The organism is Actinomycetospora aeridis, from assembly GCF_037400275.1.
Lineage (GTDB): Bacteria > Actinomycetota > Actinomycetes > Mycobacteriales > Pseudonocardiaceae > Actinomycetospora > Actinomycetospora aeridis.
Map to the genome: position 1 here is coordinate 169,491 of NZ_JBBEGL010000006.1, position 55,498 is coordinate 224,988.

At 75.2% G+C, this 55,498-nt stretch carries 60 protein-coding genes and 1 pseudogene (2 of these 61 only partly in view); 28 read left to right on the top strand and 33 right to left on the bottom strand.

Translation table 11 applies throughout. The features are described 5' to 3' along the window. Positions 1–691 carry the 5' portion of a ferritin-like domain-containing protein gene (locus WCD41_RS22035; RefSeq protein WP_337716433.1) on the bottom strand. 278 nt of this gene lie to the left of the window's left edge, so the window shows 691 of its 969 coding nt (coding positions 1–691); its start codon is at positions 689–691; the stop codon falls past the left edge of the window. A 215-nt stretch (positions 692–906) separates the two neighbouring features. Here WCD41_RS22035 and WCD41_RS22040 point away from each other — a divergent pair, with 215 nt between their 5' ends. Beyond that, entirely contained in the window at positions 907–1,605 is a 699-nt protein-coding gene (locus WCD41_RS22040) for a DUF4383 domain-containing protein (RefSeq protein WP_337716435.1), read from the top strand. Between the two features lie 4 nt (positions 1,606–1,609). Here the strand turns inward: WCD41_RS22040 and WCD41_RS22045 are convergent, their stop codons facing one another. Both WCD41_RS22045 and WCD41_RS22050 read right to left on the bottom strand, forming a co-directional pair. Continuing rightward, the gene (locus WCD41_RS22045) at positions 1,610–2,539 is read right to left on the bottom strand and encodes a DUF389 domain-containing protein (protein WP_337716437.1); all 930 of its coding nucleotides are present in this window, start codon (positions 2,537–2,539) and stop codon (positions 1,610–1,612) included. An 11-nt stretch (positions 2,540–2,550) separates the two neighbouring features. Beyond that, entirely contained in the window at positions 2,551–3,300 is a 750-nt protein-coding gene (locus tag WCD41_RS22050; RefSeq protein WP_337716439.1) for a HemK2/MTQ2 family protein methyltransferase, read from the bottom strand. Between the two features lie 219 nt (positions 3,301–3,519). On the opposite strand from WCD41_RS22050, the gene WCD41_RS22055 reads away from it, so the two are divergent. Further along, positions 3,520–4,506, top strand: coding sequence for an iron-containing redox enzyme family protein (locus tag WCD41_RS22055; protein WP_337716441.1), 987 nt, complete (start codon positions 3,520–3,522; stop codon positions 4,504–4,506). Here the strand turns inward: WCD41_RS22055 and WCD41_RS22060 are convergent. Genes WCD41_RS22060 through WCD41_RS22080 form a run of 5 tightly spaced genes read right to left on the bottom strand, consistent with a single transcriptional unit; the run spans position 4,446 to position 8,031 of the window. Then, positions 4,446–4,697 carry a CDGSH iron-sulfur domain-containing protein gene (locus tag WCD41_RS22060; RefSeq protein ID WP_337716444.1) on the bottom strand — a complete coding sequence of 84 codons (252 nt, stop codon included), beginning with the start codon at positions 4,695–4,697 and terminating at the stop codon, positions 4,446–4,448. The two genes, WCD41_RS22055 and WCD41_RS22060, sit on opposite strands and share 61 nt — an antisense overlap. Before the next feature lie 17 nt (positions 4,698–4,714). Next, entirely contained in the window at positions 4,715–5,713 is a 999-nt protein-coding gene (locus WCD41_RS22065; protein WP_337716447.1) for a LacI family DNA-binding transcriptional regulator, read from the bottom strand. A gap of 10 nt (positions 5,714–5,723) precedes the next feature. Beyond that, a complete protein-coding gene (gene galK / locus WCD41_RS22070; RefSeq protein ID WP_337716449.1) occupies positions 5,724–6,929 on the bottom strand; it encodes a galactokinase in 1,206 nt (401 codons plus the stop codon). After that, entirely contained in the window at positions 6,926–7,912 is a 987-nt protein-coding gene (gene galT, locus WCD41_RS22075) for a galactose-1-phosphate uridylyltransferase (protein WP_337716451.1), read from the bottom strand. Before galT ends, galK begins: the two co-directional genes overlap by 4 nt. Continuing rightward, a complete protein-coding gene (locus WCD41_RS22080; RefSeq protein ID WP_337716453.1) occupies positions 7,909–8,031 on the bottom strand; it encodes a hypothetical protein in 123 nt (40 codons plus the stop codon). The genes galT and WCD41_RS22080 overlap by 4 nt, the downstream gene beginning before the upstream one ends. A gap of 93 nt (positions 8,032–8,124) precedes the next feature. On the opposite strand from WCD41_RS22080, the gene WCD41_RS22085 reads away from it, so the two are divergent. Next, on the top strand, positions 8,125–9,786 hold the full coding sequence (locus WCD41_RS22085) for a sodium:solute symporter family protein (RefSeq protein ID WP_337716455.1): 1,662 nt from the start codon (positions 8,125–8,127) through the stop codon (positions 9,784–9,786). A 12-nt stretch (positions 9,787–9,798) separates the two neighbouring features. Further along, positions 9,799–10,077 (top strand): hypothetical protein, encoded by a 279-nt coding sequence (locus tag WCD41_RS22090; protein ID WP_337716457.1) that lies wholly within the window; start codon positions 9,799–9,801, stop codon positions 10,075–10,077. 177 nt (positions 10,078–10,254) lie between these two features. Here the strand turns inward: WCD41_RS22090 and WCD41_RS22095 are convergent, their stop codons facing one another. Continuing rightward, complete coding sequence (locus WCD41_RS22095) at positions 10,255–10,638, bottom strand: winged helix DNA-binding protein (RefSeq protein ID WP_337716459.1); 384 nt, start codon at positions 10,636–10,638, stop codon at positions 10,255–10,257. An 85-nt stretch (positions 10,639–10,723) separates the two neighbouring features. Here WCD41_RS22095 and WCD41_RS22100 point away from each other — a divergent pair, with 85 nt between their 5' ends. Then, entirely contained in the window at positions 10,724–11,029 is a 306-nt protein-coding gene (locus tag WCD41_RS22100; protein ID WP_337716461.1) for an NIPSNAP family protein, read from the top strand. A gap of 18 nt (positions 11,030–11,047) precedes the next feature. After that, positions 11,048–11,599: a YbaK/EbsC family protein gene (locus tag WCD41_RS22105; RefSeq protein WP_337716463.1), complete on the top strand. Its 552-nt coding sequence runs from the start codon at positions 11,048–11,050 to the stop codon at positions 11,597–11,599. Here the strand turns inward: WCD41_RS22105 and WCD41_RS22110 are convergent. Together WCD41_RS22110 and WCD41_RS22115 are read right to left on the bottom strand one after the other, a co-directional pair. Further along, on the bottom strand, positions 11,586–11,852 hold the full coding sequence (locus WCD41_RS22110) for a carboxypeptidase-like regulatory domain-containing protein (protein WP_373695180.1): 267 nt from the start codon (positions 11,850–11,852) through the stop codon (positions 11,586–11,588). The two genes, WCD41_RS22105 and WCD41_RS22110, sit on opposite strands and share 14 nt — an antisense overlap. A gap of 12 nt (positions 11,853–11,864) precedes the next feature. Then, positions 11,865–13,370, bottom strand: a pseudogene (locus WCD41_RS22115) (MDR family MFS transporter); the annotation flags it as partial. Between the two features lie 150 nt (positions 13,371–13,520). Between WCD41_RS22115 and WCD41_RS22120 the strand changes: the two are divergent. The 4 genes from WCD41_RS22120 to WCD41_RS22135 all read left to right on the top strand — a co-directional run bounded on the left by WCD41_RS22120 (position 13,521) and on the right by WCD41_RS22135 (position 16,124). After that, positions 13,521–14,276 carry an SDR family oxidoreductase gene (locus WCD41_RS22120; protein WP_337716464.1) on the top strand — a complete coding sequence of 252 codons (756 nt, stop codon included), beginning with the start codon at positions 13,521–13,523 and terminating at the stop codon, positions 14,274–14,276. A 13-nt stretch (positions 14,277–14,289) separates the two neighbouring features. Then, entirely contained in the window at positions 14,290–15,180 is an 891-nt protein-coding gene (locus tag WCD41_RS22125; protein WP_337716466.1) for an SDR family oxidoreductase, read from the top strand. Between the two features lie 5 nt (positions 15,181–15,185). Beyond that, entirely contained in the window at positions 15,186–15,788 is a 603-nt protein-coding gene (locus WCD41_RS22130) for a TetR-like C-terminal domain-containing protein (RefSeq protein ID WP_337716468.1), read from the top strand. Positions 15,789–15,941: 153 nt separating this feature from the next. After that, positions 15,942–16,124, top strand: coding sequence for a hypothetical protein (locus tag WCD41_RS22135; RefSeq protein ID WP_337716470.1), 183 nt, complete (start codon positions 15,942–15,944; stop codon positions 16,122–16,124). Between the two features lie 71 nt (positions 16,125–16,195). Here WCD41_RS22135 and WCD41_RS22140 read toward each other — a convergent pair whose 3' ends face one another. Beyond that, complete coding sequence (locus WCD41_RS22140) at positions 16,196–17,971, bottom strand: ABC transporter ATP-binding protein (RefSeq protein ID WP_337716472.1); 1,776 nt, start codon at positions 17,969–17,971, stop codon at positions 16,196–16,198. 82 nt (positions 17,972–18,053) lie between these two features. On the opposite strand from WCD41_RS22140, the gene WCD41_RS22145 reads away from it, so the two are divergent. Continuing rightward, a complete protein-coding gene (locus WCD41_RS22145) occupies positions 18,054–18,467 on the top strand; it encodes a MarR family winged helix-turn-helix transcriptional regulator (protein WP_337716474.1) in 414 nt (137 codons plus the stop codon). Between the two features lie 14 nt (positions 18,468–18,481). Here WCD41_RS22145 and WCD41_RS22150 read toward each other — a convergent pair whose 3' ends face one another. Further along, positions 18,482–19,351 carry an alpha/beta fold hydrolase gene (locus WCD41_RS22150; protein ID WP_373695176.1) on the bottom strand — a complete coding sequence of 290 codons (870 nt, stop codon included), beginning with the start codon at positions 19,349–19,351 and terminating at the stop codon, positions 18,482–18,484. Between the two features lie 67 nt (positions 19,352–19,418). After that, the gene (locus WCD41_RS22155) at positions 19,419–20,939 is read right to left on the bottom strand and encodes an MFS transporter (RefSeq protein WP_337716477.1); all 1,521 of its coding nucleotides are present in this window, start codon (positions 20,937–20,939) and stop codon (positions 19,419–19,421) included. A 138-nt stretch (positions 20,940–21,077) separates the two neighbouring features. Here WCD41_RS22155 and WCD41_RS22160 point away from each other — a divergent pair, with 138 nt between their 5' ends. From WCD41_RS22160 to WCD41_RS22170, 3 genes are all read left to right on the top strand, one after another. Then, positions 21,078–21,542: a DUF7144 family membrane protein gene (locus tag WCD41_RS22160; protein ID WP_337716479.1), complete on the top strand. Its 465-nt coding sequence runs from the start codon at positions 21,078–21,080 to the stop codon at positions 21,540–21,542. 92 nt (positions 21,543–21,634) lie between these two features. Next, positions 21,635–22,159 carry a potassium channel family protein gene (locus WCD41_RS22165; protein WP_337716481.1) on the top strand — a complete coding sequence of 175 codons (525 nt, stop codon included), beginning with the start codon at positions 21,635–21,637 and terminating at the stop codon, positions 22,157–22,159. A gap of 18 nt (positions 22,160–22,177) precedes the next feature. Next, positions 22,178–22,414: a hypothetical protein gene (locus WCD41_RS22170; protein ID WP_337716483.1), complete on the top strand. Its 237-nt coding sequence runs from the start codon at positions 22,178–22,180 to the stop codon at positions 22,412–22,414. Between the two features lie 18 nt (positions 22,415–22,432). Here WCD41_RS22170 and WCD41_RS22175 read toward each other — a convergent pair whose 3' ends face one another. Beyond that, positions 22,433–22,663: a DUF8691 family protein gene (locus tag WCD41_RS22175; protein WP_337716486.1), complete on the bottom strand. Its 231-nt coding sequence runs from the start codon at positions 22,661–22,663 to the stop codon at positions 22,433–22,435. Between the two features lie 144 nt (positions 22,664–22,807). On the opposite strand from WCD41_RS22175, the gene WCD41_RS22180 reads away from it, so the two are divergent. From WCD41_RS22180 to WCD41_RS22205, 6 genes are all read left to right on the top strand, one after another. Further along, positions 22,808–25,654, top strand: coding sequence for a sulfatase-like hydrolase/transferase (locus WCD41_RS22180; protein ID WP_337716489.1), 2,847 nt, complete (start codon positions 22,808–22,810; stop codon positions 25,652–25,654). A gap of 266 nt (positions 25,655–25,920) precedes the next feature. Beyond that, on the top strand, positions 25,921–27,987 hold the full coding sequence (locus WCD41_RS22185; RefSeq protein WP_507237361.1) for a winged helix-turn-helix domain-containing protein: 2,067 nt from the start codon (positions 25,921–25,923) through the stop codon (positions 27,985–27,987). Continuing rightward, on the top strand, positions 27,984–29,228 hold the full coding sequence (locus WCD41_RS22190) for an MFS transporter (RefSeq protein WP_337716491.1): 1,245 nt from the start codon (positions 27,984–27,986) through the stop codon (positions 29,226–29,228). Before WCD41_RS22185 ends, WCD41_RS22190 begins: the two co-directional genes overlap by 4 nt. Positions 29,229–29,232: 4 nt before the next feature. Next, a complete protein-coding gene (locus WCD41_RS22195; RefSeq protein WP_337716493.1) occupies positions 29,233–32,019 on the top strand; it encodes a winged helix-turn-helix domain-containing protein in 2,787 nt (928 codons plus the stop codon). Between the two features lie 90 nt (positions 32,020–32,109). Beyond that, the gene (locus WCD41_RS22200; RefSeq protein WP_337716494.1) at positions 32,110–34,725 is read left to right on the top strand and encodes a winged helix-turn-helix domain-containing protein; all 2,616 of its coding nucleotides are present in this window, start codon (positions 32,110–32,112) and stop codon (positions 34,723–34,725) included. A 34-nt stretch (positions 34,726–34,759) separates the two neighbouring features. Beyond that, positions 34,760–35,044: a DUF8691 family protein gene (locus WCD41_RS22205; RefSeq protein WP_337716496.1), complete on the top strand. Its 285-nt coding sequence runs from the start codon at positions 34,760–34,762 to the stop codon at positions 35,042–35,044. Between the two features lie 33 nt (positions 35,045–35,077). Here the strand turns inward: WCD41_RS22205 and WCD41_RS22210 are convergent, their stop codons facing one another. From WCD41_RS22210 to WCD41_RS22220, 3 genes are read right to left on the bottom strand one after another with little or no spacing between them, the layout of a single operon-like run. Beyond that, positions 35,078–35,590, bottom strand: coding sequence for a DUF1269 domain-containing protein (locus WCD41_RS22210; protein WP_337716498.1), 513 nt, complete (start codon positions 35,588–35,590; stop codon positions 35,078–35,080). 3 nt (positions 35,591–35,593) lie between these two features. Further along, on the bottom strand, positions 35,594–36,532 hold the full coding sequence (locus WCD41_RS22215; protein WP_337716500.1) for a YhjD/YihY/BrkB family envelope integrity protein: 939 nt from the start codon (positions 36,530–36,532) through the stop codon (positions 35,594–35,596). A 10-nt stretch (positions 36,533–36,542) separates the two neighbouring features. Continuing rightward, positions 36,543–37,064 (bottom strand): hypothetical protein, encoded by a 522-nt coding sequence (locus WCD41_RS22220; protein WP_337716502.1) that lies wholly within the window; start codon positions 37,062–37,064, stop codon positions 36,543–36,545. Positions 37,065–37,153: 89 nt separating this feature from the next. On the opposite strand from WCD41_RS22220, the gene WCD41_RS22225 reads away from it, so the two are divergent. After that, positions 37,154–38,374: an AI-2E family transporter gene (locus tag WCD41_RS22225; RefSeq protein WP_337716504.1), complete on the top strand. Its 1,221-nt coding sequence runs from the start codon at positions 37,154–37,156 to the stop codon at positions 38,372–38,374. Positions 38,375–38,412: 38 nt separating this feature from the next. Continuing rightward, a complete protein-coding gene (locus tag WCD41_RS22230; protein WP_337716507.1) occupies positions 38,413–38,862 on the top strand; it encodes a DUF5709 domain-containing protein in 450 nt (149 codons plus the stop codon). A 19-nt stretch (positions 38,863–38,881) separates the two neighbouring features. On the opposite strand, the gene WCD41_RS22235 is transcribed toward WCD41_RS22230, so the two are convergent. Together WCD41_RS22235 and WCD41_RS22240 are read right to left on the bottom strand one after the other, a co-directional pair. Beyond that, positions 38,882–39,796 (bottom strand): FAD-dependent oxidoreductase, encoded by a 915-nt coding sequence (locus WCD41_RS22235; RefSeq protein WP_337716509.1) that lies wholly within the window; start codon positions 39,794–39,796, stop codon positions 38,882–38,884. A gap of 4 nt (positions 39,797–39,800) precedes the next feature. Further along, positions 39,801–40,478 carry a polysaccharide deacetylase family protein gene (locus tag WCD41_RS22240; protein WP_337716512.1) on the bottom strand — a complete coding sequence of 226 codons (678 nt, stop codon included), beginning with the start codon at positions 40,476–40,478 and terminating at the stop codon, positions 39,801–39,803. Positions 40,479–40,522: 44 nt separating this feature from the next. Between WCD41_RS22240 and WCD41_RS22245 the strand changes: the two genes are divergently transcribed. Next, positions 40,523–40,864: an MmcQ/YjbR family DNA-binding protein gene (locus WCD41_RS22245; protein ID WP_337716514.1), complete on the top strand. Its 342-nt coding sequence runs from the start codon at positions 40,523–40,525 to the stop codon at positions 40,862–40,864. A gap of 7 nt (positions 40,865–40,871) precedes the next feature. On the opposite strand, the gene WCD41_RS22250 is transcribed toward WCD41_RS22245, so the two are convergent. Then, positions 40,872–41,684: an enoyl-CoA hydratase/isomerase family protein gene (locus tag WCD41_RS22250; protein ID WP_337716515.1), complete on the bottom strand. Its 813-nt coding sequence runs from the start codon at positions 41,682–41,684 to the stop codon at positions 40,872–40,874. Next, entirely contained in the window at positions 41,681–42,349 is a 669-nt protein-coding gene (locus WCD41_RS22255) for a TIGR03086 family metal-binding protein (protein WP_337716517.1), read from the bottom strand. The genes WCD41_RS22250 and WCD41_RS22255 overlap by 4 nt, the downstream gene beginning before the upstream one ends. A gap of 164 nt (positions 42,350–42,513) precedes the next feature. Between WCD41_RS22255 and WCD41_RS22260 the strand changes: the two genes are divergently transcribed. Together WCD41_RS22260 and WCD41_RS22265 are read left to right on the top strand one after the other, a co-directional pair. Next, a complete protein-coding gene (locus tag WCD41_RS22260; protein WP_337716520.1) occupies positions 42,514–43,245 on the top strand; it encodes an ABC transporter substrate-binding protein in 732 nt (243 codons plus the stop codon). Beyond that, positions 43,242–43,559 (top strand): cupin domain-containing protein, encoded by a 318-nt coding sequence (locus tag WCD41_RS22265; RefSeq protein WP_337716522.1) that lies wholly within the window; start codon positions 43,242–43,244, stop codon positions 43,557–43,559. The genes WCD41_RS22260 and WCD41_RS22265 overlap by 4 nt, the downstream gene beginning before the upstream one ends. A 10-nt stretch (positions 43,560–43,569) precedes the next feature. Here WCD41_RS22265 and WCD41_RS22270 read toward each other — a convergent pair whose 3' ends face one another. The 11 genes from WCD41_RS22270 to WCD41_RS22320 all read right to left on the bottom strand — a co-directional run bounded on the left by WCD41_RS22270 (position 43,570) and on the right by WCD41_RS22320 (position 52,554). After that, positions 43,570–43,773: a DUF4236 domain-containing protein gene (locus WCD41_RS22270; protein WP_337716523.1), complete on the bottom strand. Its 204-nt coding sequence runs from the start codon at positions 43,771–43,773 to the stop codon at positions 43,570–43,572. Positions 43,774–43,855: 82 nt separating this feature from the next. After that, entirely contained in the window at positions 43,856–45,049 is a 1,194-nt protein-coding gene (locus tag WCD41_RS22275) for an MFS transporter (protein ID WP_337716526.1), read from the bottom strand. Between the two features lie 81 nt (positions 45,050–45,130). Continuing rightward, on the bottom strand, positions 45,131–45,334 hold the full coding sequence (locus WCD41_RS22280; protein ID WP_337716528.1) for a cold-shock protein: 204 nt from the start codon (positions 45,332–45,334) through the stop codon (positions 45,131–45,133). 179 nt (positions 45,335–45,513) lie between these two features. Then, a complete protein-coding gene (locus WCD41_RS22285) occupies positions 45,514–46,104 on the bottom strand; it encodes a nitrile hydratase subunit alpha (RefSeq protein ID WP_337716531.1) in 591 nt (196 codons plus the stop codon). Next, complete coding sequence (locus WCD41_RS22290) at positions 46,104–46,382, bottom strand: SH3-like domain-containing protein (protein WP_337716533.1); 279 nt, start codon at positions 46,380–46,382, stop codon at positions 46,104–46,106. The genes WCD41_RS22285 and WCD41_RS22290 overlap by 1 nt, the downstream gene beginning before the upstream one ends. Next, positions 46,375–46,659, bottom strand: coding sequence for a hypothetical protein (locus WCD41_RS22295; protein ID WP_337716536.1), 285 nt, complete (start codon positions 46,657–46,659; stop codon positions 46,375–46,377). Before WCD41_RS22295 ends, WCD41_RS22290 begins: the two co-directional genes overlap by 8 nt. Before the next feature lie 46 nt (positions 46,660–46,705). Further along, positions 46,706–48,244, bottom strand: coding sequence for a T6SS phospholipase effector Tle1-like catalytic domain-containing protein (locus tag WCD41_RS22300; RefSeq protein WP_337716538.1), 1,539 nt, complete (start codon positions 48,242–48,244; stop codon positions 46,706–46,708). After that, a complete protein-coding gene (locus tag WCD41_RS22305; protein WP_337716540.1) occupies positions 48,244–49,503 on the bottom strand; it encodes a catalase family protein in 1,260 nt (419 codons plus the stop codon). The genes WCD41_RS22300 and WCD41_RS22305 overlap by 1 nt, the downstream gene beginning before the upstream one ends. Beyond that, positions 49,500–50,882: a Dyp-type peroxidase gene (locus tag WCD41_RS22310; protein ID WP_337716542.1), complete on the bottom strand. Its 1,383-nt coding sequence runs from the start codon at positions 50,880–50,882 to the stop codon at positions 49,500–49,502. Before WCD41_RS22310 ends, WCD41_RS22305 begins: the two co-directional genes overlap by 4 nt. After that, positions 50,879–52,141 (bottom strand): hypothetical protein, encoded by a 1,263-nt coding sequence (locus WCD41_RS22315; RefSeq protein ID WP_337716544.1) that lies wholly within the window; start codon positions 52,139–52,141, stop codon positions 50,879–50,881. The genes WCD41_RS22310 and WCD41_RS22315 overlap by 4 nt, the downstream gene beginning before the upstream one ends. Continuing rightward, complete coding sequence (locus tag WCD41_RS22320) at positions 52,138–52,554, bottom strand: hypothetical protein (RefSeq protein WP_337716547.1); 417 nt, start codon at positions 52,552–52,554, stop codon at positions 52,138–52,140. Before WCD41_RS22320 ends, WCD41_RS22315 begins: the two co-directional genes overlap by 4 nt. 285 nt (positions 52,555–52,839) lie before the next feature. Between WCD41_RS22320 and WCD41_RS22325 the strand changes: the two genes are divergently transcribed. The 3 genes from WCD41_RS22325 to WCD41_RS22335 form a co-directional block, all read left to right on the top strand. Further along, the gene (locus WCD41_RS22325) at positions 52,840–53,295 is read left to right on the top strand and encodes a hypothetical protein (RefSeq protein ID WP_337716549.1); all 456 of its coding nucleotides are present in this window, start codon (positions 52,840–52,842) and stop codon (positions 53,293–53,295) included. Continuing rightward, positions 53,292–55,100 (top strand): peroxidase family protein, encoded by a 1,809-nt coding sequence (locus WCD41_RS22330; protein WP_337716551.1) that lies wholly within the window; start codon positions 53,292–53,294, stop codon positions 55,098–55,100. The genes WCD41_RS22325 and WCD41_RS22330 overlap by 4 nt, the downstream gene beginning before the upstream one ends. A gap of 74 nt (positions 55,101–55,174) precedes the next feature. After that, positions 55,175–55,498 carry the start of a S8 family serine peptidase gene (locus WCD41_RS22335; RefSeq protein WP_337716553.1) on the top strand. Its footprint extends 1,158 nt past the window's final position, so the window shows 324 of its 1,482 coding nt (coding positions 1–324); it begins with the start codon at positions 55,175–55,177; the stop codon falls past the right edge of the window.

Genomic DNA, 55,498 nt, shown 5'->3' on the forward strand with positions numbered 1-55,498 from the left:
CGGCGCGGTCGAGCGCGGCGTTGCGCCCGGTCAGCACCACGTCGCGGGCATCCTCGCCCAACCGGGCGGCGCGCCCGGCGGTGTCGGTGACGACCTCGCGCACCTGGTCACCACGCTGCTGCAGGCGGGCCGCGAACCGGCTGACCTGCTCGCGGGCGAAGTTCACGGGCAGCCGCACGGCGCGGGTGGCGCCGCCGACGACCATCTGCACCGGGGTCGGCTGCAGCGCGGGCGGGCCGCCGAGGGCGTGCTCCGCCAGCACGGTGGTCAGCCACTCGATGGTGGCGCTGTGGGCCTGCTCGAGGCGGTCGGCGAGCTTGCGCACGCCGTTGTCCTTGGCCGCCTCGGCGAGGCCACGCAGGTAGACGGCGCGGTCACGCAGCTGGTGCTCGAGCGTCAGGTCGCCGAGCAGCGCCTCGTCCACGGGGCCCGCCTGCTCGACGGTGCCCTTCACGACGGCGCCGACGCGCCCCACCAGCGGCGAGACGATGTCGGCGACACCGCCGAGGCGCTGCAGCTCGCGGGTGATCTCCTGCGTGCGGCGCTCGGCGTTCTGCGCGTTCTCGGTCAGCTCCTTGCGGACCGCCTCGGTCCGCGCCTGGGCGATCCGGATGCGCGCGACCTGCGCCTCGGTCTGGGTCAGCTGCAGCATCGAACGCAGCTGGGCGATCATGTGGGCCTGGGTGCTCACACTTCTCCTCGTCATCGAGTCGGAGACGTCTTGCGGCATTCGCGGCGTGCCGGGGCTCGACACGCCCACCGTCGGAGTGCGGCCTCTCGGCCGGTCACGCAATGGCTACCCATGGGTAGGCGCCGACTATTCGTGTCGCGTCCGGATCGATCCGTGCGCTGCGACGTCGCCGTCGGCGGTTCCCCGACCGCCCCGGATCGGGCATCCCCGTCGCCATGACGCAGCCGACCCACCGCCACGGGGAGCCACCCAACCCCGACACCGAGGGCACACCTCGACAGCACGACCAGGAGGGCCACGGTGCGGGTCCGTACGCCCCGCCCGGCCGCGACGAGCAGGGCAACCCGGTCCCGTCGGTCCCGCACGAGGGACTGCTCGGCCGGATCGCCACGGCGATCGTCGCCGGTGAGGCGGTGGTGCTCGCCGTGGTCGGGGTGGCCGGGCTGATCATGACCTGGGGCAGCGGGTTCACCGAGCAGACGCAGGACACCGTCCTGGCCCTGCGCCTGAACCCCGCGCACAGCGTGCTGCTGCTGGCCACCGCCGTGGTCGCCGCCGTGTGCCTGCGCAAGCGCACCTGGCTGCGGTTCTTCGCGGGCGGCCAGGCCATCGTCTACCTGCTGGTGTTCGTGTTCGGCGCGGCCTACAGCCTGAACACCGGGTCCGCCACGTTCCTGGCCCTGAACACCCCCGATCTCGTCCTGCACGGGGTGCTGGCGATCCTCGGCTTCATCACGGTGATGATCTCCAGCGCGCGCATCATCGAGCCGCCGCCCGGGTCGCTGCCCTACCCCGGCGTCCTGTCGACCGGGGAGGACCCGCCGCAGGGGCCCACGCCGGGGCAGCCCGAGCCGAGCCGCGACTCGGGCGTCAACGAGGGTCGTACCGACCCGCACCCCGCGGATCGCGGGTAGGGCCTCACGCGAGCGGACGGCGGCGTCCGTGGTGCCATCGGTCCTTGACCAGCACCACGGCACCGCCGAGCACCACGACGAGGCCCATGTCGGCGGCGGTGCGCTGGAGACCTTCGAGGGCGAGTGTCCAGTCCCCGCCGACGACGCCGATGCCGACGAGCGCCGCCGCAGGCACCAGCGCCAGGGCGATGAGGGCGCCCGCGAGGACGGCCTCGCGGAACGAGGTGATGATGACCAGCCCGGCGAGCGCCCCGCCGGCCCCGACCAGCCAGTCGGCGGCCGTCGGGTCGACGACCATGTGCACGCCCTCGCTCTTCGCGAGCATCTCCGGCCTGCCCATCCCCAGCGCGCGCAGGACGAGGAACGCGACACCCCCGGCGGCCGCCAGCACCAGGTAGCCGACGACCACCGACACCAGGGCGCGCCGGATGCGGTGGAGGTCGCGGCGCAGCGCGGCGACGGCCAGCTTGGCGACCGGCTCGAACGCCGGTGCGACGATCGCCGACGCGGCCAGCGCGAGCGCCTGCGGCACGGGGGGCGACACGAGGCCGGCAACCGCGATCGCGCCGCCCAGGGCCATGAGGGCGAGGTAGTTCGTGCTCAGGCGGCCGTGGTGGCGCAGGGTGCGCTCGAACTCCTCCCACGGCGACTCGTCGGCGTCGTCCTCGATCGCGTCCTGCACCCCGGAGGCCACGACGCTCTCGGTGCGCACGGTGGCGACGGTGATCGGCCCGTACTGCCGGGCGTGCTCGACGCTCGCGAGGACGTCGTCGATGGAGCGGTTGAGCACGTGCAGGCTCAGCACGTCGCCGGGTGGCTTCACCGAGCCGTCCCGCTGATGGGTCAGCGCGAGGACACCGTCGTGGGCGGCGAGCCTGCCCACCAGGTCGTCGGCCGCGGCGGACGGGACGGTGACGTCGATCTGGTGGTGCACGGCGCCCCCCCTCAGCGGCCGGGCCGCACGGCCCGCACGACGACCAGTTCCTCGGTGTCCTGGCCCGGTGCCGCCAGACCGCGCTGGCAGAGCAGCTCGCGGCGGGCGGTGAGCACCGGTCCGTAGGGGTGCTCGTGACGCGCCACGACCTCGGCGGCCAGGCCGCGCGCCTCGAGGCGCCGCACGGTGCGGGCCGGGTCGTTGAACGCGGAGTGCACGACGAGCAGGCGACCGCCGTCGGCGAGGACGTCGGGGGCCTCGTCGCACACCCGGTCGAGGACGGCGCGCCCGTCGCGGCCGCCGTCGAAGGCGCGGGCGATCCCGTGGACGGGCAGGTCGTCGGTCGCGGCCGGGACGTAGGGCGGGTTGGACACGACGACGTCGAACCGCTCCCCCGCCACCGGCGCGGTGAGGTCGCCGCGGCGCGTGCGGACCCGGCGACCGTGGCGCGCGGCGTTGATCCGGGTCGAGAGCAGCGCCCGCCGGGACAGGTCGACCGCGGTGACCTCGGTGCACGGCACCCCGGCGGCGACCACCGACAGCGCGCCGGCGCCGGCGCCCAGCTCGAGGACGCGGCACGGCCTCTCGGCGCCGCACCCGTGGTCGGTCAGCTCGTCGCGCAGCACGTCGGCGAGCAGCCAGGTGTCCCGCTGCACGGGATAGACGCCGGGGACCCGGAACACGCGGTGGTGCGGGCGGATGTCGGGGCTCGTGCCCGGGGTGGTGCTCTGGTCCTGTGGCTCCGGCGCGACGGTCGTCATGCGGCTCCTCGGCTCGGCTCGGTGGTGACGAGACGGGTCGCGGGCGCTGTGCTCGACCTCGGCGTCGACCCAGCAGCAGGCGTTACCCGCCCGCCGCCGTCCACGAGCCCGCCGGGAGGGGTCACGGATCTCACGTGCGGGACCGGCCGGATCGGGCGACCCGATCGGGTACCACGACGGCTTGCCCCGTCCCCGCCCCCATCCAGCGAGGAGCGATCCGTGCCCGTCCTGCCCCACGCCCGCGGCCCGATCTCGACCGCCGTGCTCGACGTCCTCGCCGGGCGCCGCGCCGCGGCCGACATGCCGCACCGGCCCGACGGGGATCCGCTGGGCGACGACCTCCAGCTCGCGCTCTACTGCTGCTACGAGCTGCACTACCGCTCGTTCGACGGCGTCGCCGACGACCTGGAGTGGGACCCGGACCTGCTGCGCCTGCGCGGGCACCTCGAGGAGCTCTTCCTCGGCGCGGTGCGCGCCCGGGTCGAGGGCGGCGACGACGTCGAGGCCGCCGTCGACGCGCTGCTCGTCGAGCCGACCGAGGGCACGGGGCCGTCGTGGCTCCTCGCCCGCGACGGCGAGCGCTGGCAGCTCGACGAGTACGTCGCGCACCGCTCGATCTACCACCTCAAGGAGGCCGACCCGCAGGCCTGGGTGATCCCGCGCCTCGACGGTGTCCAGGGGCGCGCCAAGGCGTCGCTCATGACCGTCGAGCACGACGAGTACGGCGCCGGACGGGCCGAGCGCGTCCACGCGCGGATCTACAACGAGATGATGGCCGGCCTCGGTCTCGACACCGCCTACGGCGCCTACCTGGACGTCGCCCCGGCGGCGACGCTGGCGACGGTCAACATCATGTCGCTGTTCGGGCTGCACCGGCGCTGGCGCGGGGCGTCGGTGGGCCAGTTCGCGCTCATCGAGATCACCTCACCGCCCGGGGCGGCGCGCCTGGTCACCGCCATCGAGCGTCTGGGGCTGCCGCCCGAGGTCACCGCGTTCTACGCCGAGCACGTCGAGGCCGACGCCGTGCACGAGCAGCTGGTGCGGCGCGAGCTCATCGCCGGGCTGCTGGAGCGCGAGCCGGAGCTCGCCGCCGACGTCGTCCTCGGCATCCAGGCCTCGACGCTGCTCGAGGACCGGCTCGCCGATCAGCTCGTGGCGGCCTGGTCGGCCGGGGAGTCGTCGCTGCTCACCCTCTCGCCCGCCTGAGGGCGCGCCGGGCGCTCCTTGCGCCGGTGGCTGGTGTCGCAGAACGGGTAGCGCTTGGTCCGCCGGCACGCGCACAGCGCCACGACCGGGCGCTCGCTGGTCACCGTGGTCCCGTCGGGGAGCTCGAGCTCGACGGGCCCCTCGACGAGGAAGGGACCGCCCTCGGTCATCGTCACGCGGGTGGGTGCCATGGCGGCGGTCTACCCACTCACCCCGAGCGGCGCACCACGAGCGTCGCGGGCAGGAGCCGGTGTTCCGGTCCCGCCGCGGCGCCGTCGCCGGCGCGCCGGGCGCGGATGACGCCGTCGAGCGCCTCGACCAGCGTGCTCCCGAGCTCGTACTTGTCGGTGTGCACGGTGGTCAGCGGCGGGTCGAGGTCGGCGGCGAGGGTGAGGTCGTCGTACCCGACGACCGCGCAGTCCCCGGGCACCTGCCGTCCCTGCTCGCGCAGCGCGCGGACGGCGCCGACCGCCATGAGGTCGTTGAAGGCGAAGAGCGCGGTCACGTCCGGGTGCTCGCGGAGCAGCTGGACGGCGGCCGCGGTGCCGCCGGTGAGCGTCGGCGGGCCGGTGACGATCGGTGCGCCGGGTGCGGCCGCGGCGAAGGCGTGGCGACGGACGTGGTCGACGCCGACGGCGCCGTCGAGCATCCCGAGGTGCCGGTGGCCCTGCGCGAGCAGGTGCTCGACGGCCAGGCGGGTGCCGGTGGCGAAGTCCGACGACACGCTCGCCACGTCGGGGGCGGGCGCCCGGCGGTCGGCGACGACCAGGGGCAGGCGCCGGTGCAGCGCGACGAGCTCGTCGTCGCCGAGGGCCTCGAAGAAGCCGATGACGCCCTCGGCGCCCCCGTCGAGGATCTCCCGCGTGGCCGCGGCCTCCCGCCCGGCGTGGGCGTCGGTGTTGTGCACGACCACCGAGAACCCGTGCGCCGCGGCGGCGTCGAACACCCCGCGCGCCACGGCGGGGAAGAAGGGGTTGGCGATGTCGGAGAGAATCAGCCCGAGCGTCCCCGCACGCTGGGTGCGCATGCCGCGGGCGAACACGCTGGGCCGGTAGTCGAGCTCCTCGATCGTCGCGAGCACCCGGCGCCGGGTGGACGCGCTGATCTCGCCCTTGCCGTTCATCGCCCGGGACACGGTCTGGCGGGAGACGCCCGCGGCGCGCGCCACGTCGTCGATCGTGACCCGGACCGACGGCTCGACCTCCATCACGGCGAGCCTAGTGCCGTCCGCCCGGGGCCCACGCCTCGCGACGCGCGCCGCCGGCGGGGTGCACCTCGCGGATCACCGGCTCGGGGTGGCCGTCGTCGGCCGCCCGGCGCACGACGGCCTCGCCGATCTCTGGTGCCGCGTCCGCGGGGGCGAGCACCAGCGCGCTGCCGCCGAAGCCCCCGCCGACGAGCCGGGCGCCGAGCGCGCCGTGCTCGAGCGCGGTGTCGACGACGGCGTCGAGCGCGGGCACCGAGACCTCGAAGTCGTCGCGCAGCGAGGCGTGCGACGCGGTCAGCTCCGGGCCCACCTCGTGGGGCCGCCCGGCGCGCAGGTGCTCGACCACCCGGTGGACGCGCGCCTCTTCGGTGACGACGTGCCGGGCCCGTCGCCGCAGCGTCCCGTCGAGCCGGTCGAGCGCGTCCGGCGTCGCGTCGCGCAGCGCCGGCACCCCGAGCGCCTCCGCGGCCGCCACGCACGCGGCGCGCCGGTCGGCGTACCCGCCGTCGGCGAGGTCGTGACGTACGCGGGTATCGACGACGAGCGTGACGAGCCCGACCTCGTCGAGCCCGAGCAGCACGTCCTGCCCCTCCAGGGTGCGGCAGTCGAGCAGCAGCGCGGCACCGTCGCGGCACAGCAGCGAGGCGGCCTGGTCCATGATCCCGACCGGCGCGCCGACGACGTCGTTCTCGGCGCGGCGGCCCGCCCGGGCGAGGGTGTGGCGGTCGAGGTCGCTGCCCGTCAGGTCGGCGACGGCCAGGGCGACCGCGCACTCCAGCGCCGCCGACGACGACAGCCCCGAGCCCAGCGGGACGTCGCCGGCGACGACGAGGTCCCAGCCGTCCTCGCCCGGCAGCCCGGCCTCGCGCAGCGCCCACACGGTGCCGAGCGCGTAGGCCGACCAGCCGGTCGCGCGGTGCAGGGCGTCGAGCGTCGTCGTCACGGTCTCGCCGGGCTCCTGGGCCGAGCGGACCGTCACCACGTCGTCCGTCCGGCGCCCGGCCGCCACGCGGCAGTGCCGGTCGATGGCGAAGGGCAGCACGTGCCCCTCGTTGTGGTCGGTGTGCTCGCCGATGAGGTTCACGCGACCCGGCGCCGCGAACACGCCCTCGGGGTCGTGCCCGACGGCGTCGCGGAACGCCTGCGCGACGCCCGGGGTCGTCAGCGTGGCGGCCACGCTGTCGTCGGACGTCAGGAAATCCGCCCGCTCGTTCACGCCGGCACCTCCACGTCCGCACACGCCTGGCGGAGACGCTGTGCCGCCAGCTCGGGGGCCACGTCGGTGAGGAACGCCCCGCCGAACGTCTCCGAGCCCGCCAGGTACTTGATCTTGCCAGCGCCGCGGTGCGGCGGGCAGATCTCCAGGTGCAGGTGCGACACGTCGCGGTCGCCACCGTCGGTCGGGGCGGCGTGGACGCCCATCAGGTAGGAGGTGCTGAAGCCGAAGTACCGGTCGTAGCCGGCGAGCACCCGGGCCAGCACGCGCGCGAGGTCGGCTCGCGCTGCGGCGCTGGTCTCGGGCAGCGACGGCACGTGCTCGCGCGCCCAGACGTCGACCTCGTAGGGGAAGCGCGCCCACGGCGGCACCCCGGCGACGAAGTGGTCTCCGGCGACGACCTCGCGGGGACCGCCCGCCTCCGCCGCGACGACGTCGCAGAACACGCAGCGCCCGGTCGCGGCGTGGTGGCGGCGTCCGGCGGCGAGCTCGCGCGCCGGGCGCGGGGGCACGTCCGGGTAGGCGTAGATCTGGCCGTGCGGGTGGTGGAGCGTGACGCCCACCGCCTCGCCCTTGTTCTCGAACGGCATCACGTAGCGCACGCGGGGGTCGGCGCCGAGGTCGGCGACCCGACGCGCCCAGGTCTCGACGAGCAGGTGCACGCGGGCGACACCGACGTCGGCGAGGGTCGCGTCGTGGTCGTCGGTGAACACGACGACCTCGCAGTGGCCGTAGGCGGGCTCGACCGGGACGAGGTCGGTGCCGGCGACGTCGGGTGCGGGAGGCCGCGTCGACAGCGACGGGAAGCGGTTGTCGAAGACCGCGATGTCGAAGTGCTCGCGGGGGACCTCGGTCTCGGGGCCGCCAGGACGCGTCGGGCAGAGCGGGCAGGCCGCGGCGGCCGGCTTGTAGGTCCGGTCCTGACGGTGGGTCGCGAAGGTGACCCACTCGTCGTGGGTGGGGTCGTAGCGGCGCTCGCTCACGCGTCCTCCCCCTCGGGCGCCCAGGAGAAGAACCGGATGGTCCTCCCGTCGGCGAGCTGTTCCGTCTCCTCCCGGACGGCCGCGTCCTCGTCCCTGGTCGACGCTGCGTGCTCGTCCAACTACGCCTCCCCCTTGACGTCGACCTCACGCCGGTATCAATCTCGTGAACCATCACGTTAACGTTCACGGCCCGGATGCGACAGGGAGACGCGATGCTGCGGCTCGACTTGGGATGGCTGGACTACACGCTGCTGGCGGTCTACTTCGTGGTCGTCCTGGGGATCGGCGTCGTCGCCCGGCGCGCCGTCGGCACCAGCGCCGACTTCCTGCTGGCCGGGCGGTCGCTCCCGGCGTGGGTGACCGGCCTGGCGTTCGTCGCGGCGAACCTCGGCGCCACCGAGATCATCGGCATGGCGGCCAACGGCGCCCAGTACGGCGTCGCGACCGTGCACTACTACTGGATCGGCGCCATCCCGGCGATGGTCTTCCTCGGCATCGTGATGATGCCCTTCTACTACCGCTCGAAGGTCCGCTCGGTCCCCGAATTCCTCAAGCTGCGCTACAACAACCAGACCCACGTGCTCAACGCCGTGGTCTTCGCGGTGGCCAGCGTGCTCATCGCCGGGGTCAACCTCTACGCCCTGGCGATCGTGCTCCAGGCGCTGCTCGGCTGGCCGCTGTGGGCCGGCATCCTCGCCTCCGCCGCGGTCGTCCTGATCTACATCGGAGCCGGCGGCCTCGGCAGCGCGATCTACGGCGAGGTCCTGCAGTTCTTCATCATCCTCGCCGGGCTGATCCCGTTGGCGATCGTCGCGGTGCGCTCGGTCGGCGGGTTCGGTGAGCTGGCCACCCGGGTCGAGGCGTCGGCGCTCGGACCCGACGGCCTGCACGCGTGGCAGGGCACCGGCGTCGGCGACGTCAGCAATCCCATCGGCGCCAGCTGGATCGGGATCGTGCTGGGCCTCGGCTTCGTGCTGTCCTTCGGCTACTGGACGACGAACTTTGCCGAGATCCAGCGCGCGCTCTCGGCCAAGGACCGCTCGGCGTCGCAGCGCACCCCACTCATCGCCGCGTTCCCGAAGATCTTCATCCCGGCCGTCACCATCATCCCCGGGCTCGTCGCGCTCGTCGCCATCCCGAACTTCGGCAACGACGACACCGGCGGCCTCGAGTACAACGACGCCATCCCCGCGCTCATGGGCCAGCTGCTGCCGCAGGGCATCCTCGGGGTGGCGGTCACCGGCCTGTTCGCGTCGTTCATGGCCGGCGTCGCGGCCAACGTGAGCTCGCTGAACACCGTCGTCACCTACGACCTCGTGCAGCCCTACCTCGCCCGCGGTCGCTCCGACGCCTACTACCTGACGATGGGCCGGGCCGTCACCGCGGGCGGAGTGCTCATCGCGGTGGGCACCGCGTTCCTCGCCGCCGGCTTCAACAACATCATGACCTACCTGCAGTCGCTGTTCGGCATCTTCAACGCGCCGATCTTCGCGACGTTCATCCTCGGCATGTTCTGGAAGCGGACCACCGGCTGGGGCGGCTTCTGGGGCCTGCTCTCCGGTGTCGTCGCCGGCACGGCGGTGTTCGTGCTGTCCAAGGCCGGGGTGCTGACCTTCGGCTCCGATATCGAGGTGACCTTCTACCAGGCCGGCGCGGCGTTCGTCGTCGACGCGGTGGTCACCGTGCTGGTGTCCCTGTCCGGCCGCGCCCCGGCCCGGTCGCAGCTCGCCGGGATTGTCTACGGCGTCGCCGGGGCCGACGGCGTCGTGCCGACGTTGAAGCAACCGCGCGAGGCCGTGTGGTGGCGGCGCCCGGTCCTGCTGGGCGGGATCGCGCTGGCCCTGACCGTCGTCCTCAACATCCTGTTCGCCTGAGGGAGTCCCGAGATGAGCACTGAAGGTGGTCCCGCCGTCACGAGCCGGATGGCGCGGCTGTTCGACGTCCGTTACGTGATCGGGGGCCTGCTCGGGTTCTACGGCGTCGTGCTGGTGATCCGCGGACTCCTCGACGGCACGGAGGAGCTCGCCCAGGCCGCGGGCTTCGCGGTGAACCTGTGGACCGGGATCGTGCTGGTCGTCGTCGCGGTCGCGTTCCTGGCGTGGGCGTCGCTGCGGCCGCTGGGGATCGAGGTCGACGAGGAGGAGCTCGCGGGTCCCCCGGCGTGAGTCGATCCTTCCGACGCGGGCGCGAGAGGCACGTTCCGCAGGCCCAGGAGCATGTCGATCATGCGGAACGTGCTCCTCGCGGGCGGAGAGCCGGCTTCCCGGGCCGCGCCGGAGATGCGCGGACGGAGCGGTGCGCGCCGGCACACGACGTCCTGGCGAGGGGCGCCCCTCGCCCGTCTATCCGCGCGAAGGTGCCCTTCGTTCAGAATCCGAGCCCTCCTCGCCACCGTCGGCGAGGCCGTGCAGCCCGGACGCGAAGGCGTCGGCGGCGCGCCGGCGGGCCGTCAGGGAGCGGGTGCCGACCTCGGTGAGCCGGTAGCGGCGGGGATCGCGGCTCGAGCGGACGACGAGCCGGTTGCGGGCGAGGCGGTGCAGGGTCGGCACGATCCGGGAGTACGGGACGTCGAGCGTGTCGCCGACCCGCCGGCGCAGGGTGTCCGCGACCTCCTCCTGCCGCAGCGGGGCGTCGGCCAGGGCGGCGAGGACGAGCGCGTCGACCTGGCCGCGGTCGCGGATGCGGGCGCGCGGTACCGAGGCGCGGCGGGGAGCCGTCGTGGTCATGACCTGCAGGGTTGCCGACGACCCACCCTCCTGACACTCCTCCGTCGGGCCGAGCGGGTTCGCCCCCGCGGGGTACTGCCCCACCGTGATCACCTGCGTCGTGCACTACGTCATCGACCCGGCGAAGACCGCCGACTTCGAGCGCTTCGCCACCCGCTGGATGGAGCTCGTCGCCCGGCACGGCGGCGTCCACCACGGTTACTTCCTGCCCGCCGAGGGCGCCAGCGACGCCGCGCTCGCCCTGTTCAGCTTCCCGAGCCTCGCCGACTACGAGACCTACCGCGCCCGCTTCGGCGACGATCCCGAGTTCGTCGAGGCCGACCGCATCCGCGACGAGAGCGGGTGCGTCCTGCGGTACGACCGCACGTTCATGCGCCCCCTCCTGCCCTGATCGCTACCCTGCCCGCTCGTGACCACGGGCAGGGAGGCGGTCCGGCGCGCGCTCGAGGACGCCGGGACGCCGCGCGAGATCCGGACCTTCGCGACCGCGGTCCCCTCGGCCGCGGCGGCCGCCGAGCAGCTGGGCTGCGCGGTCGGCGCCATCGCCAACAGCCTCGTCTTCACCGCCGGCGACGGCGTCGTGCTCGTGCTGGCCTCGGGCGCGCACCGCGTCGATCCCGGCCGCGTGGCCGCGCACCTGGAGGTCGCCAAGCGCCGGGTCAGGCGCGCCGACCCCGACACCGTCGAGCGCGCGACCGGCCAGCGCGTCGGCGGCGTGGCGCCGGTCGGCCACCCGGCCACGCTGCCGTGTCTCGTCGACGTCGCGCTCACCGCCTACCCGACGGTCTGGGCGGGCGCGGGCGACGAGCACTCGATGTTCCCGACGACCGCCGCCGAGCTCGTCGCGCTCACGAGCGGCACGCTGCTCGAGGTCGCCGCGGATCGAGCTGGCGGCTTTTCTGACGTCCAACGTCAGCGTGGCCGCCAGGCTGACGGACCCCCGGGCGTCAGCGAGCGGTGAGGGTCAGGCGCAGGTCGTGGGCGCGGTCGTCGCCGCCGCGCACCTCGACCCGCCGGGCCTGGGGCGCGTGCCCGGGAGCGCTGACGATCACCAGCCACGTGCCGGCCGCGGGCACCGGGAGGCGGTAGCGGCCATCCGTGGTGCCCGCGCGCCCGTGCTGACGGCCGTCGGTGTCGACCAGCGTCACCACGGCCTCGGCCGGGCCCTCGACGGTCCCCGCGACGACCGGCCGGCCGTCGACGGGCTCGGCCACCGGCTCGGGTGCCGACGACGACGCTGACGACGGGGCCGACGAGGCCGAGCTCCTGCGCACGAACAGCGAGGCCACCAGGGCGAGGACGCCGAGGCAGCCCGCGACCACGAACGCCGAGCGGATGCCGGCGGCGTCGGGCGTGCCGGCCGGGTTGGCGGCGCCGAGCGCGGCGACGGTGACGAAGACCGCGGTCCCGAGCGCGCCGGCGACCTGCTGCAACGTCGAGAGGATCGCGCTGCCGTGGGAGTACAGCTTGTCCGGGAGGCTGCCCAGCGCCTCGGTCATCAGCGGCGTCATCATCAGGCCGAGACCGGCCATGAGCAGGACGTGGATCCCGATCACCGCGGCGATCGACGATCCCGCGCCGAGCGAGGCGAACAGCCACAGCGAGGTCGCCATCGCCACCGCGCCGGGGATCACCAGCGGCCGCGCGCCGTACCGGTCGAAGAGCGCGCCGACCGGACGCCCGAGCGCACCGAGGACGAGCCCGCCGGGCAGCACCGCGAGCCCGCTGACGAACGTCGTCGTGCCCAGCACCGTCTGCAGGTACAGCGGCAGCAGGACCGCGGCGGCGCCGATGAGGCTCATGAACAACGGGACGGACAGCAGGATCGCGACCGAGAACGCGCGCTGCGTGAACGGCCGCAGGTCGAGCAGGGCGCGGTCGCGGCGCTGCAGGCGCAGCTGCCGCCAGACGAACACGACCAGCCCCGCGACGCCGACGACGATCGGCACCCACGGCGGCACCGGGTGCTCGCCGCCGCCGGACTCCCCGATCGACGACAGCCCGTAGAGCAGGCCGGCGAAGCCGACCGCGGACAGCAGCACCGAGAGCACGTCGAGCGGCACGCGGCGGGTCGCCGTCGGCAGGTGCATCCACCGGGCGCCGACGAGCAGCGCGGCCACCGACAGCGGCAGGACCAGCCAGAACATCCACCGCCAGCCGAGGTACTCGAGGACGGCGCCGCCGATCGTCGGCCCGACCGCGGGCGCGACGGCGATGACGATCGTGATCGTGCCCATCGTCGCGCCGCGCCGTTCCGGCGGGACGAGGCGCATCACCGTCGTCATCAGCATCGGGACCATCACCGCGGTGCCGGCGGCCTGGATGATGCGGCCGACGAGCAGTACGGCGAAGCCCGGCGCGAGGGCGCTGACGAGCGTGCCGAGGCTGAACAGGCTCAGCGACACCAGGAAGATCGTGCGCGGCGTGAAGCGCTCGAGCAGGAAGCCGGTGGTCGGGATGACCACTGCCATCGTCAGCAGGAACCCGCTGGTCAGCCACTGGACGGTGGTGGTCGAGACGCCGAGGTCGACGGTCAGGTCCCGCAGCGCGACCGACAGGATCGTCTCGTTGAGGATCATGACGAACGCCGAGCCGACGAGGACCGCCAGCAGGAGACCGCTCCGTGACGGGGCCTGCCGCTCGGCCTCGTGGTCGGGCGCGGCGCTCGCGGGCGCGGCGGTGTCGGTCACGGGTCCTCCCCTGTCGGCGAACTTTCCTGTCACAGCTTTCATGTCACTCAGTGCCAAGTTACCCAGGCGAACCGGACATCCCGCTGAGACGTCGATCTCCACCCCGCGGGGAACACGCAGCGATATGGACACAACGTTCTTTTCATGGTTCGATATGGGCACAGCGTTCACATCGATCACCCGGAGGGCACGATGAGCACCACCGAGAACGTCCGCGCAGCACTCGTCACCGGAGGGTCCGGTGGCATCGGCCGGGCGGTGGCCGAGCGTCTCGCCGCCGACGGCACGGCGGTCGGCGTGCACTACGCGGGCAACAAGGCCCGCGCCGAGGAGGTCGTCGCGGCGATCCAGTCCGCGGCGTCGCCCACCCACCCGGGGCGCGCGATCGCCGTCGGCGGCGACGTCGCGGACCCCGACGAGATGGCGGCCGCGTTCGACGCCGTGGAGGAGGCCTTCGGCGGGATCGACGTCGTCGTCCACACCGCCGGGATCATGACCCTCGCCCCGATCGCCGAGCTCGACCTCGACGACCTCGACCGCATGCACCGCACCAACATCCGCGGCACCGTCGTCGTCGCCCAGCAGGCCGCCCGCCGGGTCCGCGCCGGCGGGGCGATCATCGCCTTCTCGACGTCGGTGACGCGCCTGTCCTTCCCGACCTACGGCGGCTACGTCGCCAGCAAGGGCGCCGTCGAGGCCCTCGTGCCGGTGCTCGCCCGCGAGATGCGCGGCCGCGACGTCACCGTCAACGCCGTCGCGCCCGGGCCGACCGCCACGCCGCTGTTCCTCGACGGCAAGAGCGAGGAGCAGGTCGCGGGGCTGGCGGCCGCGCCGCCGCTCGAGCGCCTCGGGCAGCCCGCGGACATCGCCGAGGCCGTCGCGTTCCTCGCCGGTCCGGCCCGGTGGGTCAACGGCCAGACCCTCTTCGCCAACGGCGGGCTCGCCTGAGAGGGGCACGATCATGATCATCGTCATCAGCGGCGCCTCGTCCGGCTTCGGCGCCATGGCTGCCCGCGCGCTGGCGCGGGCCGGGCACACCGTCTACGCCGGCGTCCGCGACACCGCGGGTCGCAACGCCCCGGCGGTCGCCGACGCCCGCGCCTTCGCCACCGAGCACGGGGTCGACCTGCGCACCGTCGAGCTCGACGTCGCCGACCAGACCTCCGTCGACACCGCCGTCGCGCGGATCGTCGACGAGGCCGGCCGGCTCGACGTCGTCGTCCACAACGCCGGGCACATGGTGCTGGGCCCCACCGAGGCCTTCACGCCCGAGCAGCTCGCGAGCGTCTACGACACCAACGTCGTCTCCACCCAGCGCCTCAACCGCGCCGCCCTGCCGCACCTGCGCGCCCAGGGGCACGGGCTGGTGCTGTGGGTCGGGTCGACGAGCACCCGCGGCGGCACCCCGCCCCACCTCGCGCCGTACTTCGCGGCCAAGGCGGGCATGGACGCGCTCGCGGTCAGCTACGCCGCCGAGCTCGCGCGGTTCGGGATCGACACCTCGATCGTCGTGCCGGGCGCGTTCACCAGCGGCACCAACCACTTCGCGCACGCCGGCCACGCGGCCGACGACGCCGTGGCCGCCGCCTACGAGGAGCGCTACGGCGGGCTGATGGACCAGGTCGGCACGCGCCTCGCCGAGCTCGCGCCCGCGGACGCCGACCCCGAGGAGGTCGCGCGGGCGATCGTCCGGGTGGTCGACACCCCGGCCGGGGCGCGCCCGTTCCGGGTGCACGTCGACCCCGCCGACGACGGCGCGGAGGTCGTCAACGCCGTCGGCGACCGCGTCCGCACCGAGTTCTACCGGCGCATCGGGCTCGACGACCTGCTGCACGCGCGGCCGCTAGCGTGACGACGGTGACCGAGGAGCAGACCCGGCGGCGCGGGCGGGGGCGACGCCCGGCCGACGAGGTCCGCAGCGAGGTCCTCGCCGCCGCCGGGGACCTGCTGCTCGCCGAGGGCATGGCCGGGTTCACCTTCGAACGGGTCTCCGCGATCTCGGGTGCGAGCCGGACCACGCTGCACAAGTGGTGGCCGTCGCGCGGCGCGCTCGCCCTCGAGGCGTACTTCCGCACCGTCGAGAGCACGCTCGCGTTCCCCGACACCGGGGACATCGCCGCCGACCTCACCGAGCAGGTGCGGGCGTTCGTGCGGTTGATGACGGAGACGCCGGCGGGGCGGGTGATCGCGGAGCTCATCGGCTCCGCCCAGACCGACCCGGAGCTGGCCGCGGCGTACCGCGAGAACTACTCGGCACCGCGGCGCGCGCTGGCCGTCGCTGCGGTGGGCCGGGCGTGCGAGCGCGGCCAGGTCCGCGACGACGTGGACGCCGAGGCCGTGGTCGACCAGCTCTGGGGTGCCTGCTACCACCGGCTGCTCATCCCCGACCAGCCGCTCACCGAGAAGTTCGCCGGCACGCTGGTCGACCAGCTGGTGCACGGGATCGCACGTCGCCGGTGACCCGATCGGGGCTCGGCGGCGAGCCCGGTGACATCACTCGTTGACCCAGGCGTAGCATCGGACGCAGCGTCACTGGATCGATCCCGAACTCCTCGGACGGGACGGGTCCGGCGGCGCCGTACCGAACCACCCGCGACCCGAAGAAGGTTCGCTTTGACTGCTAGCACCACCCCGCAGTCCGAGGCCGACAGCGCCCTCGACACCGAGATCGCCGAGCTGCGCCAGATCCTCGACCGCCTCGACGGCCTCACCCACCAGGCGCGCACCCGCCTGCGGCGCATCGAGCAGCACCGCAACGGCGTCGACGCCCGCTGGATCGACCGCTCCCTGCGCTGAGACCAGCCGTCACCGACCGGCCCGCTCCGACCCGTTCGGGGCGGGCCGTCGCGTGTCCGGGGACCGGGCGATCAGGCGGCGAGCGCCGCGTAGCGGCCCTCGCGGTCGACGAGCTCGGCGTGGCTGCCGCTCTCGACGACACGGCCGTGGTCGAGCACCGCGATCCGGTCGGCGTGGCGCACCGTCGAGAGGCGGTGGGCGATCGTCAGCGTGGTGCGGTGCCGCGCGAGGTCGTCGAGCGCGAGCTGCACGGCACGCTCGGTCTCGGTGTCCAGTGCGCTGGTGGCCTCGTCGAGGATGAGGACGCGCGGGTCGCGCAGGAGCGTGCGAGCGATGGCGATGCGCTGCTTCTCGCCGCCGGAGAACCGGTGGCCGCGGGCGCCGACCATCGTGTCGTAGCCCTCGGGCAGCGCCGCGACGACGTCGTGGATCCGCGCGGCCCGGGCGGCCGCCTCGATCTCGGCGTCGGTCGCGTCGGGCTTGGCCGCCCGCAGGTTCTCGCGGACCGTGGTGTGCAGCAGGTAGGTCTCCTGGCTGACGACGCCGACGACGCCCGCGAGGTCGGCGAGGCGCATGTCGCGCAGGTCGACGCCGTCGATCGTGATCCGGCCGGCGTCGGGGTCGTGGAGGCGGGCCACGAGCGCGCCCAGCGTGGTCTTGCCCGACCCGGTCTCCCCCACCAGCGCCAGCGTGGTGCCGGCGGGGACGGCGAGGTCGACGCCGTCGAGGGCGGGGCGGTCGCCGCCGGGGTGGGTGAACGTGACGTCTTCGATGCGCACGTCGCCGCGGAGCTCGCCCAGCTCGACGGGCTCGGCGGGGTCGGCGATGTCGACCGTGAGGTCCTGGTACTCGAAGATCCGCGAGAACAGGGCCAGCGAGCTGGCGACCTGGACGCCGACGTCGAGCAGGCCGGACAGCGGCCGGAACACCCCGGCCTGCAGCGAGGTGAAGGCGACGAGCGTGCCGATGGAGAGCTGGCCGACGGTCCAGGGCAGCCCCGCGCCGACGTAGATCAGCGCCGGGATCGCGGCGAAGACGACCCCCATGGTGGCCATCCGCCAGCGTCCGGCGAGCTGGGAACGGAGCTCGAGGTCGGTGAGGCGCGCCGAGGAGGCGGTGAACCGATCGACGAGGGCGGGGCCGGTGCCGAGCGTGCGGTGCAGCGCGGCGGCGTCGACCGAGAGGCCCTCCTCGATGGTGACGTTGAGGTCGGCGAGCTCGCTCTGGCGCTGCGCGGTCAGCTCGCGGCGCATGCGCGCGACCCGGCGGCTGATCAGCACGGCGGGCGGCAGCACGACGAGGGTGACGAGCGAGAGCTGCCAGGACAGGGCGACCATGGCCACGGCGGTCGCGACGACGGTGGTGAGGTTGGCGGCGATCGAGGTGGCCGTGGAGGTCACGACGGTCTGCATGCCGCCGATGTCGTTGGTGATGCGCGACTGCACCTCGCCGGTGCGGGTGCGCGTGAAGAAGCCCAGCGACTGGCGCTGGAGGTGGGCGAAGACGTCGGTGCGCAGCCGGTGCATGACGCGCTGACCGACGCCGGTGGAGATCCAGGTCTGCACGACGCCGAGCACGGCGGTGACGGCGGCGACGCCGATCATGCCGGCGGCCAGCAGGGCGAGCAGGCGCAGGTCGCGGTGCGGGAGCGCGTCGTCGATGACGGCGCGCAGCAGGAACGGGGAGGCCATCCCGACGATCGACGACGCGACGATGACGGCGATGACCACCGCGAGCGGGCCGCGGTGCGGCCGGAACAGGCGCGCGATGCGCCGCAGGGAGACGTGGCGGGCCTGCTCGGCCTCGAGCGCGCGCGTCTCGGGAGAGGGTGGAGTGGGGCGGGGCAAGGGGCGCCTCCCGGGGAGCGGTCGATTTGCTGAGGTATCCTCAACATGAGGCTACAACAGCAAGCGCCCTACGGTATTCCCCGTGGAGGAGGACGGCTCGCTGGCCGACGCGTTCTGGACGGTCGCGCGGCGGCTGCGTCACCAGTCGCGCGAGGCCCTGGCCCCGTGGGGCGTCTCGCTCTCGCAGCTGCGCGCCCTCGAGGTGCTGCTGCGCCACGGACCGACGCGCTCCGGAGAGCTGGCCGAGCACCTGCGCATCGCCCCGCGCTCGGCGACCGAGGTCGTCGACGCCCTCGCCGGGCGCGGCCTCGTCGAGCGCCGACCCGACCCGGGCGACCGCCGCGCGACCCAGGTGGTCGCCACCGACGCCGGCGCCGAGCTCGGCGCGGCGGTGCGGGCCACGCGGGCGGCGGAGGCCGACCGGGTGTTCGCCGCCCTCGACGAGGACGAGCGCACCGAGCTCGGGCGCCTGCTGCGCCGCCTCGTCGAGGAGTGAGGTCGAGAAGTGGTTCAGCCGCCGTCCAGGACCTCGCGGAGCTTCGCCGCGAACTCGTCGGGCTTGCCCGGCCAGCCGAACTCGCCGTCGAGGAACCCGCCGTGGTGGCTGGGGAAGATCGTGGCCTCCTGCCCGAGCGCCTTCGCCGTGCCGTGGCCGGTGCGCGCGGTGTAGGTGTCCCCGGTCTCCTCTCCCACCGCGATGACGACCCGCGTCGGCGCGGCCGCCAGGGCGTCGACGTCGAGCTCGTAGTCGATCACCGCCAGCGAGCTGTTCGAGAGCAGCGGGTCGTCGCGGGAGCCGTCGTCCTCGGTCGGCATGCCGAACATCGCGGGGTCCGGCGCCGGCTGCGCGAAGTACTCGTCGGTGAACTCGCCCTGCCACGACCCGAGCGCCATGAAGCCCGCCATCCCGTGGCCCCAGCCCTTCGCCTGGTAGGCCTCGCGGAACTGCTTGCTCGCGCGGTCGGCGGCCGCGGCGTCGGGCAGGACGCCGTTGATCGGCGGCTCGTGCGCCACGAGCGTGACGACGTCCTCGGGGTGGGCGGTCACGAGCTGCAGGCCGGTCACCCCTCCCCCGCTGCTGCCGAAGGCGTCGACCGGGCCGGTGCCGAGCGCCGTGATCAGCGCGTGGAGGTCCTCGGCCTGGGTCTGCGGGGTGTTGTCGGTGCGGCCGTCGCTCCGCGTGCTGCGCCCGAGCCCGCGCGGGTCGTAGGCGACGACCGTGCGGTCCGGGAACCGCGCAGCCAGGGCCCGGAAGCCGGAGGCGTCCATCGGCTGACCGAACATCAGCAGCACCGGCCGCCCGTCGGCGGGCGGGAGCGGACCGTAGACGTCGTAGGCGATCTCGGCGCCGTCCACGGGCAGGACCATCGTCTCGGCCACGGCAGTTCCCTCCGGAGTCCTGTTGTCGAACCAACGAGTTGCAGTCTCGTGTTCAACCAACAGGTTGTCAAGAACGTGGGGAGGCGACCGGCGGTGCGAGCGCGGCCTCGATCGCCTCGTCGGTGACCGGGATGGTGTGGCTCGTCGAGGCGGCCGCGGCGGCCAGCTCCACCACGCGCGGTGCGGGCTTGCGACCCATGCGGCGGGCGAGCGGGATGCCGATCGCCGAGACGATCGCGAGCGCGATGCACGCACGGGACAGGGCCGTCGCGAGGGACTCGCCGGGCGCGCCGCCCTCGGCGAGGCGCGCGGTGTCGACCGAGGCGTAGATCCCCGCGACGATCGCCGTCATCACCGCGCCGCCGACGTAGCGCGCCATGTTCGAGATCCCCGAGGCGGCTCCGACCTGCGCCGGCGGCACCGCCGCGGTCGCCGCCGAGGATGCGGGCCCGTTCGACAGGCCCAGCCCGATCGCGATGGCGAGCAGGGCCGGCAGGAACGTCAGGTACGACCACGAGGTCCGCACGAACGCGAGCATCACGAAGCCCGCGGTGACGAGGACGAAGCCGGCCACGACGATCGGGCGGCCGCCGAAGCGGTTGGCGAGCGGGGTGATCGCGGGCGCGGTGAGGATGACGACCACGGCCAACGGCAGCGTCGCCAGCCCGGCCTGCAGGCTCGACATCCCGAAGGTCGACGGGTCCTGGAAGTACAGGCTGATGAGGAACGACAGTCCGGCGATCGCGCCGGCGCCGATGAGGATGGCGATGGTCGAGCCGACCAGGAGCTTGTTGCGCAGCAGCGCGAGGTCCACCAGCGGGGCGGCCACCCGCTTCTCGACCACCACGAAACCGACGGTGGCGACCACCGCGATCGCGAAGCACGCGAGCGTGCCCGCCGAGAACCAGCCCCAGGTCGACCCCATCGTCACCGCGAAGACGAACGGCGCGAGGATCAGGGCGACGAGGGCCGTGCCGGCGTAGTCGACCGAGCGCGGGCGGCCCGGGTCGCGGGACTCGCCCACGGTGGTCACGACCCACGGGATGCAGACCGCCGCGATGGCCGCGTCGATCCAGAACAGCCCCTGCCACCCCGTCGCCTGGGCCAGGATCCCGCCGACGACCGGCCCGGCGGCGGCGCCGGCCGCGGAGGCAGCACCCCAGAGCGACACCGCCCGCAATCGCGCGGGGCCCTGGGTGGCCACCGAGAGCAGGCAGAGCCCGGTCGCGAGGATGGCGGCGCCGGCCGCGCCCTGGATGAGGCGCCCGATCACGACCATCTCGCCGTTCGGGGCGAGCGCGATGAGCGCACACGACACCACGAACAGCAGGAGCCCCGCCACGAACAGGCGCCGGCGCCCGAAGACGTCGCCGAGCGCGCCCGAGGTGACGATCGTGGCGGCCCCGACGAGCAGGTAGCCGGTCACCGCCCACTGCAGCAGCGCGATCGGGGCGCCGAGGTCGGCGCTGATCGACGGCAGCAGGATGCTCACGGCCGAGGTGTTGGCGTTCACGACGAACGTCGACAGGCAGCTCACCCCGATGACGTTCGCCGCGCCGTGCGTGGCCCGCGCCTTCGTGTCGCTCATGGGGCGAGCCTGCGTCCCGGCGGGGGTCCGCACCTCATCCACCGCGGGTGAGCGCGTCTCATCCGGCTCGGGTGAGGTCCGCCCCCGCCGCCCGGAGGACGGTCCGTCGCAACGTCCGACGCGTGTCAGGAGGAGAGCATGACCGAACAGCAGATCCCGTCACAGGTCCCGGGGCCGTCAACGAACCCGCCCCGGAGGAACGGCATGGTCGCCCCGCGCGGTGTGGACACCATGGGCGGGTGGGTCCGCTTCGGCGGCGTGATGATGACGATCATCGGTGGCTTCGCCGTGATCGAGGGCCTCTTCGCGCTGTTCTCGCCGACCTACGTCACGCTCACCGGCGCCGGGGTCCTGGCGTTCGACCTGACCGCGTGGGGCTGGGTCCACCTCCTGCTCGGCGTCCTCGTGCTCGCAACCGGCCTGAGCCTCGTCGGCAGCGCGCCGTCCTGGGCCCGGGGCACCGCCATCGTCCTGCTGGCGCTCAACACGGTCGTCCAGCTGGCCTTCATGCCGGCCTATCCGTTCTGGTCGATCATCATGATCGTCCTCGACGTCATCGTGATCTACGCGCTGATGGTGACGTGGGGCGACGCGGACTACTGAGCCGGACCGTCGACGCCGCGGAGGGGACACGCCGAGGCCCGCCCGGGTGACGGGCGGGCCTTCGGCATGCATCAGGGGGAAGGGTGGTGTCCGTGGAGCCCGAGTCACCGTCGGCCCGGCGGGTCGTGCTGGTCCTGGCGCGGTCCGTGATCACGATCGTGCTGCTGGTGGTCCTCTACTTCCTCGCGCCGCTCGACCCCCGCCAGGACACCGGGACGCTGATCCTGTTCCTGCTGGGCCTGGTGGCCCTCGTCGCCATGGTCGTCTTCCAGCTCCGCGCGATCGTCACCGCGCGGTACCCGGGCCTGCGGGCCGTCGAGGCGTTCGCGAGCGCGATCCCGCTGTTCCTCCTGCTGTTCGCCGCGACCTACACCGCCATCTCCGCGGCGCGGCCCGACATGTTCACGGTCCCCCTGACGCGGGTGGACGCGCTCTACTTCACCGTCACCGTCTTCGCCACCGTCGGCTTCGGCGACATCACGCCGCTGAGCCAGGCGGCCCGGATCCTCGTGACGATCCAGATGGTCGCGGACCTCCTCGTCCTCGGCCTGCTCGTGAACTCCATGCTCGAGGCGGTCCGCCGCGGCCGCTCGCGCCGCCCCGCCCCGCCCCCGTAGCTCGAGAGGAACACCGCCATGCCCGAGACACCGCCGGACGCCGCGGGCCCGTGGCAGGTCGACGTGCCCCTGCTCGGCCCCGTCGGCTGGCCGCCGACCGGGACGCTGGCGTTCGTCGTCGTCCTCGGCGGACTGGCCGCGGTCGATGCCGTCGCGTGGCCCGTGGCGCTGGTCGTCGGCGTCGGGCACGTGCTCGCCCGCGACCACGTCCACCGCGTCGTCCGTGAGGTCGGCGAGGGGCTCGAGATGGCCTGAGGGTCGACCGGCGGGGCCTCAGCTCTCGGGCGTCCCGGGCAGCGGGTGCGCCGCCACCACCGTGAGCCCGAGCAGGCGCAGCTGCTCGAGGATGCCGTGCAGGTGGGCGTCGTCGATCACCGCGCCGCGCAGGACCGCGCCGGGGCGGACCTCCCGGACCTCCATGTCGCCGAACAGGTCCCGCAACTCCTCGCGTGACCGCGCGGGCAGGCTCCCGTCGACGCGGAACTCGTACCACCGGTCCGTCATGGGACCTCCCCGATGTGTCGCCCACCAGCCTGCGCACCGCGCGACCGGTCACCCTCACCCGCCGAGGATGGTCCGGCGCTCGGAGGACGCGTTCATCCCGCCGGGGTGAGCCGGTGCGACCGACCCCCCACGACCGTCGGGACCATGAGTGCACCCGACCGTCACGCCCGCGGCATGCTGCCCATCCCGGACCGGCCGGTGCCCGGGCTCACGACGTACGACGCGAAGGACCCCGACACGTCCTTCGCCCCGATCGAGCCGCTCCTCCCCCCGGCCGGAGCGCCGAACGTCGTCGTGGTCCTGCTCGACGACGTGGGCTTCGGGGCCTCGTCGACGTTCGGCGGCCCGTGCCGCACCCCCACCGCGGACCGGTTGGCGGCGCACGGGCTGCGCTACCGCCGCTTCCACACCACCGCGCTCTGCGCGCCCACGCGCCAGGCGCTGCTCACCGGCCGCAACCACCACTCGGTCGGCATGGGCAGCATCACCGAGACCGCGACGTCCGCGCCCGGCAACAGCTCGGTCCGGCCGAACACCAAGGCCCCGCTGGCGATGACGCTCAAGCTCAACGGCTACTCGACGGCCCAGTTCGGCAAGTGCCACGAGGTCCCGGTCTGGCAGTCGTCGCCGATGGGACCGTTCGACGCCTGGCCGTCGGGGGGCGGCGGCTTCGAGACGTTCTACGGGTTCATCGGCGGCGAGAACAACCAGTGGGAGCCGGCGCTCTACGACGGCACGACCCCGGTCGAGCCCCCGGCGACCCCCGAGGAGGGCTACCACCTCACCGAGGACCTCGCCGACCGCGCGACCAGCTGGATGCGCCAGCAGAAGGCGCTGATGCCCGACCGGCCGTTCTTCGTCTACTTCGCGCCGGGCGCCACGCACGCGCCCCACCACGTGCCCCGCGAGTGGGCCGACCGCTACGCCGGCGAGTTCGACGACGGCTGGGACGCCGCGCGCGAGCGCACGTTCGCCCGCCAGAAGGAGGCCGGGGTGATCCCGGCGGAGGCCGAGCTGACCGCGCGGCACGACGAGATCCCGGCCTGGGACGACATGCCCGACGAGCTCAAGCCGGTGCTGGCGCGCCAGATGGAGGTCTACGCGGGGTTCCTCTCCCACACCGACCACCAGGTCGGGCGGCTCGTCGACACGCTCGAGGACCTGGGCATCCTCGACGACACGCTCGTCTACTACATCGTCGGCGACAACGGCGCCTCGGCCGAGGGCACGGTCAACGGCGCGTTCAACGAGATGGCCAACTTCGACGGGATGGCCGCCCTCGAGACGACCGAGTTCCTGCGCAGCAAGATGGACGAGTTCGGCGCGCCGAGCTCCTACAACCACTACGCGGTGGGCTGGGCGTGGGCGATGAACACCCCTTACCAGTGGACCAAGCAGGTCGCCTCGCACTGGGGCGGCACCCGCAACGGGACGATCGTGCACTGGCCGCGCGGCACCTCGGGCCCCGGTGGCCTGCGCTCGCAGTTCACCCACGTCATCGACCTGGCCCCGACCATCCTCGAGGCCGCCGGCATCCCCGAGCCGACCACGGTCAACGGCGTGCTGCAGTCCCCCTTGGAGGGCACCAGCATGCTGTACACGTTCACCGACGCGGACGCGGCGGAGCGCCACGACCTGCAGTACTTCGAGATGGCCGGCAACCGCGGGATCTACCACCGGGGCTGGAGCGCGGTCACCAAGCACCGCACGCCCTGGCTCATGGTGGGCCACACGCCGCCGCCGTTCGACGAGGACGTCTGGGAGCTCTACGACGGGCACAGCGACGACAGCCAGGCCCGGGACCTCGCGGCGGACAAGCCGGAGGTGCTCGCCCGCCTGCAGCGGCTCTGGCTCATCGAGGCCACGAAGTACGGCGTCCTCCCGATCGACGACCGTACCGCCGAGCGGATCAACCCCGAGATCGCCGGACGACCCACGCTCATCCGCGGCACCTCGCAGGTGTTCTTCCCGGGGATGGGGCGGCTGTCGGAGAACAGCGTGCTCAACATCAAGAACCGCTCGTTCTCGGTGACCGCCGAGGTCGACGTCCCGGTCGGCGGGGCCGACGGCGTGGTCATCGCGCAGGGCGGCCGCTTCGGCGGGTGGTCGGTCCATCTCCACGAGGGCCGACTGACGTTCTGCTACAACGTGCTCGGCATCCAGATCTTCACGGCCCGCGCCGACGCTCCCGTGCCGGGCGGCGTCCACCAGGTCCGCGCCGAGTTCGCCTACGACGGCGGCGGCCTGGCCAAGGGCGGGGACGTGTCGCTGTTCGTGGACGGCGCCGCGGCCGGGACCGGGCGCGTGGCGATGACCCAGCCGATGGTCCTTCTCCGCCGACGAGACGACCGACGTCGGACGCGACGAGGGCACCCCCGTGAGCCCCGACCACACCGGGCCGGCGAGCCGCTTCACCGGCCGCATCCACTGGGTGCAGCTCGACGTCGGCGCGGACGACCACGACCACTTCCTCGACCCCGAGGAGCGGCTGCGCGTGGCCATGGCGCGGCAGTAGGCCCGGGCCGTCGTCGACGATCAGTCGCAGGCAACAGGACCGCCCGTGACCAGGCGTTTCCGTGCCGTCGCCGACTGGGCCGAACGTCGGCGTCCCTGCACCCGGGGGCGCACCCGATCGAGGAGGTTGCCCGATTCCGGAGAAGGCCCGCAGATCTTATCGTGGCCAGGGTCGACGCCCACCGCGACGGCGCACCCTGCCACCCGAGGTCAACTCCATGGCCCACGTCCCCCGGTCCCGGACCGGTCCCCCGGAGGTCCCGGACACGCACGTCCGCCGCCGGGAACTGGAGGCCGTCCTCGACCGGGGGGCCGAGCGGGACCTCGTGCTGCTCTCCGCGCCGCCGGGCTTCGGCAAGACCTCGCTGCTCGCCGCGTGGCTGCGCGACGACGTCGGCCGGACGACGGCCTGGGTGGGCCTGGAGCCCGAGGACCGCGACCCGCGGCGGCTGTGGAGCGCCGTCCTGGGGGCGCTGACGTCCCTGCCCGCGGTGCCGTCGTCCAGCCGGCTGCACCGGTTGGTGGTGTCCCGGTCGACGGTGGCCCCGGAGTTCCTCGACGAGCTCACCGAGGCGCTCACCGCCCTGCCCACGCCGGTCCGGCTCGTGCTCGACGACGTCCAGCACCTCACGGACCCGATCTCCCATCACGGGCTGGCCACGCTGCTGCGCGACGCGACCCCGCAGCTGCGGCTCGTGCTGGCGGGGCGCCGGGACCCGCTGCTGCCGCTGCCGCGCCTGCGGATGGACGAGCGCGTCGCCGAGCTGCGCGCCGGTCACCTGCAGTTCTCCCCCGACGAGTCGGCGGCGCTGCTCGCAGCCTGCGGGCCGGAGCTCACCGACACGCAGGTGGCGGTCCTGCACGAGCGGACCGGGGGCTGGGTGGCCGGGCTGCGCCTGGCGGCGCTGACGCTGCGGGACCACCCCGACCCCGACCGGTTCCTCGCCGGCTTCTCGGGCGACGAGCGCCCGGTCGCCGACTACCTCGTCGACGAGGTCCTCGCGGGCCTCGCCGAGACCCGGCGCGAGGTCCTGCGCAGGATCAGCGTCGCCGCCCGGGTCCCGGCCGCGCTCGCCCCGCGGCTCACGGGGCGGGCGGACGCGACGGAGGTGCTCGACGCCCTCGCCCGCGACACGGGCCTGGTGACGGGCAGCGGGACCCGTGGCGACCCCTATCGCCTCCCGGAGCTCCTGCGGTCCCACCTCGTCGCCGACCTCGGGCGGCGGGACGCGGGCCTCGTGCCCGGGCTCGAGGCGGCCGCGGCGCGCTGGTGGACCGAGCAGGGCGAACCGGTCGAGGCGATGCGGCACGCGGCCCGGGCGGGCGACGGCGCGCTCCTCGCCGATCTCGCCGGACGCTGGGGACCGTGGCTCGCCGGGCGCGGCGAGCCCGGGCCGGCGGCGGGCGCCGTGAGCGCGGCACGGGCCGCCGGACCCGGCGACGCGGCGGAACCCCGCGACGCCCGCCTCGCGGTCGTCGCCGCCCACGTCCACCTCGCCCGCGGCGAGCACGACGGGGCGCGGGCCGCGCTGCGGCGGGCACGTCGTGACCGCTCCCGCGACCCCGACGCCCACGCCTTCCTCGTCGCGACCGAACGGGTGCTCGGCCGCCGGACCTCCCTCGGCCCGCGGGCGACGTCCGAGCCCGCCCCCACCGAACCGGCCCCCACCGAGCCCGCACTGGCCGCGCACGTCCGGGTCGGGCGCGGTGCGGCCGCCCTCCTCGCCGGCGACGCGCCGCGCGCCCGCACCGAGCTCGGGGCGGGCCTCGCGGCGGCGCACCGCCTCGGCCTCGAGGTCCTCGCCCACCGGGGCCGCGCCCTGCTCGCCGCCGCGCTGTGGCTCGCCGGTGACGGGCCCCGCGCCCGGGAGGCCGCGGACCGGGTCGTCGGGGAGCACGGGGCCGACGGGCCCGCCCTCGCACCGTGGACCGCGGTCGCCCGGGCCGTCGCCGCCCACGCCGCGCTGCTGCGCGCCGACCCGGCCGCGGCCCGCGCGACACCCCACGACGGGGGCGACCTGGTCCCGGCGGTGCGGTTCGCGACACGCATCGCGCGCGGCGGAGCCGCCGTCGACCTCGGCGACCGCACGGCAGGCCTGCTCGAGCTGCAGGCGGCCCGTGCCGAGCTCGGCGACACCGCCGTGCCCGGGGGCCTTGCCGCGGTCGCGGCGCTGCTCGAGCACCGGGCGGCCCTCGCACTCGGCCACCCCACCGCGGCGGGCGCCGTGGCGGGCTGGCTCGCCGGCCGGCACCCCGGGAGTCCCGCCCTCGGCCTCGTGCGGGGCTGGGCCGCGGTCGCGGCCGGCGACCCGGCGGGCGCCCGGGAGGCGGTCGCTCCGCTGCTCGCGCGCCGCCCGCGCCCGACGCCGTACGCGCTCGACGTGGAGGCCTGGCTCCTGGAGAGCGCCGGCCGCCTCGCCCGCGACGACCGTCCCGGCGCCCGGGCCGCCGCACGTCAGGCCGTCGGCCTGGCCGCACCGCACGACGTGCTGCGCCCCTTCGCCCACGCCGACGCCGGGGTGCGGGCGCTGCTGGTGGACGAGCTCGCCACCGGTGCGCCGCGCGCCGCGTTCGTCGCGCGGGCCCTCGCCGCCGGCGCGACGTCCCCCGCCGGCATCGCGCTGAGCGTGCGCGAGCACGATGTCCTGACCCGGCTGCCCTCGCTGGAGAGCCTCGACGAGATCGCGGGCGACCTCGACGTCTCCATCAACACGATCAAGACCCACGTCCGCGCCCTCTACGGCAAGCTCGGGGTCACGACGCGCCGGGACGCCGTGCTCGTCGCGCACGAGCAGGGTCTCCTGGGATGAGCGGGTCCCGCCCGCCCCCGTCCCCCCGCACCGTCCTCGCGCTGCTCGCCGCGCTGATGCTGGTCGACTTCGCCGACCGGCAGGTCCTCGTCGCGGCGTTCCCCTACCTGCGCCGGGAGTGGGGCCTGGACGACACCACGCTCGGCGCGCTCGTCTCCGTCGTGACGCTGACCGTGGCGCTGGGCGCGCTGCCCGTGGCCGCGGTCGTCGACCGGTGGAGCCGGACGCGGGCCATCGCGCTCATGGGCACGGTGTGGAGCGCCGCCGCGGCGGCCTCGGCGCTCGCCCCGGGCCCGGGGGCGCTCTTCGCCGCCCGGATCGGTGTCGGGGCCGGCGAGGCGGGCTACGGGCCGGCCGGGGGTGCCCTGCTCGCCACCGTCTTCCCGCCGCGGCGACGGGCCGGCGTCCTCGGCGTCTTCCAGGCGGCCGGGCCGCTCGGCACCGTCGTCGGGATGGTCCTGGGCAGCGTGGTGGCGGCCCAGTGGGGCTGGCGGTGGGCCGTCGCGATCATGGTCGTGCCGGGGCTGCTGCTCGCGCTCGCCGTGCTGCGGGTGCGCGACTACCCGACCGTCCGGGCCGCGCCCCGCGGGCCGCGGGCCGTCGCCGGGCTCCTGCGCACGCCGACGCTCGTCACCGCCGTCACGGGCATGGTGCTGCTGCTCGTGGTCGCGTCGTCGCTCTACACCTGGCTGCCGACGCACTTCGAGCGCGACCTCCACCTCGGCCCGGTCCCGGCCGGTGGGCTGGCGGCGGTCGTCATGCTGGCCGGGGTGGCCGGCACCGCGGGCGCCGGGCTGCTCACCGACCGCGCCGCCCGCCACGACCCCGGGGCACGGCTGCGCACGCCCGTCCTCGCGGGCCTGGCCACCACCGCCCTGCTCGTCCCGGCGTTCACGCTGGTGCCCGCCGGCCCCGCCCGGGTCGTGCTCGTGCTGCTCGGGGCGGCGGCCGTCACCGCGGCGGTCGGGCCCGCGGCGGCCGTGGTCGTGGACGTGACCCGTCCCGCAGTGCGGGCGACCGCGGTCTCGGTGCTCGTCGTGGCCCAGAACCTCCTCGGTCTGACCGTCGGCCCCGTCCTCACCGGCGTCCTCGCCGACGCGGTCGGGCTCACCACGACGTTCGCCGTCATGGCCTGCCTCGGCGTCGTCGCGGCCGGCGCCTTCCTGGCCGCGGCACGCACGTACCCCGGGGACCGCGCCGCGGGCCTCACCGCGGACGCCGTCCCCGCGGGCGGGGGGTAGCACCGTGGCCACCCGCCGTGCCGCCGGCTCGTCCGGGCCCGTCGTCGCGGGTCCCTGGCCGGCTGCGCCGACGACCCCGACCAGCCCGACCACCCCGGCCACCCCGGCCACCGCGGCCACCGCGGGAACCGCCGCCGTCCCGCTCCCGCACCCTCCCCGTACCGGTCCCCACACCGACGGGCCGACCGACGCCGAGCACGCCGTCCCGGTGGCCACGCACGTCGTCGACCGCCCCCGGCTGCACGCCCGCCTCGAGCGGGCCGTCGCGGACGCGGCGATGACGCTCGTCGTCGGGCCGGCCGGCTGGGGGAAGACGCTGCTGGTGGGCTCGTGGCTCGCCGCGGGCGGGGACCGCGGGACGGCCTGGGTGTCGCTCGGCGCCGGTCACGACGAGCCCCGGGCGTTCTGGGCCGCCCTGGCCCGCGCGGTGGGGCCGACGGCGGGGCCGGCGACCGCCGCGGCGCTGCGGCGCGTGGAGCTCGGTCCCGCCGACCCCGAGGAGCTGCCCGGCGCCTTCGCCCACGCGCTGCGGCAGGCCGAGCGCCCGGTGGTCCTCGTCCTCGACGACCTCCACGAGGTGACGTCACCGGCGGTGCACGCCGGGCTGCGCAGCCTCGTCGAGCGGCCCGTGCCGTCGCTCGCGCTCGTCGCCACCACGCGGCACGACCCGCCGTGGCCCCGGACGCGCCTGCTGCTGGCGGGTCTGGTCGCGGAGGTCCGGCCCGACGACCTCGCCTTCCTCGACGACGAGGCCGCCGCCCTCTTCGCCCAGCTCGGCGTGGACGCCGCGGCCGACCACGTCCGCGAGATGGTGGCCCGGACCGGCGGCTGGGCCGCCGGGATGCGCCTGGCGGCGCTGGACCTCGCCACACGCCCCGACGTGGACGCCGCCGTCGCCGCGTTCTCGGGCGACGCGCACAGCGTCTCGGGCTACCTGCTCGACGAGGTCCTCGGGCGCCAGCCGCCGGAGCTCGTGACGTTCCTGGAGCGGATCAGCGTCGTCGACCTCGTCAGCGCCGACCTCGCGGACGCGATCACCGGCGGCACCGACGGCGAGGCGCTGCTCGCCGAGCTCTCCGCGGCGCACCTGTTCGTCCAGGCGCTCGATCACCCCGGGCGCTGGTACCGGCTCCACCGCCTCGTGCTCGACGTCCTGCGCGCGCGCCCGGCGTCGCGACGCGACCGGCGCGAGCGCCACCGCCGGGCCGCGGACTGGTTCCGGCAGCGCGGGATGCCGCTCGAGGCGCTGCGCTCGGCGGTCCGGGGCGAGCTGTGGGCCCTCGCCGCCGAGGTCGTCGCCGCGCACCTGGCCCTGCTCGTGCTGCGCGGCTCCGCCGACGAGGTCATCCGGGTGCTGGGTGGGATCCCCGAGCCGGTCCTGCTCGAGCGCCCCGAACTGGCGACCGCGCTCGCCGGCGCCCGCGTCGCCATCGGGGCCAGGACGCAGGTCCCGTCCCTGCTCGCCGCGGCCCGCCGGGGGGCCGGCGCGCTCGGCGAGCGCCGGCAGCAGCGCCTCGCGGTCCACCACTCCCTCATCGAGGCCGCCCACGCCCGGGCCCGCGGCGACCTCGACGCGGTCGCCCTCGCGTTCCGCGCCGTGACCCTCGACGTGGCCACCCTCGACCGGTACGGCGTGCTGGACGCGGCGATCGTGCCGGCGGTCGTGCTCGCCAACCTCGGGACCGCCGAGCTCTGGACCGGGGACCTCGCCGCCGCCGACGGCCACCTGCGCGAGATCGCCGACGGCGCCGGGCCGCCGACGCTCCCCCGCGTGAACGCCGCGGCCCACCTCGCCCTGCTGACCTGCGAGCGCGGCGAGCTGGACGCCGCGGAGTCGCGGGTCCGCGCGGTCGTCGCGACCGCCGACGCGGCAGGGTGGTCCCGGATGCCCCAGGTCGCCCCCGCCTACCTGGCGATGGCCCGGCTGGTGCTCGACCGCGACGAGCCCGGGGCCGGCGGGAGCTGGCTCTCCCGGCTCGCGGAGGTCGAGGAGGTCGCCCCCGAACCGCACGTCGAGCTCGCGCGGTCGCTGGCGCTCGCCGCCCGGCAGGACGCCGCCGGTGATCCGGAGGACGCCCTCGCCCGGCTGCGGGCCGCCGGCGCGCGGGCGGGATCGTGGACACCGCCCCGACCGCTGGCCGAGCAGTGGCGCCTCGGCGAGGCCGACCTGCTCGCCCGGACGGGCAACCCCGACGCGGCGCGCGCGGTGGCCGCCCGCCTCGGGACGCCGCGGACCGACGGCGGGCGGATCGCCGCCGCCCGCCTGCTGCTGCACCTCGGGGACGCGGGCGTCGAGGAGGCGCTGGGCGACACGACCGCGAGCCCGCTCCCCCGCGTCCGGGCCGGCGCGGGCGTGGTCGCGGCGCTCGCCGCCGCGCGCGCCGGCGACCCGGAGCGCGCGCTGACCCTGCTCGAGGACGCCCTCCTCGCCGCCGCGCCGCACGGGCTGCGGCGCCCCTTCCTCGCCGAGCCGGCGCTCGCCGAGGTCCTGCGCCGGCGGGTGGACCTCGGCAGCGGCGCCGTGGGGTTCGCGGTCGACCTGCTCGAGCGCCGCACCGGCGGGCCCGCGGACCACACCCCGCCCCGGCGCGCCCTCGCCGAGCCGCTGACCGAACGGGAGGCGACGATGCTGCGCTACCTCGCGAGCACCCTGTCGAACCCGGAGATCGCCGCCGAGCTCTACGTCTCGGTCAACACCGTGAAGTCCCACCAGCGGGCCGTGTACCGCAAGCTCGGCACCTCCGGTCGCCGGGACGCGGTGCGCCGGGCGCGCGAGCTCGAGTTGCTGTGAGTGGTCATGCTCGCGACCAGCTCACCCTCATCCGCCTCATCCTCGGCGAGGGACGCCGTCTCACCCGGCCGAGCGCCACCCTCCGTGGTCATGGTCCGCATCCCCGCGAGCAGGACGGCCGTGCCGGCGCTGCCCACCTGGCTGGTCCCCCGCCCGGCGCTGTGGCGGCACCTCGCCGCGGCACGGCCCGGGCAGCTGGTCGCGCTGATCGCCCCCGCGGGGTCGGGCAAGACCGTGCTCCTGGCCGAGTGGGCCCGCCACGGCGACGGGCCGCCGACCGCCTGGGCGAGTCTGGACCGTGACGACGCCGACCCGGACCGCTTCTGGTCGGTGGTGCTCGCGGCGGTGCTCGCCACCGGCGCGGTCCCGGCCGACCACCCCCTGCGCCACCTGTCCGGCCGGGACGCGACCGGCGACGACCTCGCCGACGCCCTGCTCGAGGGCCTCGGGACGCTGTGCCCGCGGATCCGTCTCGTCCTCGACGACGTCCACGTGCTGGCCGACCGGCAGGCCGGCGTCCGGGCGCTCGCCCGGCTGGTGCGCCACCGTCCCGCCGGGGTGGACCTCGTGCTCGCCGCGCGGTCCGACCCGGCCGTCGGGCTGCCCCGGCTCCGCCTCGAGGACGGGCTGCGGGAGCTGCGCGCCGAGGGCCTGCGCTTCTCGGTGGACGCCACCGCCGCGCTCGCCGCCGCCAGCGGCGTCGCCCTGGAGGCCGACGACGTCGACGCGCTGCACCGGCGCACGGAGGGCTGGGCGGCCGGCCTGCGGCTCGCGGTGCTCGCCCTGCGCAGCGGCGAGGGACCCGAGGGCCCCCTGCTCGACCGGTTCTCCGGGGACGACCGGTCGGTCGCGGACTACCTCGGCGGCGAGCTCCTCGACGGGCTCGCGCCCGACGACCGCGAGCTGCTCGACGACCTCAGCGTCTGCCGTCGCCTGCCCGACGCCCTCGCCGTGGCGCTCACCGGACGCCACGACGTCGTCCTGCGGCTCGAGGAGCTCGGGCACGGGCTCGGGATGGTCGACCGCGCCGGCCCCGGCGAGCACCACGTCCACGCCCTCCTGCGCTTCCACCTCGCCGCCGACCTCGCGCGGCGACGCCCCGAGCGTCACCGGCAGCAGCACGCCACGGCGGCCCGGTGGTGGGCCGGCCACGACGACCCCGCCCACGACGACCCCGCCCACGACGGCCCCGCCCACGACGACCCCGCCCACGCCCTGCACCACGCCGAGCGCGCCGGCGACCCCGCCCTGACCGCCGAGCTCCTCGAGCGGCTCGCCGTCCCGCTCCTGCAGCGTGGGGAGCTCCCCGCGCTGCGCCGGGCCCTGGACCTGGTGGGCGCCGCGGTCGTCGACGCCGATCCCCGCCTCGCCCTGGTCGCCGCGCTCGTCCACCTCGACGCCCGCGAGCACGCGGCCGCGGCGGCCCGGATGCGCGTCGCCGCGCGGGCCTGGCCCGCCGCGCCCGGACCGTCCCTCACCGCCCTGCGGGCCGCGGCCGAGCTCCTCGCGGGCAGCGTCGGGATCGGATCGGGCGACCCGGCACGGACGGCATCACCCGAGCCCGACGACGCCGGACTGGCGGGACTGCTCCACCTGGCCCGCGGCACCGCCCTGCTCGCCGCCTCCCCCGCGAACACCGCGACCGCCCGCACGGAACTCCACCGGGCGCTGGTCCCGGCGCGGACGGACCGGCTCGTCCGACTCGAGGTCGCCGCCTTCGGCGAGCTCGCGCTGGCCGCGGTGGCCGAGGGCGACGCGGGTGGGGTGACCGGACCCGGCGAGGCCGCCCTGGACCGCGGGGGCCCGCCGTCCCGGACCGCGCGGACCGCGGCGCTGCTCGCCTGGTCCGACCTGCTGCGGGGCGACCCCGGCCGGGCCGCCGGCCGCTGCGCGGACGTCCTCGGCCTCCCCGGCCGGCTCGCGCCCGCGGACCGCTACGCGCTGCACGCGGTCCACGGCGCCGCCGCCGGCGACCTGGGCCGCCGCGGCGCCGGGCTCACCGAGGCCCGCGACGCCCGCATCGCGCTCGGGGACGCGCCGCTCCCGGCGCCCCTCGCGGGCGCGCTCGCGCTGCTCGAGCACCGCGGGGCGCTGCGGCTGGGCAACCTGCGCGTCGCCGGTGAAGTGGTCGGCTGGCTGGCCGGGCGCCTCGGCGGGGAGGGCGACGAGACCGTGCTCCTGCGGGCCCGGGCCGAGGCCGCCACGGGCCGCTGGGAGTCGGCGTCGGCGGCCGTGGCCCCGCTCCGTCGCCCCACCCCGGCCTGCCCGCCCGCGACGGTCGTCGTCGAGGCGGCGCTGCTCGAGACCGAGGCCGCGCTGCGGGCGGACGACGCCGCCCGCGGCCGCGCCGCGCTCGCCACCGCCCTCGCCGTCGGCCGCGACCGGGACCTGGTCCGCCCCTTCGCGCTCGCGGGCCCCCGCACCCGCGTGCTGCTCCTCGGGGAGCCCGCAGGGACCGGCCACGCCGGCCGGGTCGCCGCCGCCTGCGCGGCGGTCACCGACGCGCCCGCGCCGCCGCTCAGCGAGCGCGAGCTGGTCGTCCTCGCCCTGCTCCCGTCCCTGCTGGACGCCCCGACGATGGCCGACGAGCTCGTCGTCTCGGTGAACACCGTCAAGACCCAGATCCGGTCGATCTACGCGAAGCTCGGGGTCTCCTCGCGGCGGGGCGCGGTGACCGAGGCCCAGGAGCGCGGCCTGCTCGTCTGACCGCCCGGGTTCGCCCGCCGTTCACCTGCCCGGGATGAGGCGGTCCGGCGCCGCGGGGACGACGATCGTCGACGACCCAGCCAGCACCAGCGAGGAGGCGGCCGTGCCGGGACGCTTCGAGATCCGTGTCAGCGGGCGCCTCTCCGACCGGGTGCGGGCCGCCTTCCCCGACATGGCCGTCGCCGAGGTGCCCGCGGAGACCGTCCTGTCCGGCTGGTCGACCGACGACGACGAGGTGCACGGCATCCTCGAGCGCATCCAGTCGCTCGGGCTCGAGCTGGTCTCGTTGCGGCAGGTGCGGGAGCCCGACGAGACGTGAGGGCACGTCCCGCCGGGCTCCCGGGGTGCTGCGTCAGACCTGGACCGGACGGTCGTCGTCGACGTCGGAGAACGCCTCGCGCAGCCGCTCCTCCTGGTCGGAGGAGAGGTTGGTGTGCAGCAGCTGGGCCTGGCTGCCCCGGAAGGCCTCCGCGACCTTGTCCTGCACGGCGTTCGCCGTCAGGGCGAACAGCGCCGACGACCCGGGCGTGACCTGCTGGCGCACGTCGTCGATGAACTCGTCGTCGATCCCCACGTCGGACAGCGAGCCGGCCAGGGCGCCCGCCGCCGCGCCGACGACGACGCCGAGCAGCGGGACGAAGAAGATCAGGCCGAAGAGCAGGCCCCAGAAGCTGCCGCCGAGGGCGCCGCCGCCCGTGAGGTCGTGCAGCTGGCGCGTCTTCGGCCGCTTCCTGTCGGCGGGCCAGGTCACCACGGCCGCGTCCATGACCTGGATCAGCTCCTCCTTCTGGAGCCGTTCGAGCGTCGAGAGGGCCTGTTCCGCGCCCTCCGGGGTCGGGAACTTCCATGCCGTCAAGGTCGCCATCCGTCATCCTCCTCGGTGCCACGGGACGCCCTCCGTCACCGGCGCGGCCGGTGCGGCGGGCTCGTCCGGACTCTCGCGGTCGGCGTCCGCGGCGACCTCATCCCCGCGGGGTGACAGCAGGCGCGACCCGAGCAGGCCGACGGCGACGAGGTGGCCGACGAGGGCCCCGCCGAGCATCACGACGCCGAACGCCACGAACCACGAGAGGATCACGAACACGATCCCGAGCGGCCCGAACTGCCGGTAGTGCGCGGTGATCTGGGGCGAGAGCACGAGCGGCGCCGCCAGCCGCAGCCCCGCCAGCCCGACGCCGACGACGACCGCTCCGGGCAGCAGGCGCACCCAGGGCACCCGCCCACCGAGCAGGAGGTACTGGCTCCACCACGCCCACGCCGCCGCGGCCGGGGTGCCCAGCACGATCACCAGCACGAGGGGCAGGCCGCCGTCGACGGGACCGACGAGGACGACGACGGCGACGAGCGTGAGGAAGCCCCCGAGCCACGCCAGGGGGCGCCAGAGCGTCCGGATGCCCCGGTGCGGCAGGTTCCAGACGAGCTCGTAGCCGCGCTGGAGCGCGAGCGGCCACCGGACGGTGAGGACGACTGTCAGCAGGGCGCTGAACCACGTCGACGCGCTCGACACGGTCGTCGGCGCGGGGAAGAGCTGCTGGAGGTCCGACGTGGCCTGCGGCGTCAGCCCGAGGCGTGTCGCGAAGGCGGTCACGCCGCCGCCGGGACGCCCGAGCGGCAGCACGGCCGCGAGGGTCACCAGCGCCGGGATGACGAGCATGAACGCGAGGGCGGCGAGGATCAGCGCCTGCTTGGTGAGCTGGGTGTCGACGACCCGCCGCTGCAGGTGCCCGAGCCCGCTCTCGTCGAAGCGCGCACGGGTGTCGCGCAGCCGGTCCCGCCAGGGCGGCGGTGGTCCGTCGGGGTTCATCACGCGCGCCCGCTCAGTGCAGCGCGGCCTTGAGCAGCACGATCGACGCCCCGACGAGCAGCGAGGCGATCGCCCACGCCGCCTGGACCGCGGGCCGGCGCCGCGCCGCGCGGCCGCCGAGCACGCTGAGCACGCCCAGGGCGGCGACGCCGACCCACAGGGTGATGTCGATGCGCAGCGCGACGTCGAGACCGGTCAGCGTCAGCACGCCCAGGAGCACGCCGGCGAGGACGCCGGGCAGGGCCGTCCCGGCGCTCTCCGCCACCACGGAGCGCAGCACCCGCGGGCCCGACCGCGGCGGACCGGTCAGGGTGCCGGCGAGCACGCCGCCGTAGGTCTCGGCGAGGAAGATGGCCACGCCGGTGCCCGCGACGGTCAGGGCGGCGACGCCGGGAGCGGGTTCGTGGTCACCGAGGTAGGCGAGCACCGACATCGCCATGAGCGTCCCGTACACCGCGGCCCGCAGCCGGTGTCGCCGCAACGCGGTCGTCGGGTGGGGCGCCGAGCTGGACGGCGCGTCCGGCGAGGTGGTCACGTCCGGGGACGCTAGGCAGCGCGCGCCGCCCGGTGCTCACCCCGCACGGGTGAGCCGCGACCGGGGCCGCGTTCCTACCGTCCTCGACCATGTCGACTCCGACCGAGGTGCCCGACGCCGGTCCGCAGACCGGACGGTTCGGGGTCCCGCGCGCCCTCATGCTGATGCTCGGGGCGGCGTGTGTCGTCATCGTCATCGCCGGCCTCCAGGCCGGCGCCTGGCTGATCGCGCCGATCCTGCTCGCACTGGTGATCGTCATCGCGGTCGCCCCGCTGCAGACGTGGCTGCGCAGGCTCGGGGTGCCGGGCTGGCTGACGGTGCTGGCCCTCGTCGTGGTGATCTTCGGACTGATCGTCGGGCTCGTCGTGGTGCTGGCGGCCTCGGTCGGGCAGCTCGTGGCGCTGGTACCGCAGTACTCCGACCGCATCCAGGGCCTCACGAACTCCCTGACCCAGCTGCTGCACCGCGTGGGCTTCGACCCCGGGCACGCCCAGGCGACGGCGTCGTCGGTCGACCTCGGCAGGATCGCCGGCGCCGTCGGGGGGCTGCTGTCGGGCGTGAGCGGGGCCCTCACGAGCCTCGTGTTCATCCTCGCCCTGCTGCTCTTCCTCATCGCGGAGGCGAGCGGGGCGAGCCGGCGGCTCGACGCGATCGGCGCCGACCGCCCGCACATGGTCGAGGCCATGCAGAGCTTCGCCCACGGCACGCGGCGCTACCTCGTGGTCACCGCCGTGTTCGGGCTGATCGTGGCGGTCCTCGACTCCGTGGCCCTCGCGATCATGGGCATCCCGCTGGTCGTCCTCTGGGGCCTGCTGTCGTTCATCACCAACTTCATCCCGAACATCGGGTTCATCATCGGCGTCGTCCCGCCCGCGCTCGTGGGCCTGCTCGTCGGCGGGTGGCAGCAGGCCCTCGCGGTGGTGCTCGTCTACTGCATCCTCAACGCCATCGTGCAGTCGTTGATCCAGCCGCACTTCACCGGCGACGCCGTCGGGCTCTCGACGACGATCACGTTCGTCGCCCTGCTGTTCTGGGCCTGGGTGCTCGGCCCGCTCGGCGCGCTGCTCGCGATCCCCGCGACCCTGCTGATCAAGGCGGTGCTCGTCGACTGCGACCCGAGCGCCCGCTGGGTGGACGCCCTCATCGGCGCGAACAGCCCGCCCAAGGAGGACAAGAAGAACAAGAAGGGCGAGAAGGCCGAGGACGAGGCCGCGGCCGACGCCGGCACGGACGCCCAGGGTGACCCCGCGGGCACCGAGGGCAAACCCCCGGTGACCGCGCCGACCAACCACGCGGCACCGGCGACCTGACGCCGCCCCGTGACGCGCGAGCAGGGCAGACTGGGCCCGTGACCACGCCCGACACCCCCGACGTCACCAGCGGCGACGACCCCGACAGCGCCGACGACACCGTCTTCGAGCAGCTCGACGAGGCCGAGTCGCTCGACGACCCCGATCTCGAGGACCAGCTCGACGAGGGCGTCTCGCCGAACGAGCAGCCCTGGGGCGTCGACGCCTGGGGCGTCACGCCCGAGGAGGAGCGCGACGGCCAGCCGCTGGCGGGGCGCCTGCGCCGCGAGGACACCGACGGCACGTCCGGTGACGACGACGGCGACGGCCTCGGCGACGCGAGCGACACCGACGGCGAGCTCTGGGACGACGAGGTCGGCGAGGCGCGCTCCGGGCGTCTCGTGCTGCGCGAGGACGGCGAGGACTTCTTCGCCGACGACGCCGGCATCGACGGCGCCGGCGCGAGCGCCGAGGAGGCCGCGGTCCACCTCATCGACGAGGACCGCTGAGCCGGGCCGTCGGAGCCGGTCAGCCGACCAGCGCCACCACGTCGTCCGCGACGCCCCACGAGACGGTCACGCCGACGCCGCCGTGGCCGTAGGCGTGCACCACGCCGCGCTCGTCACGCTCCACCCGGGGTGTCGGGCGCACCGGGCGCCACCCGACCTCGCACCCCAGCACGCGCGCGTCCGCGAGGCGGGGCTCGGCGGCCACGGCGCGGGCGAGGATCGCCGCGGCCACCTCGTCGTCGGGCGTCGTGTCGTCCTCGGGCAGGGCCACGCCGCCGACCACGGTGCGTCTCGCGTGCGGGAAGACGTTGGTCCACCGCGGGTCGGCGGCGATCTCCATGCGGAACTCCTCGACCGGCGTCCCGTCGAGCACGACGTGCACGCCGCGCACCGGGGTCAGCGTGTCATCCCCGGCGAGCTCGCGGGCCCCGCTGCCGGCGGCGTCCACCACGACGGCGCCGTCCTGCTCGAGGACGTCGACGTGGCGCTGCTCGAGGGTGACGCCGAGCGCCTTGGCCCGGCGCGCGAGATGGGCGAGGTAGGTCGGCATGTCCGCGAAGGGCAGCGTCACCGCCATCCCCGTGCGGAAGCCGCCGCGCTCGGCCTCGTCCAGCGGCCGGAAGTCGGGGAGCACGCGTGCCCACGGCGGGAGGTCGTCGGCGACGTCGACGTGCACGCGGCCGTGTCGCCGCCGCACGCCGCTGGCGGGATCGTCGGCGAGCGCGGTGAACACGGGCGTCGAGCGCTCGGTCCACCGGGTCAGCGGGTCGTCGGGCCCCGTGCCGCTGATCCCGAGCATGGCGCCGGCCGCGACGGAGGTCGTCGCCGTCACGGGACGGTCGGTGAGCACGTGGACGCGGTGGCCCGCTTCCGCGAGGCGCACCGCGCTGGTCAGGCCGATCACGCCGGCCCCGACCACGAGGACGTCGCTCATGCGGTCATCGTGCCGGGCCGGCGTCGGGATCTCTTGGAGGAATCGGAGCCCGCGATCCGGTGAGCGCGGACAGCGTCACCGCCGTGAGGCCGCGGCGCCCGGTCCGGGTGAGCAGCGCGTCGAGCGTCGCGGCCACACCGGTGCGGCCCGGGCCCTCGTGCAGCACGAGCACGCTGCCCCGCCGCACCACGGCGTCGAGCCACGCCGGACTGTCCGCGGTCCCGGCGCCGGCCCCGCTGATGGCCACCGCGCTCCCCAGGGCGCAGCGCAGGCCCGCCGCCTCGGTGATCGCGAGGTGCCGGGCGGTCGGCCACCCCGAGCCGGGCCGGAACCACCGCACCGGACCGTGTGCCTCGAGGGTGCGCCGGGTGTCCGCGAGCTTCGCCGCGAACTCCTCGGCGGGCAGGCGGTGGGTCGGTTCGTCGCGCCAGGTGTGGTTGCCGAGCTCGTGGCCCTCGGCGGCGATCCGGGCGACCAGTTCCGGGTGCGCGGCCGCCCGCTCCCCGAGCAGGAAGAAGGTGGCGCGGGCGCCGTGCCGGGCGAGCACGTCGAGCAGGGCGGGCGTCGTCGCCGGATCGGGGCCGTCGTCGAGCGTCACGGCGAACCGCGGGACGCGGGTGGGGACGGCGAACAGCACGCGGCCGCGGAGCACCGGGCCGAGGGCGTCGACGAGGACGGTCACGATCCCCATCATCCGTGTCGGTCCGTGCTGCTAGCTTTCGCGCCGTGGCCGACGTGCACGACGTCCGCCGGCTCGCACTCGGCCTCGACGACGTCGAGGAGATCGACTGCGCCGGCTTCGACTTCCGCGTGGGTGGGCGCGGGTTCGTCTGGTCGTACCCGGACCGCAGCAGCGGCCGGCGCGTGCTGCGCACAGACGTCGCCGTCCTGTTCGTGGGCGACGAGGCCGAGCGGCAGGCGCTGCTCCGCGGCGAGCCGGACCTGTTCTTCTCCACCCCGAGCTACGAGGGGTTGCCGTTCGTGCTGCTGCGCCTCGACGAGGTCGACGTGCCACGCCTGACCGAGCTGCTCACCGACGCCTGGCAGATGCGCCGCGAGCAGGGGTGATCAGCTCCTACTCGCCCCGGAACGTCGCCTTGCCGTGCCCCTGCTCGACGAACGAGCGCATCGCGCCCGCGAGGTCCTCGGTGGCGAACAGCGCGCCGGCGGCGTCGGGGGTGACGGCGTTCGCGGCCTCCAGCCCGCCCTCGGTGAGGTGACGCAGGATCTCCTTCGTCGCCGCGTGGGCCCGGGTCGGCCCGGCGGCGAGCTGCGCGGCGAGCGCCCGCGCCGCGTCGTCGAACCCGTCCTCGGGCACGAGCCGGTCGACCACGCCCCAGCGCTCCAGCTCCTCGGCGCCGAAGCGGCCGGCGGTCATCACCAACAGGCGCGCCCGTCCGATCCCGGCGCGCTCGGCGAGGCGCTGCGTGCCGCCCATCGCCGGGGTCAGCCCGACCGTGGCCTCGATCAGCCCGAACGACGCCCGCGGGGTGGCGACGATCAGGTCGCAGGCGAGCGCCACCTCGAACGCCCAGGTCAGCGTCAGTCCGTGGGCGGCGAACACCGTCGGGCACGGCAGGTGGTGGATCCGGCGCCCGAGCTCGACCAGCTCGGCGAAGTACGCCGTGCCGCCCGCGGCGTCCCCGCTCTCGGCGAGGGGCTGGAAGGTCTGCTTGACGTCGACGCCCCCGCTGACGAGCTTGCCCTCGGCGCGCACCAGCACGGCCCGGGGGCGCGCGCGCTCCAGCTCGGCGACGGCGTCGCGCAGCGCCTCGTGCAGCGCCTGGTCGTAGAGGTTGAGGGGCGGGTGGTCGATGGTCACCACGGCGAGGCGGGCGGCGTCGGCGTCGGCGTCGGCGATCTCGACCGTCACGGGGAGCGTCGTCATGACTCCGAACCTGCCCGACGCGGCGTCGGGGCGCCCGGCGGGCCGGGACGCTCACACGGCACCGGGGTGGGGGGCGGCTCGAGGGGGGTCATCTGGACCTGCCGTCCGAGCAGCGCGAGCAGCACGTCACGGGGTTCGTCACTGCTCGGCGCGACGGGCGGACGCCACAGCCCCTGACCGGTGAGCATCACCGGATCGCGACGGATGTAGGTCAGCGCGCGCTCGACGCCGACGGGGTCGAGCTCCTCGTCGAGCCCGGCGCCGCGGGCGAGGTCCCACTCGTGCACGGTCAGGTCCAGCAGCATCTGCTCGGCGTACTCCTCGACCCGGATCCAGCCGAAGATCGTGTGCACGCGCGCGGCGTGGGTCCCGGTGGCCGCCCACGTCGGCCGTGACCGGGCGACGGCGCGCTCCCAGGCACCCGGCGGGTCGGCGTGGAGCAGGTCGCCGTCGTACCGGTCGCCGACCTCGCCCATCGTGGTGCCCGCCAGCACGTGCGGCGCCCACAGGTGCTCGAAGCACAGGTGGGAGACGAGGTCGCGCACGGCCCACTCGGTGCACGGGGTCGGGGCGCGCCAGATGCCGGCGCCCACGGCACGGACGCGGGCGGTGACGCGGTCCATGGCGCCGGGGACCAGCGCGCGGGCGTCGTCGGTGTCGCTCACGGACGGCACCCTGCTCCCCGGCGGGCCCGGCGTCGAGCACCCACAGCGGGCGACCAGGTCGGCGGTGCACCTCGGCGGTGGACGTCGGCGGTGCACGTCGGCGCGGTCGGGCAGCCCGTCCGGCGGCCTTCCGCCGCCCGACCCACCCGAGCACACTGCCCGTCATGGGGGACGGCGTGCTGCGGGTCGGATCGGCGCTGCCCGACCCGCCGTTCGAGCTGGTGGGGGGCGCCGGCGACGCCGTCGGCTTCGACCCGGCGGTGATGTCCGAGGTCGCCGCCCGCCTCGGGCGCACGTTCGTCCAGCTGCGCTACGAGGCCGACGACTTCGACGGGATCTTCGCGGGTCTCGACCACGGCGACTACGACGTCGTCGCGTCCGGGGCGACCATCACCGACCACCGCCGCACGCTCGCCCGCTTCTGCCGGCCCTACGTGCGCTCGGGGCAGAGCCTGGTGGTCGACCGGCAGCTCCGCCCGGACGTCCGCGGCGTCGACGACCTCGGCGGGCTCACGCTCGGCGTGCAACGGGGCAACACCTCCGAGCCGGTGGCCGACGCCCTCGCCCGCGACGGGCGGATCGCCGGCGTCCGCCGCTACGCCTACCGCGACATCCTGACCGCGCTCGACGACGTCGCCGCGGGCACGATCGACGCGTTCATGAAGCTCGAACCCGTGATGCGGGCCCTCACCCGCGACCGCCCGACGCTCGCGGTGGTGCAGGCCGGCATCACCCACGAGGAGCTGGGCGTCGCCGTCCGCAGCGACGACGCGGACCTGGCCGCGGACGTCGACCGCGCCCTCGACGAGCTCCGCGCCGACGGGACCCTCGAGCGCCTCGGTCGCGAGTGGCTCGGCACGGACGCGCCCGGCAGCACGACCTCGGTGGTCCGGTGAGCCGCCTCGTGCGCCTCTGGACCGAGGACGGCGCATCGCGGTTCCGCGAGGAGACCGGTCTGCCGCCCGCCGCCGACGCGCGTCGCGTCCACGCCGAGGAGTCGCCACCGGGCAGTGCGCTGTCCTGGCACGACGCCCCGTGCCGGCAGTATGTGATCACGCTGACCGGCACGCTGCGCTTCACCACGCGCGACGGCGCGACGTTCCTCCTCGCGCCCGGCGACGTCCTGCTCGCCGAGGACACCGCCGGCGGCGGCCACCGGTGGGAGCTCGTCGACGACCAGCCGTGGCGGCGTGTCTACGTCGAGCTGTGAGCCCGCGGCCTCAGCGGCGTCCCCTGCTCTGCCAGTAGCCGGGCCCGGGGGTGTCGACCGTGTGGCGCCGGCTCTTCGCGTTCCAGGACCAGCGCCCGGCGCCGAGTCCCCAGCTGACACCGTCGGGCCCGGCGTGCAGGCGCAGCGGGCCGAGCCGGAAGGTGCGCCGCAGGTGGTGGCGCGGGTGGACGTGGGGCAGCAGTCGGAATCCCATGGAGCCTCCTTCGTCGTGTGCCGCCAACGGATGCCCGACGTGAGGAGTTCCCGAACGGGACGAATCAGACGGACGCCAGGGCTCAGGCCGAGGCGGGGACCTCCGCGCGCGCCCGACCCTCGGCTGCCGCGCGGTGACGGAGGAGCATCCGCCGCCCGACGAGCACCCCGCCCCCGGCGACGAGCATCGCGACCGCGGCGACCACCCAGGCCGTCGCGAAGGACAGCCCGGTCGCGAGCAGGCCGAACCCGACCGGCCCGAGGCACCCGCCCGCGTACACCCCGACCTGCACGATCGCCGTCGCCGCGGCGGGCGCGCCCGGGTTGAGGCGCACCACGGCGAACTGCAGCAGCCCGGGCCAGGACCAGCCGAGCCCGAAGCCGATCACGGTGCCGACGACCAGCGCGAGCGAGCCCGGCACGGCGAGCAGCAGCACGCCGCCGGCGCCGAGGATCAGGCAGCCGGCGACCACCGCGACGTGGCCGCCGCTGCGCCGGTCGGCGAGCCAGCCGTGGAGCATCCGCACGACGACGGCGACGACGCTGCCCATGGTCAGGACGAGGCCGGCGAGCCCCGGTGCGACGCCGGAGTCGACGGCCGAGGCGACGAGGAAGATGCTCAGCCCGGTCGAGCTCGCTGCGCCGAGGCCCGCCGCGACCCCGATCACGGCCAGCGCCGCGGTCGCGCGTTCCGCGGTGCGGTCGGCGGAGCGCTCGCCCCGGCCCGAGCCGCGGGGCGCCACGACGAGCGCGGCGAGGGCCAGGCCGGCGCCGATGACGTAGGCCCAGCGCCAGCCGATCGTCAGCCCGACGGTCGGCACGGCGAGGCCCGCGAGCAGCGTCGCGAGCGGGACGCAGGCCTGCTTGACCCCGAACGAGAGCCCGAGGCGCCCGGCCGGCATCGCGCGGGCGAGCGTGAGGTTGGTGGCGAGCTGGCCCATGACGTTCGTCCACGCCCCGACGAGCACCAGCACGACGACCGCGGTGAAGCTCCGGCCGAGCACGGCGGTCAGCAGCATCGCGACGGCGGCGCCGACCAGCCCGATGCGACTGGTGACGCGCGAGCCGAGCTTCTCGACGAGCTTGCCGACGGGGAGCGAGACCAGCGCCGACACCCCGAAGTACGCCGAGACGACCAGCCCGAGCGCGGCGGGGTCGAACCCGAGGTCCGCGCCGATCTGGACCGAGAGCGCCCCGAGCAGGAACACCGGGAGCACCGTGGCGGTGGTGATCGCGACGGCTCCCGCCCCGGTCCTCAGCGCCGTCTGCTCCCTCATCGTTGTCAACGCTAACCGACGGGCGGGGGAGGCACCTTGAGGGCGCGCCCGGCCGGGCGCGCCCTCAGGGTGGGGAGACGGTCAGAGAGCGCGGACCGAGTCGGCCTGCGGGCCCTTCTGGCCCTGGCTCCACTCGAAGCTGACGCGCTGGTTCTCCTCGAGGGAGCGGAAGCCGCCGCCCTCGATCGCGGAGTAGTGGACGAAGACGTCCTTGCCGCCGTCGTCGGGGGCGATGAAGCCGAACCCCTTCTCGGAGTTGAACCACTTCACGGTGCCGTCGGACATGGGACCTCTTTCGTGTCGGGCCGGACGACGGTGCCGTCCGTGTGGGGTTGCCCGACTCCACGAGCGCGACGAGCGGGGTCCGCTGTGCGGGCGGAGTCGACATCGACTGATCCACGGAGCACGAGCACAGCGAGGAAAAGAGGACAGCAACGGGCGCGGACCGTAGCACGCACCCCGGGTCAGACCGCGGCCGTGCCGATCAGCCCCTTGCGCGTGACCAGCCCGGCGAGCTCGTCCTCGGTGACGTCGGCGGTGCCCTCGGGGCGGAGGGGCAGCACCATGTAGCGCGACTCGGCGCTCGCGTCCCACACCGTGATGCGCGTCGAGGCGGGCAGCTCGAGGCCGAACCCGGCGAGCACCGCCCGCGGCTCGCGCACCACCCGCGAGCGGTAGGCCTCGCTCTTGTACCAGCCCGGCGACGGCCCGAGCAGCGCGATCGGGTAGCACGAGCAGAGCGTGCACACGATCACGTGGTGCTCGTCCTCGTCGTTGGCGACCACGGTGAGCTTCTGCTCCTGCAGCGCGCCGCCCATCGAGAACCCGAGCTCGGCGATGGCCGCGTTGCCGTCGGCGAGCAGCCGCTCCCGGAACGCCGGGTCGACCCACGCCCGCGCGACCAGCGCCGCCCCGTGGGCCGGCGTCCCGCCCGCGGCCAGGGCGTCGATCCGCTCGTCGATCTCCCCGGGCGCCAGCAGCCCCCGCGCCTCGAGCAGGGCCTCGACGTGCCGCACCTGCGCGGCGGCCGGCGCACTCCTGTGGTCCCCGCTCATCAGGTGCTCCCGTCGGGCTCGAGGTAGTCCTCCCAGAGCTCGACGACCACCGCGTGGTCGCCCTCGCCGAAGAGGTCGCGCGCGGCGAACCGCACGTGGTGCACGGCGCGGGGCGCGGACGCGAGACCGCGGGCCCGCTCGTCGGCGAGCGGGTGGTGCCCGGCCGTCGAGACGATCACCCCGGACGCGCCGCGGGCGTAGCGGGGCAGGCGGGTGTGGCCGGTCGGGTCGGCGATGCGCGTGCGGACCCGGTCGCCGGGCGCGAAGCGGTCAGTCACCGGTGAGCTCCTCCGGGCGCGCCACGCCCTTCTCGGCCAGCAGCGCCGTGATCGCCCGCAGCCACTTCTCGTAGTACGAGGCGGCGAGGTACTCGCCGGGCGGGATGCGCTCGATCGCGTCCCGGAACTCGTCGAGGTTGTAGACGCCCCGGCGCAGCAGCGCGCCGTTGAGAGCGACGACGTGCGCCTCCCAGTCGGCGTGCCACCGGGGCTCGTCGGGCTCCTCGACGATCGGCGGGAACCCGACCATGCCGCCCACGTCGTTGATCCGGCTCACCCCGCTGTTCCTACCGCCGCGGGGGCCGCGGGACCAGACGTCGGGCTCAGGCCCGCCGCACGGACAGCTCGACCGCGCCGTCGTTGTCGTCGTAGGAGCTCCACGCGTCGTTCGCCCAGGCGTAGAGGTAGCCCCCCGTCCGGACGGTGACGCGGACGGGCCCGGCACCGACGTCGACGACCTGGTGCCCGCCCGGCCCGCCGTCCGCGATCACGGCCACGAGGCGCATCCGCGCCAGCTCCGGACGCCGCACCAGCCCCGGGAACGCCCAGGCGGGACGGGGGCGTGCCCGGGTGGCCGTGGCGACCAGGCGCAGGCCGAGCCCGAGCGCGGCCTCCGGCAGCTGCGCCGGGGCCGGCCCCACATCCCCGCCCGCCGGTCCGCACGACCACGTGTCGTCGGTCCACCGCCCGGCCGCGGCGAGCACGTGGTCGCCCGGTCGCAGGTAGAGGCCCGTGTCGTTCCACGGGACGTCGGCCGCGACCGCGACGACGACCGGCGCGCCGCGCTCGACCACCCGGGTCGGCCGGTAGGGACCGCTGGTGATCGGCACCTCGGCCTGACGCGTGTACACGGCGTCGTCGACGTCGGGACGGCGCCGCGCGGGGTCGACGAGCGGCACCGCGCGCGGCTCGGGTCGCCAGACGAAGCCGGTCGCCCGGGCGACCAGGTCGTCGAAGACGAGCGAGGTCAGCGGCGCGAGCTGGTGGCGGTTGTCGTCGTGCGCCACCGCGAGCGGGTCGGGGTGGATCTGGGCGCGGGCGGCGGTCCGGAACCGCAGCGGCGTGACCCGTTCGGCCTCGTCGAGCATCCACCGCAGGGTGACGTCGGCGAGGCCGCGGTCCTCGTGCCCGCCGCCCACGTCCAGGTGGCCGCCGGGGAACCAGACCTGCGCCGTGTCCTGCCCGGGGGCCGGGTCGGACCAGAGGGTGGGCGCGAAGGGGCCGCGGCGCTCGTCGACGGCCACGGCGTGCCGGGCGTGCGGGATGCGCGGGTCGAGGCCCACGTCGTGGAACGTGTACCGCCCGGGATCCCCGTGCTCCAGCCAGCCGAGGTGGTCGGGGATGCCGAGCGCGCCGACGGTGTCCCACACGCCGACGAAGGTGATCGGGACGTCGGGCTCCTCGGGGCGGTGCGCGAGGGCCCCCTCCAGGGGCGGGCCGTGGGCGCGGCGGCCCCGGTAGCCCTCGCGGTAGAGCCGCGCCACCCGGCGCGTGATCTCCGGCCCGTCCAGCCCCGCGGTGTCGAGCAGGCCGCACCAGCGGACCATGCCCGCCAGCGACCGCACGGTGTAGGCGCCGCGGCTGAACCCGAAGAGCGCGATCTCGTCGCCGGGTCGGTACGTGGTCGCCAGCCACCGGTAGGCCTCGAGGATCCTGTCGTCCAGGTCGTCGCCGAGCGCCCCGCCCCGCAGGCGGGCGACGACGCCGCCCGTCGTGCCGGCGCCGGAGGCGTAGAACGCGAGCTGGGGGTGGCCGTCGGCGTCGACCTCGGCGAGCGCGTTGCGCAGGCGCCGCACGTTGGTCACCGACGCCAGGTCGGGTGTGCTCCACGTGCCGTCGCAGCACACCACGAGGCGGCGCATCAGTCGGCCAGGGCGAGCGCGGGCCCGGCGCGCTCGTCGAAGCGCTCCTCGCCCGTCGGCTCGACGTGCGCCACGTCGTTCATCGCCTGGCGCAGGCGCGCGAGCTCGAGGTACATCCGGTACCGCGCCCGGTTCGAGTTGCCCAGCGGCCGGTGCTCCGGGCGGCTGTGCCAGGGGTTGAAGCGCAGGGCGTCGGCGAAGGCCAGCTGCGCGTCGGAGTCGAAGCGCTGCGCCGGGAGCCGGAGCCGGGCCACCGGCACGTAGGGCGAGAGCCGCTCGGGCCACTTGACGGTGCTGTCCTCGATCGGCATCCGGTGCGGATCGGTCTGCACCTGCACCATGAGGTCGAACGACCACTCGCCCGCGGCGAGCGTGCGCACCATCGCGTCGCGCAGGTAGTTCTCCGCCGGCACGGCCGGGATCCGCGAGCGCGGGGGCGGCACGGGCCGCAGGGAGTACTGCACCGCCTGCTCCGCGCCGAGCAGGAACGGCACGTTGCTGTAGTAGCGCACCTCGAGCGGGTTGGCGTGCATCGGCGAGTAGAGCAGCTGCATGAACAGGTGCAGCAGGTGCGGGTTCGCCGGGTCGAGGGCGTAGCCCAGCGGCGCCTTCGCGCGCACCCAGTGCTGCATCAGCGCGTTCTCGCGGATGTCCGGGGTCACGAAGCTCGCCGGCGAGACGAGGATCAGGTCCTGGGTGCGCGCCTCGTCGTCCATGAGCTTCGGGCCCGGCACGTCCATGAGCTTGATCCCCACGGAGCACTGGCCCAGGTCGGCGATGTCCGGCGGGGCGAACGGGCCGGGCCCGGAGAACCGCACCCAGGCGGGGAACGTCCGCGGCTCGGCGAGGACGCCGTGGCGCAGGGCCGCGGGGAGGTCGTCGCGGACCTCGAGCTCGCCCCGCAGCACGCCGAAGGTCTTCGTGTTGCCGAAACGCTGCGCGGACCCGGGCAGCCAGTTCTCGCGGGTGAACAGGGCGAGCTGATCGATGATGTCCTGGATCAGCTCCTCCTCGCCCTCGAGCAGCCGCTCCTCGACCAGGGCGAGCCCCTCGTCCCGGCGGGACAGGTTCTGCACCGCCTGCGCCAGCTCGAAGAGCACCGGGCGGGCCCAGCGGTCGAACGCCGGCCGGTAGAGGAACTCGGTCCGGCGCTCCAGCTGCCAGGCCCACAGGAACAGGTCGCTCAGCGGGCGCAGCACGGCGGCGGTCAGGGCGCCGTGCGGGTCGATCGTCGCCCTCGCGGAGGCCGGTGCCATCACGTCGCCCCCGTTCCCGGGCCGTCCCCGCTGCCCAGCCACCGCAGGGCGCGCCGGCTCGGCAGGAAGAAGTACTCGCCGCCGCGCACCCGCACGAAGGCCGGCATCCCGCGGTGGCGGCGGCGCACCGGGCGGGCCTGCTCGGTGAAGGTGCGCCCCCGCTCGGCGCGCGGGGCGACGAGCGGGTCGGCGTCGTCGCGCAGACCGTCGAAGTGCGGGTCGTTGATCCAGGTGTGCTGCACGAACTCGTACTGCCGCGCGATGTTCGCGCCCAGGCACAGGAAGTGCAGGCCGCGTCGCGCGGCCTCGCCGTCCGCCGGTGGGACGGTGTACGGCCGGCCCCGGCGCAGCACGCGGTGCCGGTCGACGATCTCGCGGGTCGTGCCGACCGGCGCGAGGGCGTCGCGGGGGTTGACCCGCCGGACGTGGGCGCCGCGGGGACAGCGCAGGCCGTCGAGGTCGGCTCCGTAGGCGAAGTCCTCCGTGCGACGGCGGGGGTCGTCCCGCTCGGGGGTCAGGACGAGCGGGGCCCCGCTGCGCCAGCGCCCGACCATGCGGGCCGCGAGCCGCTCGGCCGCGTCGGGATCGGCCGTCCCGTCGCGCTCGGTGCGGGTCCGGACGAAGTCCCAGAACCCGTCGACGTCCTGCTCGAGCTGGCGCACGACGAGGTAGGTGCCGTTGCGCCCCAGGTCGCGGGCGCCCGAGCCGTCGGGGTCGGCGGGCAGCAGGCCCCGCGGGTCGGCCGCGGGCGGGACGAGCGGGCGCCAGGTCCGCTGCCCGTAGGCGTTGCGGTACCCGAGGACGAACTCCCCGGCCGGCAGCCCGCCGGGGTCGCGGCCGAGCCCGGCGACACGCGGCTGGGAGATGCCGTCGGCGAAGCCGAACGGCTCGTGGGGCGAGAGGGCGTCGGTGTCGTGGCGCACGAGCAGCCGCAGCGCCGAGGCCTCGCGGTCGAGCGCGGCGGTGCGCTCGTCCAGCTCCGCCGGGCTGGGCGCGAAGAGCAGGACCAGGACGTGGACGGGGTCGTGCCGGGGCCCGCCCCAGCTCCAGGTCGCCGGGTCGTTCTCCCCGGTGTCGCCGAGCAGCCTGCTGCGGTGCTCGGTGACCATGCCCTCGACGAACGGCGCCGCGAAGCCGGCGATCCGGCTCTCGGCGATCCCGAGGGCGCGCAGGCCGGCGGCGCTCAGCGCCACGTTGAGCGTCGTCCCCTCCCCCGCCGGGCCCGCGGTCCCGACGACGTCCGCCCACCGGGCGAGCAGCGCCCGCGCCTCGCCGGGGCGCTCGATCGCGTACAGGGAGTAGCTCGCGTGCGGCAGGCGGCCGTAGCCGCGCGCGACCAGGCCCTGCACGTCCTCGCGGTCGACGACCTCGGCCCGCCTCATACCCGCGCCAGCCAGTCCTGCGCGCCCGCGGTGTCCAGGTCGCGGCGCAGCCCGTCGCGCAGGCGGGTGTCGTCGTCGACGGTGCGGGCGGTGACGGCGGGGTAGGCCGAATACCAGACGCTGGGCAGCTGGTGGCGGCGCAGGTAGTTCTTGAAGGCCTGCTCGTCGCGCGCCCCGCCGCCCAGCAGCCAGCGCGTGGACGGGAACCCCTCACCGTTGCCGAACACGGCGTTGATCCCCCAGGCGAGCCGGTCGATGAAGTCGTCCATGTAGCTCTCCTGGCTGCCGTCGTAGCTGCTGGCGAAGATCAGCCGCCGGCCGCCGTCGATCGGCACCCACCGCGCGAAGTGGATCGAGCGCACCCCGGCGAGGTGCTCGCGGTGGAAGACGTGCCGGCACGCGTAGTCCAGCCCGGCCAGGACCGCGGCGATCGTCGTGCGGCGGACGACCCCGGCCTTGACCCGACCGGTCGCGGTGAAGGGGTTCTGCACCGCGCGTTCCTCGAGGGCGAGCAGCTGCGCCGTCGCGGCCGGGTCGGCCGGCGCGGTCTCGGGGACCTCCCTTGTCTCCAGCAGGCGGATCGCCACCAGCCACAGCGGCAGGACGGGCGCGAGGACGGGCAGCCCGAGCAGCCCGAGCGCCGGCAGCGCGACCGCGTGCACGGCCTCGCGGAGGCGGAACGACGTCTCCGGCGGCGCGGGTGGTGCGAGCGCCCACACGAGGTCGTCCCGGGAGTCGACGAACGCCCGGACCGCGCGGTGCACCTCGACGTCGGTGTGGTCGGCCCAGTCGTGGGTGTCGAGGAACGCGTCGATCTCGCGGCGCAGCTCGGCCTCGGCGAGGACGCGATCGAGGTCGCGGCCGACCTGGTGGACGTACGTGGCGGCCGCCGGGATCCGGTGCTCACGCAGCCACCGGGTGCGGGCGTGCGCGGTGTCGGGGTAGCCGTCCCAGCAGCGCAGGACGGCGGCGAGCGGGCCGTCCTCGAGGGCGGCGAGCCGGCGCAGGTGGTCGTCCACCGGGGCGTCCACGTCGGCCATGTAGACGAGCGAGCGCGGCACGCCGAGCTCGTCGTCGCCGGGCAGGGCGAACACCCGCGCGAAGTGGATCGCGCCCAGCGCGGCGAAGTCGCCCTTGCCGGGCGGGGTGGCGGCGGCGAGCGCGGCCAGGGCCCGGTCGAGGGGCCCGTCGAGGGACCCCTCGGGATCGGCGTCCGGGCCGAGCGGCCCGTGCACGGTCAGGGCGACCTGGTGGCTCACGCCGTGCCCCCCGGGCCGTCGGAGCGGGTGCCCTCGAGCGCCCGCAGCGTGAACCAGCCCGCCCGGCGCCCGAACAGCCAGATCAGGCCCAGGTGCAGGCCCGGGGCGATCTCGCGGATCTCGTCGCGCACGGCGCTCGCCACGAACGAGGTCCGCGAGTAGTCGAGGACGATGCAGTCCTCCCGGTCCAGCCAGCTCGACCCGCGGTAGACCTTGGCCCGGATCGCGGGGAGATCGAGCGCGGAGACCCGGTTGCTCAGCATCGTGCCGTCGAGGTCGAACGTCTTCCCGCGCCAGGCGAACACCTGGATCAACCGGGACAACGACTCGTTCTCGAGCGTTCCGGGGAAAAGGTGCGCACGCCCCTCGGTGCGCCCGAGCGGGACGTCTCCCGCCTTCGCGGCGTGGAACATCTCCTGGAACGTGTGACCATCGGTCTGGAGCAATGCCGTATCGGTGATCGAATGCACGATCGACCTCGCTTCGTCGACGGACGCGAGCATCGGTGCCCGACAGGGACGACGCCGAGGCTGGCACGGGGCGAGATCGAAAGCAAAGCGATTCACCTGCGGTGACGGAACCGTCGCTCGCGGTTGATGCGGCTGATCGGGTGGTTGCCGTGAAAGCGAGAAGAAAGGCCTTGCCCCGCTCCGCACCGGGGCGAACCCTCGAATACCAGGACGGATTCGGGTGGGGGTATGGACGAATCTCACGTCCAGCGTCGTGCACGCTGGGCACTCGCGATCGTGCGCTTCGTGAACGGCGCGCTGGGTCTCCTCGCGCCGCAATTCCTCGCGTCGCGGGTGGCGTCGCAGGAGCCGCGGTCGACCGCGGCCACGTACGCGTTCCGCATGTTCGGCGTCCGCACCGTGCTCCTCGCGATCGAGCTCCTGGTGGTGCGCGGCGAGGGCCGCCGGCGCGCCCTGCGCCGGGCGCTCGTCGTGCACGGCAGCGACACGGTCTCCGCGGCCGCCCTCGCGCTCGGGCACCGCGTCCCGCCCCGCACCGGGGCGCTCCTGACCGGCATCTCGGCGACGAACGTCGTCCTCGCCCTCGTCGCGCTGCGTCCCGCGTCGAGGGACGACCTGCTCGGCATCGGTGAGGGCGGCCGCGGATCCCTCGGACGGCTCGGACGGCTCGGAGGCTTGTGGTGAGCACCTACCGGCAGACCCCGTTCTGGCGGGCGTACACCGCCCTCGCCGGACACCTCGACCGCACCGTCGGGTGGGACCGGATGCCGCTCCCGCTCGGACTCGCGGTGCTCATCGGGCTGCGCACCGCGCTGCGGCAGGACAACCTGCACGACACCTCCGGGCTCCCCTCCGCCGGCGGGCCCGACCCGGGGCCGGCCACGGCGGACCAGCGCGTCGCGCGCACCGTCGACGGCGCGCACAACGACCTCGACCAGCCGGCGATGGGCATGGCCGGCACCCGCTTCGGCCGCAACGTCCCCCTCGACGCCGTCCGGGACGAGAGCCCCGAGGACGTGCTGCACCCCAACCCCCGGGAGGTGAGCAGGGCGCTGCTCACTCGCACCGCGTTCGTCCCGGCGACGTCGGTGAACTCGCTGGTGGCGGCCTGGCTCCAGTTCATGATCAGGGACTGGTTCAGCCACGGCACGAGCCCGGCCGACCGCCCCTGGACGGTGCCGCTCGCCGCCGACGACCCGTGGCCCGAGCGACCGATGCAGATCCCGCGCACGCCCGACGACCCGACCCGGCCCGCGGGCTCGCCCGGCCCGCAGACGCGGGTCAACGTCCTCACGCACTGGTGGGACGGCTCGCAGATCTACGGCGTCGACGCCCGCGAGCAGGCGTTCGTGCGGGCCGGCCACGGCGGGCTGCTGCGGGTGCTCGACGACGGGCGGCTCCCCCTGCCCGAGGACGCCGACCTCGACCCGAGCCGCGTGCCCGGGTTCTGGGTGGGCACCGAGATGCTGCGCACGCTGTTCACGCGAGAGCACAACGCGGTGTGCTCCCGGCTCGCCGCCTCCTACCCGACGTGGGACGACGAGGCCCTGTTCCAGCGCGCCCGGCTCGTCGTCGCGGCGCTGATCGCGAAGCTCCACACCGTCGAGTGGACCCCGGCCGTGATCAGCCACCCCACGACGGTCACCGCCCTGCGGGCGAACTGGTTCGGGCTCGCGGGCGAGCGGCTGCACCGGCTGCTCGGCCGGATCAGCGAGAGCGAGGCGATCAGCGGCATCCCCGGGTCGCGGCGCGACCACTACGGTGTGCCGTTCGCGCTCACCGAGGAGTTCGTCGCGGTGTACCGGATGCACCCGTTGATCCGTGACGACTGGGACGTCCGCTCCGCCGCCGACGACTCCCCGGTGCGCGAGTACGCGTTCGGCGACCTCGCGGGACCGAAGGCGCTCAAGGTGCTCGCCGACGTTTCCATGAGCGATCTCCTGTACTCCTTCGGCACCCTGCCGCCCGGTCTGGTCGAGATGCACAACTTCCCGCGCGCCCTCCAGGAGTTCGAACGCTCCGACGGCCACCACCAGGATCTCGCGGCCACCGACATCCTGCGTTCGCGCGAGCTCGGCGTGCCCCGGTACAACGCCTTCCGCCGACTGCTGCGACTGCGGCCCGCGAGTACATTCGAGGAGCTGACCGACAACGCGGACTGGGCGCGCGAGATTCGCCGGGTCTACGACGGCGACATCGAGAAGGTCGATCTCACCGTGGGGATGTTCGCCGAACGGAAACCGCGCGGGTTCGCGTTCTCCGACACCGCGTTCCGCATCTTCATCCTCATGGCGTCGCGCCGCCTCAACAGTGATCGGTTCTTCACCGAGTACTTCACGCCGGAGGTCTACACCCCGGAGGGGCTCGCCTGGATCGCCGACAACTCGATGGCGAGCGTCGTCCTGCGCCACCACCCCGAGCTGCGGCCGGCGCTGGCGGGCGTCGGCAACGCGTTCGCGCCCTGGCGCACCACCGCGACGGGGCGGTGAGCGACCCCGTGGCCGCTGCATCCGGGAGTCCGTCCGGCAGGGCGCTCCCCCGCTCCCCGGTCAGCCCGCTCCTCGTGGACGACACCGTGCCCTCGGCCCTCGTGCGGGCCGTCGTGCCGACCACGATGGACCACGGCCGCGAGCTGCAGGGCGTGATGGTCGAGCTCGACCTGCGGGCCGCGGCGACCCCGGAGCAGGTCCACGACCGCTTCCTCGCGCTGTTCGCCCGGGTCGTCACCCGGCGCCCGCCGCCGGTGCGCGTCTCGCCGACCTACGTGCGGTGCCAGCTCACGCGCGACGACATCCAGGCCCTCGTGGGGGCCGACCGCGAGCCGGGTGCCCGGCGCGTGGTGCACCGGATCTGGCCCGACTACGTGCTCCGCCGCCAGATCGACCGG

Coding starts and splice junctions, on each gene's coding strand:
- WCD41_RS22040 (WP_337716435.1), top strand. CDS start 907: ATGACGCAGCCGACCCACCGCCACGGGGAGCCACCCAACCCCGACACC.
- WCD41_RS22050 (WP_337716439.1), bottom strand. CDS start 3,300: ATGACGACCGTCGCGCCGGAGCCACAGGACCAGAGCACCACCCCGGGC.
- WCD41_RS22060 (WP_337716444.1), bottom strand. CDS start 4,697: ATGGCACCCACCCGCGTGACGATGACCGAGGGCGGTCCCTTCCTCGTC.
- WCD41_RS22065 (WP_337716447.1), bottom strand. CDS start 5,713: ATGGAGGTCGAGCCGTCGGTCCGGGTCACGATCGACGACGTGGCGCGC.
- WCD41_RS22085 (WP_337716455.1), top strand. CDS start 8,125: ATGCTGCGGCTCGACTTGGGATGGCTGGACTACACGCTGCTGGCGGTC.
- WCD41_RS22090 (WP_337716457.1), top strand. CDS start 9,799: ATGAGCACTGAAGGTGGTCCCGCCGTCACGAGCCGGATGGCGCGGCTG.
- WCD41_RS22095 (WP_337716459.1), bottom strand. CDS start 10,638: ATGACCACGACGGCTCCCCGCCGCGCCTCGGTACCGCGCGCCCGCATC.
- WCD41_RS22120 (WP_337716464.1), top strand. CDS start 13,521: ATGAGCACCACCGAGAACGTCCGCGCAGCACTCGTCACCGGAGGGTCC.
- WCD41_RS22125 (WP_337716466.1), top strand. CDS start 14,290: ATGATCATCGTCATCAGCGGCGCCTCGTCCGGCTTCGGCGCCATGGCT.
- WCD41_RS22155 (WP_337716477.1), bottom strand. CDS start 20,939: ATGAGCGACACGAAGGCGCGGGCCACGCACGGCGCGGCGAACGTCATC.
- WCD41_RS22160 (WP_337716479.1), top strand. CDS start 21,078: ATGACCGAACAGCAGATCCCGTCACAGGTCCCGGGGCCGTCAACGAAC.
- WCD41_RS22170 (WP_337716483.1), top strand. CDS start 22,178: ATGCCCGAGACACCGCCGGACGCCGCGGGCCCGTGGCAGGTCGACGTG.
- WCD41_RS22175 (WP_337716486.1), bottom strand. CDS start 22,663: ATGACGGACCGGTGGTACGAGTTCCGCGTCGACGGGAGCCTGCCCGCG.
- WCD41_RS22180 (WP_337716489.1), top strand. CDS start 22,808: ATGAGTGCACCCGACCGTCACGCCCGCGGCATGCTGCCCATCCCGGAC.
- WCD41_RS22185 (WP_507237361.1), top strand. CDS start 25,921: ATGGACGAGCGCGTCGCCGAGCTGCGCGCCGGTCACCTGCAGTTCTCC.
- WCD41_RS22190 (WP_337716491.1), top strand. CDS start 27,984: ATGAGCGGGTCCCGCCCGCCCCCGTCCCCCCGCACCGTCCTCGCGCTG.
- WCD41_RS22200 (WP_337716494.1), top strand. CDS start 32,110: ATGGTCCGCATCCCCGCGAGCAGGACGGCCGTGCCGGCGCTGCCCACC.
- WCD41_RS22205 (WP_337716496.1), top strand. CDS start 34,760: ATGAGGCGGTCCGGCGCCGCGGGGACGACGATCGTCGACGACCCAGCC.
- WCD41_RS22210 (WP_337716498.1), bottom strand. CDS start 35,590: ATGGCGACCTTGACGGCATGGAAGTTCCCGACCCCGGAGGGCGCGGAA.
- WCD41_RS22225 (WP_337716504.1), top strand. CDS start 37,154: ATGTCGACTCCGACCGAGGTGCCCGACGCCGGTCCGCAGACCGGACGG.
- WCD41_RS22235 (WP_337716509.1), bottom strand. CDS start 39,796: ATGAGCGACGTCCTCGTGGTCGGGGCCGGCGTGATCGGCCTGACCAGC.
- WCD41_RS22250 (WP_337716515.1), bottom strand. CDS start 41,684: ATGACGACGCTCCCCGTGACGGTCGAGATCGCCGACGCCGACGCCGAC.
- WCD41_RS22260 (WP_337716520.1), top strand. CDS start 42,514: ATGGGGGACGGCGTGCTGCGGGTCGGATCGGCGCTGCCCGACCCGCCG.
- WCD41_RS22270 (WP_337716523.1), bottom strand. CDS start 43,773: ATGGGATTCCGACTGCTGCCCCACGTCCACCCGCGCCACCACCTGCGG.
- WCD41_RS22275 (WP_337716526.1), bottom strand. CDS start 45,049: ATGAGGGAGCAGACGGCGCTGAGGACCGGGGCGGGAGCCGTCGCGATC.
- WCD41_RS22280 (WP_337716528.1), bottom strand. CDS start 45,334: ATGTCCGACGGCACCGTGAAGTGGTTCAACTCCGAGAAGGGGTTCGGC.
- WCD41_RS22285 (WP_337716531.1), bottom strand. CDS start 46,104: ATGAGCGGGGACCACAGGAGTGCGCCGGCCGCCGCGCAGGTGCGGCAC.
- WCD41_RS22300 (WP_337716538.1), bottom strand. CDS start 48,244: ATGCGCCGCCTCGTGGTGTGCTGCGACGGCACGTGGAGCACACCCGAC.
- WCD41_RS22310 (WP_337716542.1), bottom strand. CDS start 50,882: ATGAGGCGGGCCGAGGTCGTCGACCGCGAGGACGTGCAGGGCCTGGTC.
- WCD41_RS22320 (WP_337716547.1), bottom strand. CDS start 52,554: ATGTTCCACGCCGCGAAGGCGGGAGACGTCCCGCTCGGGCGCACCGAG.
- WCD41_RS22325 (WP_337716549.1), top strand. CDS start 52,840: ATGGACGAATCTCACGTCCAGCGTCGTGCACGCTGGGCACTCGCGATC.